The sequence below is a fragment of the Cohnella sp. WQ 127256 genome (assembly GCF_024519285.1).
In the GTDB taxonomy this organism is placed as follows: Bacteria; Bacillota; Bacilli; order Paenibacillales; family Paenibacillaceae; genus Cohnella.
Map to the genome: position 1 here is coordinate 1,211,099 of NZ_JAMZCY010000001.1, position 57,671 is coordinate 1,268,769.

Below are 57,671 nucleotides of genomic sequence, written 5' to 3' on the forward strand. Positions count from 1 at the left end.
TCAGTATCGGGTTGGATTCCATCTTCAATGAAGTATTAGTGGAAAAGTCTTTAGGATGATGACTTTTCCTCCTCTATTAGTTAGGAAACTTAATTAACTAATGATTGTTTCTTAGATGACTCTGTCGTCTAAGTTCAATATATAAATCTAAGAATAGGGGAGTTCAAGAAAATGAGGATGGTCAAGGGAAGCAAGTTCACTGTCGTAATGCTATTAATGACGCTGGTGATCGGACTGCTGGCTGGCTGCGGCGGAGAGAACAAGGAGAAATCAAGTAATTCGAGTGATGTAAGCGCTAGCAGTGGCAGCAGTGAGAACACAGCATCGAAGTCGCCAGACAGTGATAAAGAGATTAAATTGCGGATGGCTACCCAGTTCGCTGGATCAGATCCATGGGTACCTGCTTGGACGGAAGCAATTAAAGCTTTCGAAGAGAAGTATCCTAACATTAAGATCGTCGACGAATCGACCCCAGTGAATCAAGAGGCGCTCCGCACAAAGATCAAAGCAGACGCAGCAACTGGTAACCTAGCAGATGTCATGTTCTACTTCAATGGTAGCGAGACGAAGATGTTGGTGGAATCAGGAGAAATCGTTTCTTGGGAGGAAGAGCTGCAGAAAGATCCGGATTGGGCAGCTTTGTTCAACTCCTCTATTCTTGAAAAAGTGAAATACGAAGGTAAACAGTATTCCTTGCCTTACATCGGCTTCTATGAAGGATTGTTCTGGAACAAAACGCTATTCGACAAGCATCAATTGGCAGCTCCAACAACCTATGAAGCTTTCATGAAAGCAGTCGAAGTATTCGCCCAGAACGATATTATTCCATTTGCGACTTCGCTAACGACGCCTTACCTTCAAGAGGCACTTATACTTTCCTTAGTTGGACCAGAAGGGCAGCAGCAAGTGTATGATCCATCCTGGGCACCAGCAATTAACATCATTAAAGAATTAAATGAGAAAAAAGCGTTCCCTAAAGACGCTCTAACTCTCGATGATGATAAAGCCCAAGCGCTATTCTCTGGAGAGAAAGCAGCAATGATGTTTAATGGTTCCTGGACTGCCGTCGGCCTATCCAAAAATCCAGGCATTCAAATTACGCCATTCCCGCTCGTTCCGGGGGGGAAAGGTGAGAACATGATCGTGTCGGGCTTTGGATCTGGTTGGTATATGAAGAATAACGAAGACAAAGCCAAATATGATGCCTCTTTGTTGTTCATTAAGTTCATCACTTCACCAGAGGTCGCGGGTAAGTTTGCAGCGATTGGTGGCACATATGCGGTGCAAACCTTAGATTCCGGTAACACCGCAGAGCTATTGAAAGCAGGTAATGCTATGGTTGCCCAAGCTAAGGATTTCGTCATGCCAATCGATTCCTACGTATCGCGTGAGTCGTATACTGAGTTTCTTAAAGGGATTTCTTACGTAGCTCACAACAAGAAATCGGCTGAAGAAGTACTCGATCAGGCGAAGAAGCTAAGCGATCGAAATAAAGGCTAAACGGTAAAGGCTGGCGTCCCTGGGATGCTGACGAAATGTCGAATCCCAGGGGCATGCCTCCTAGAGGAGGAATACCGGTTGTGAATTTCAAAGATAAAAGATATATTGTGCTTTTCCTAGCTCCGACGGTTATTCTATTATTCGCGTTTCTGTTATATCCTTTGCTACAATCGGTATATTACAGCTTCACCGATTGGTACAATTTCTCGAACGAAAAGACGTTTATTGGATTGGATAATTACAAACAGTTGATCGAAGATCCAGTCGTCGGCATCGCTTTGAGAAATACGTTGATACTCACTTTGGGAGCGATTGTATTGCAAGCTGGAGGAGGGCTGGCACTCGCGCTATTGACGGATAGCGTTAAGCGGGGGTTCAAGTTTTTCCGTACGGTGTTTTTCTTCCCAATTGTGATCTCAGGAACAGCTATCGGATTGATGTTCTCGATTATTTACAATTACGATTACGGCCTTTTGAACGCAATTATGCGGACATTCGGTATACCTGAGCAAGTATGGCTTACAGAGAATAGCTCTATTTACCTCGTATTGATTCCGATTTTATGGCAATATGTTGGCTTTTATTTCGTAATCTTCCTAACGGGCATGTCCAAAATTCCCGAGGATATTTACGAATCGGCACAGCTGGATGGAATTACGGGTCTCCAGAAAGCATTTAAGATCACGATACCGCTGCTACGGGACGTCATCGCCTCATGTCTCACACTAGCAACAGCTGGTGCACTCAAAGTATTCGACGTCGTCTATATCGTAACGAAAGGTGGCCCAATGAACTCCAGTGAGCTACTTAGTACTTACATGTATGACAAGGCGTTTAATGGACAAAACGTTGGGTATGCAAGTACGATCGTCATCACCATGATGTTGCTTGGCGTTATGATTACCGTACTTCTAAATAAAGCCGTAAAGAAAGATACGATTAGCTACTGAATGAAACCTTTCAGCAGCTTAAGCAGGTAGGTGAAAGTCATGTCAACTTTAGCTGGAACGCTCGGTATTAAGCCAAGTAGACGCTCTTATACGAGCAAGGTATTCATTTATGCTCTTCTTATCGCCTGGTCTTGCACGACCATACTGCCACTAATTTGGGTGCTGTTGAATAGCTTCAAATCTTCCGAGGAAATATTGACGAACGCCTTTGGATTACCTGAAGCCTATCGATTCATCAATTACGTTAAGTTAAATGAATATGGCAATATTAATATGATGAAGGGTTTCCTGAATAGTCTAATCATCTCAGGTTCCGTCGTGCTTGGTGTCGCTTTTGTCGCAGGTCTTGCTTCCTTCGTGTTATCTCGTTTTCAATTCGTGGGCAAACAGCTCTTTCATGTGCTATTTGTCGTATGTATGTTGCTGCCACAATTCGCTGTAATTATTCCTAACTTCATTATTATTAAGGAATTAGGCCTTAATGGGACTTACTTGTCCGTCATTTTACCGCAAATCGCGGGTAATTTAAGTTTTGCGATTATTATGATGACAGGATTCATGTCCTCCTTACCCGCGGAGTTAGAGGAAGCGGCAGTTGTGGATGGAGCAAGTATTATGAAAATATATTATCGAATTATTATTCCGCTCTGTATACCGATATTCTCTACAGTATCGATTATGATTTTCTTATGGTCGTATAATGAACTGTTGATGCCACTTGTTTACTTGCCGATTCGAGATATGCAGCCCATTTCCGTGTTATTATCGCTTGTATCTAATGCCTACGGAACGGATTATGGCGCCATGATGGCAGCGATTGCGATTTCAATCCTACCGCTGCTCGTTCTATATATGATTTCGCAGGAAACCGTTATTAAAGGCCTGACCGCGGGTGCGGTTAAAGGCTAAACTTTGGAGGAAACTAGCAATGACTAATGCACTACAAATTATCGTAATCGCAGCTCATCCCGACGAACCTGAAATTTATGCTGGCGGTACCGCAGCATTATATGCTGAAATGGGCCACAACGTTAAATTCGTATCGTTAACGAATGGGGATTGCGGACACTTTCAAATGAGTGGAAAAGAACTCATAGAGAGAAGGAAGCAAGAAGCATATGAAGCAGCTCGCAGGCTGGGAGTGCTTGAATATACACTATTGGACGTAGCTGATGGGCAATTAACGAATGATTACGGAATAAGAGCCGAAGTAATTCGGCAAATTCGTGGCTGGAAAGCGGATGTTGTAATCTCCTTTCACCCGGACGGACCAGGGCATGTTGATAATCGTACTGCAGGAAAAATCGTACGTGACACAGCAGACTTCATCGCAATGGTTCCTAATGCTGTACCGGAAGCACCTCATCTGACGAAGTCGCCATTATTTCTACTTATGCCTGATTACGCGAAGAGAGGTACTTATAAACCGGATATCGTCATTGATGTTGGATCCGTAGTTGAGAAGAAGCTTCTGGGTTGTGATGCACACGCATCCCAATTTTACGAGTTTGCCCCTTGGCAGCGCGGATTTCTTGATCAAGTACCTGAAGGCTGGGAGCTTAGAAGAGAATATCTACTGAAAGGGTGGGATACTTTTCTAAAAGTTTCAAAGGAAATGATCCCAACGTTGATCGCATCATACGGTGAGGACATTGCTAACAAGGTTAGTTATGCTGAACCATTTGAAGTCGCCGATTATGGTAGAAGCCCTACAGATGAAGAAAAGAAAATTTTATTCCCGATGTTATTTCGTTAATTTCAATTTGTGAATTTTCGGATATCCCCTGCCGCTTATGGCTGGGGATTTCGATTTCAATAGAAAAGGTGAGATATATGCGGCAATTCCTCTCCGTAAGTACAAGCTTACGTGTTATTCAATGGTTTATTTTTATGACGGCTAGCTCAGTAGCTTTACCCATTGTTATTGGTGGTGTGTTCCATTTACCTCATGAAGAAATCGCATCTCTAATGCAGCGAACTTTCTTCGTTGTCGGCTTGAGTTCAGCTCTTCAAGCGATTATCGGGCACCGCTATCCGATCGTTGACGGCCCAGCAGGATCTTGGGTCAGCGTATTCATCATGATGGCTGCAATGGCTGCGCAAACAGGGCAAGATGTCAAAGAAGCCCTACAACTGCTACAGGGAGGTCTACTGCTTGCAGGTGTATTATTATTTCTGCTCGGGGTAACCGGACTTTTCTATAAGCTAATTTCGTTGTTTACACCACTTGTGACAAATACTTTCCTATTTATATTGTCAATGCAGTTGAGCGGAGTCTTTCTTAAGGGCATGCTGGGCATTGAAGAAGGAGAGAAGACGATAGACTATTGGAGCGCTCTTATTGCTCTTGGTGTGTTTATCTTGGTCATCTGTTTAACGATTAAAGGAAAGGGTTGGATACGAAATTATGCCGTGCTCTTAGGCATCGTTTGCGGATGGCTGATTCAAGTTTTGGTCAACGGGGGGAAAGGATTCGATACGACAGGACCAACAGAATGGGGCATTAAGCTTCCTGATATTTTTGCTTGGGGACTGCCCAAATTGAATGCAGGAATGGCGATTACGGCTGTCCTGTTTTCATTAATATTAGTATCGAATCTCATCGCTGCCATTTCGGCCGCCGGACAAGTCGTTCCACGTAAAGATGCGGTGTCCCGCGGAGTTTATAACCGGAGTAGTATGGTTGGAGGAGTGTCTCACGGTCTTTCGGCGGCTTTTTCCACGATTGGCATTGTCCCGCTTCCGATTACCGCAAGCTTCATGCGTATGAGTGGGCAGACGCAGAGAAAACCATTCCTTGTAGCATGCCTTGCGTTAATTGGAATCGCTCTTGTGCCTGGTTTCGTTCATTATCTAGCCTTGTTACCGACATCCGTCGCCAGCGCAGTTTCATTAGCTACCTTCGTGCAAATGACGGCAAATTCATTTCAATCCTTAACAAAAGCGGTACAAAGTCAGCGGCAGCTGATGATTCTTGCAATTGGCTTAATTATCGGAGTTGGGTTCACTTTGGTTTCCGCATCTTTGCCTGAAGGACTTCCTGTTGTGATGCAGTACGTGCTTGGAAACGGACTATTGGTCGCTACTCTACTGGTCATGGTTCTGGAGAAATTTTGGCGGCCCACAGAGGAATGAATAGAGTCGTTACTAAAGAGGTTAGGAGCATAACGCTCTTAACCTCTTTGTCTTTTGGCGGGTTTTGAGCGTTCTTGATATAATGGAGAGAATAGTGCGATGCTGAAGAGGGGCGGAGATGCCATGCAGGGTCTGACGAATGGGACTAGACCGTCGTATAATTAAGCGAGGTTCGGGTAAATAAAACATAAATATAATTATGTAAACTTCTAGGAGAATTCACAATGATTAATGATGTTAATAAACTGAATCCGATGATTCGAGAAGCGGAACGGTTTCTAAGGAATTTTCATGAGGAGAACGGTCTTCCTCTAGATGAGTACGAAGAGCGAATGCAGCAAGTGATTACATTAATAAGAGAAACGGGCACATACACCCATACGTTTGAAGAGTTAAAGTATGGCGCACGTATTGCATGGCGCAACAATAGCCGTTGTATCGGCAGACTCTTCTGGGACTCTCTAGAGGTCATTGACGAGAGAGCTGCAGAAACGGAACAATCGATAGCTGATGCTTTGTTAAGACACATCGCTTACGCTACAAATGAAGGACGTATTCGCTCGACCCTTACTGTATTTGCTCCAGAGCTGTCTGACCGATCGAATATTCGTATATGGAATCATCAGCTGATTCGTTATGCGGGTTACCAAACCGCAGAAGGTATTGTAGGTGATCCGGCTTCGATCGCATTCACGGAGCAATGTTTGCAGCTGGGGTGGCGCGGACAAGGGACCAAATATGATGTATTACCCTTAGTTGTTCAGCTTAATGGACGTGAGCCAAAGTGGTTCCCGATTCCGGAAGCTTATATCAAAGAGGTTGAGCTCGTGCATCCTGATTGTGAAGCATTTAACCAGCTTCAACTCAAATGGTACGCGGTACCCATCCTTGCAGATTTAGTACTCGATATCGGTGGAATACGTTACAATGCTGCCCCCTTTAACGGCTGGTATATGGGAACAGAGATCGGTTCACGAAATATGGCGGATATCGATCGTTTTAACGAGCTTCCAGCTATTGCGGATGTGTTCGGTCTTGATCGGACAACGAATACGTCATTGTGGAAGGATCGTGCGATACTAGAGCTTAATACCGCTATCATTCACTCCTACAAACGAAATGGAGTCAGCATTGTCGATCATCACACGGCTGCCGAGCAATTCATGCGGTTTATGAAGCGTGAACAGGACCAAGAACGCAGCGTTAATGCGCGTTGGTCTTGGCTAATCCCACCTATGTCACCTGCTGCTACACCCATATGGAATCAGAGTGATTTGGAGGAATGTCCTGTAAAGCCTGATTTTTCAGCACAACAATGTCCCTATGAAACGAGGAAAGGGTGACTACCTATGGCAATTGTACAAGTAACGATAGTTCCTTTAGGTACAGCTACGACTAGCGTTAGTGAGTATGTAACATCCGTACATGAAGTGCTACAGCAATCTGGAGAAAAGATCAAATATCAGCTCACTCCGATGAGTACGATTATTGAAGGAGAGTTGGACGATTTACTTACGGTTGTACGCCGGATGCATGAGGTTCCATTCGAGAATGGGGCGATGAGAGTGTCTACCACCATTACGATCGATGATCGTAGGGATAAGAAGGGAACGATGGAGCAGAAGCTACGTTCTGTTGAAGAAAAGTTGAAATAAAAGCAAATCATAAAGTGTACAGACTAATATTGATCATTCAATATTAGTTTTTTATTTACAATAGTGTGTGCCGTACAGTATGATGAAATCAGGAGTTGATCTTATGGCTGATGTGAATGAAACGATTAACGGTTTATTGAGCGAGCTGAGACGAGGAACAATCATCATCGGTGTTCTTAGTCAGTTGTCCGAGCCACAATATGGATACTCACTTGTCCCGATCTTGGAGGAGAAGGGAGTGGCCGTCGATCCTGGCACCTTGTATCCACTGCTGCGCAGGCTGGAGAAGCAAGAACTGCTTGAGAGTACGTGGGACACGAATGAAGCCCGTCCTCGCAAATACTACGTTCTAAGTCCGTTTGGACGCGAAGTTTATGCGGGATTGCGTCGGGAGTGGCGCAAGCTGGTCGTTAGCATGGAAGGCATTATGGAAGAGGGTTAAGGGGGAGAATAGGTTGGAAATCATTGAACGGTACATTTATGCGGTCACGCAGCGTCTACCCGAAAAGATGAGGGCGGACATTAAGCAAGAGCTACATGGCTTGATCTTGGATATGTTGGAGGAGCGGGAATCGCCGGGTCAGGCCTCGAAGGAGAATGTGGAGAGTGTGCTGCTGGAGCTCGGTCATCCTAATACGTTAGCTGCTAAGTATCGGGGATATGAACGCTATCTGATCAGTCCGTTTTTGTTCGATTCGTATCTAACAATACTTAAAGTTGTCATGTTTTCGATCGCCATTGGTATGACCGTTGTGTTTGCAATTGATACGATCACATCACCTAATGAGATATTGGAACATTTTATTGATTATTTTGCGAACCTGATTATCGCAGGAGCCCAAGGCTTCGGTTGGGTCACAATCGTCTTCGCAATGATCGATTATCGCCAGCAGAAAGATACCTTAAGTAGCGGCGATAAGAACTTGAAGTGGAAGCCATCCGACTTGCCACATATCCCCGATGTGAACAAACAGATTAAAATGAGCGAGCCGATTACTGGTATTATCTTTACAGTGCTTTTTACGGTGATTTGCTTATATTCAATCGAATTGGTTGGCGTGTGGAGGTTCGATGGCGGTGATCGTACCGTCATTCCGTTTCTGAATGCCGATGTTTTCCAGAACTATCTACCGTTCGTGTGGATACTTGCTGCGTTGGGCATTTTGAATCAAAGTGTTCGAATTATCGTGCGACAAAGAACAGCCAAGCTGCTTGTGTTCCACATCGTGATATCGGTCGTAACCACTGTATTGTTGTGTGTTATGTTAGCTGATCCTGCCATCTTGAATCCAGATTTCATCCAACAACTGCAAGCTGCAGGGGTCATGTCTGACATCGGAAAGGATTACGACACGGTCATTTCGATATGGAACGGAATTTCCGACTGGCTCATCATAATCATTGTATTTTTTGCTCTAATCGATATCATATCCGAAACGTACAAGTGGTACCGAACAAAAACAACTGTATGACGATCCCTCAAACAAGCACATGCTTGATGCATTGGACCATACTAGTAAAATAGGAGAGGATGATTTCATTGCATCGGATTATGATCTGCGAGGATGATCCGAAGCTTGGGGCTTTGTTGAAAGTGAATATCGAGAAATATGGATATGAAACGGGTATCGTAGAGGACTTCGACAAGGTGTTAGAGTTTTTCCAGGCTTATGATCCTCATCTCGTCTTAATGGATGTGAACCTACCCAAGTTCGATGGTTTTTATTGGTGCAGACAAATACGCACCGTGTCCAAATGCCAGATCCTATTCATATCGGCTCGATCAGGCGAGATGGACCAAGTGATGGCACTGGAATATGGGGCGGATGATTATATCACCAAGCCTTTCCACCTTGAAGTCGTCATGGCGAAGATTCGCAGCCAATTAAGACGTGCTTATGGGGAATACGCACAGAATACAGATGAACGTCTCGTTAAGCTGATGGGACTAACCTTATATCCAGAACGACTGGAACTCGAATTAAAAGGAATCATTAGTCCGCTAACCAAGAAAGAGGCCGATCTCTTAGAAACACTCATTCAACATTTTCCACGAGTTGTGAGTCGCGAATCCTTACTGGAGAAGCTGTGGGATGATCAAGCTTTCGTTGATGAGAACACGCTTAATGTAAATATCACACGTCTGCGCAAGAAGCTTCAGGAAATCGGGATTGATAACGGGATTGAAACCGTTCGAGGTGCCGGCTACAAGCTCTTAGCTGCTTGGGACAATAAGGAATAAACAATGAAACTTTTTTTGCGTGAGCACATGCCGCTAGTTATTCTACATATCGTTCAATTGTTCCTAGTGTTGCTCATCTACTGGTTAGATGGGTATCGCAATTTCCATACAGCTCTATATTCCATCTTTATTGGGCTTGTGCTGCTAACGGGTTATTTGATCTACCGTTATACTAGTCACCTATCGCTATATCGGAGGTTAACCGACCCTCTAGAAACTTTGGACGATTCCATCCAGGGGGGCGGTTATACCCCGTTATCTGAAGCCGTTGATCATCTGTTACATACGCAATACGGACATTACCAGCAGCAACTGAAAATACAGGAGAAATCCCGCAATGATCACCTTATCTTCATGAATCAATGGATTCATCAGATGAAGACTCCCTTATCGGTTATCCGTCTTATGATGGAGGAGAGTGATGATGCACGTTCTGTAAGTATTCTTGAGGAAACGGACAGAATGGAGAAAGGGCTTGAAACCGTATTATATGCGGCAAGGCTTGAAACCTTCGAACGTGATTTTCAAGTGGAGGCCGTCCCGATTAGAGCAATCGTGGAAAATGTCATTCATGAGAACAAACGTTTGTTTATTGGCAGCAAAGTATATCCCGAGCTCAATGTAGATCCACATTTAATCGTCGAAAGCGATGCGAAATGGCTTACCTTTATGATCAACCAGCTCGTTACGAATGCGATCAAATACTCTGCGGATAGTCATCAGAAGGTGATCTTTACAGCCACTCAGTCAGAGAATGAAGCATGTCTAGAAATTCGTGACCATGGCATTGGGATTCCTGTAGCAGACAGGAAGCGGGTATTCCAAGCTTTCTATACAGGTGACAATGGTCGAAAGTATCGGGAATCGACTGGGATGGGACTTTATTTCGTGCAGGAAATTGGTAACAGACTCGGTCATCGTATTGAATTAGACTCAGAAGTTGGAGAGGGAACGTGTGTACGTATTGTGTTTTCTTCCTACCTTACAAAGATGTAATGTTGCTGAAAGGCGAATCGATAGTGCTTATTCCTCTCATCCCTTACACTTCTATTAGAAGCAGCAAATGGTCTGCACTATGAAGAGGAGAGAATCATGATGGAGATGCTAAGTGTTAGACAATTAAACAAGATTTATGGAGGGAAGGTGCCTTCTCGCGCACTAACTGATATTAGCTTATCGATAGAGCAAGGTGAATTCGTAGGTATTATGGGCCCTTCCGGAAGCGGGAAAACGACGCTACTCAATTTGGTTGCAGCGATCGACGAACCGACGACCGGAGAAGTACTCATCAATGGAAAGAATCCACACAAACTGAAGAAAAGAGAGTTAGCACGCTTCCGACGCAAGGAATTAGGTTTTGTATTTCAGGACTTCAACTTACTGAACACATTGACGGTTGAAGAGAATATCGTTCTGCCACTGACGCTAGAAGGAGAACGTGTCAAGGTGATGGAGGAGAAAGTATCCGCCATAGCCCGGCAGCTAGGCATTGAAGCCATTCTGAAGAAACGTACCTACGAGATATCTGGGGGACAAGCACAGCGGACAGCGATAGCTAGGGCGATGATTCATTCTCCGAAGTTTCTGTTCGCTGATGAGCCTACCGGTAACTTGGATTCGAAGTCTGCAAGAGATGTGATGGAGACGCTTAGCACAATTAATCGTAATGAAGGAACGGCAATGATGCTCGTTACCCATGATGCTGTAGCAGCCAGCTATTGCCACCGCGTTATTTTCATTAAAGACGGCCAGTTATTTAATGAGATTAATTGTGGGGATAATCGCCAAGCCTTTTTCCAGAAAATCATTGATGTACTGTCTTTGTTAGGAGGGAACGCGCATGACCTTTCGTCAATTCGCGTTTAATAATGTGTTGCGCAATAAGCGCACATACGCCGCCTACTTTCTTAGCAGTGCGTTCTCCGTCATGGTTTTCTTCGTCTATGCTGTATTTGCCTTTCATCCTGCGCTAGGAAGCGGGGGAATCAAGAAGCAGATTACATCAGGTATGCAATTTGCCGAGGTGCTCATATACGTATTTTCGTTCTTCTTTGTTCTATACTCCATGAGCTCATTCCTGAAAACGCGTAAGAAAGAGTTCGGTCTTATGGTCATGCTCGGGATGACAAATACACAGTTAAGAACGATGGTATTTCTAGAAAATATCATCATTGGCTTCTTCGCAACGCTAGCTGGTATTGGGATGGGCTTAGTGATGTCTAAGATCATGCTACTTGCAGCAGAAAACTTCTTGATGCTTGATGAAGCTTTGCCATTTTACATGCCATTTAAGGCTTTAGCTTTGACCTTCGTCGCATTCGTGGTGTTGTTTGTCCTTATTTCTTTGTTTACCGTGGTCATTCTTAGGACGAACAAGGTCATAGACCTTATTAAGGGTAGCAGCATGCCTAAGAAGGAGCCGAAGTCGTCCGTTCTGTTGTCTTGGCTCGCGGTCATCCTTTTAGGCGGTGGATATGCGGTTGCATTGGTTGTAAAAGGCATGTTCGTGTTCTATGCGATGGTTCCCGTAACTCTGGTCGTTATCGTAGGCACGTATTTCTTGTTTACGCAGTTAAGTGTATATCTCATCCATAAAGGGCGCAATCACCGCTCGTTGTTTTGGCGTAAGACAAATATGTTATTCCTCTCGGATCTCGCTTACCGGATGAAGGACAATGCACGTACATTTTTTATGGTGGCCATTCTCTCAACCGTATCCTTCTCTGCGATTGGTTCCTTAGTCGGGTTTAAGACGATGGCGACGGACATGATGACGAAAGAAAATCCGTTTGCTTTTGAATATGTATCCTATAACGACAATAAAACAGAGGCTGAGGACGTTGCGTTAATCGATTCTTCTCTTCAAGGTGAAGGAATTTCCTATAATCGTCTGCAAGTCGCAATGTCAGAGCAACAGGTAAACCATTCAGACCGTAAAGTAATCATTGTAAAGGCTGCGGATTATAACCCCATTGCTTTGGCAGCTAATGAACAAACGGTTAATCTGAAAGATAACGAGTCCATGATGATTTATTATACAAATTCAATTGCCGGAAATGTTAATACAGGAAACGTAGAGAACGTCGAGCTTGCTGCATTGGAAGGGATAGAACTGAAACCCCTTGGCAGTATTCCATCGGTTACTCTGCCTATGTATGGGAACTACTATGTCATTTCTGATTCTTTGTTTGATCGGCTTAATCATGATAAGCTCGAAATGTTCTATGCATTCGATGTAGAGAACATGAAGGGAACCAAAGATGTTGGGGAGAAGCTAACTCAGAAGTTGGTTTCTAGAGGGAATCATTTTATGTCTCTTGCATATCAATTGCATCAGATGATCCAAGGGTTTGGAGTTGTCTTATTCATCGGCTTATTTATTGGGGCGGTATTCTTTGTAGCTTCTGGAAGCTTCCTATACTTCAGACTTTATGCGGATATTACGGATGATAAGCTCAAGTTCAAGTCGATTACTAAAATCGGGTTAACCGATGGAGAATTGTCAAAAATCCTAACGAAACAGCTTCTCATCTTGTTCTTCGTTCCGATTGTTGTAGCTGTTGTACATGGAGCTATCGCATTAACTTCTTTACAGAATATGTTCGGATATTCCATGATGAAGGAGTCTGTTATGGTATTGGGAACATTTGTTCTCATACAGGTGATTTACTTCCTGTTCATAAGAGCCAGATATATTAAGCAGGTCATGGCATAAGGGAAGGGCGACTGTCAAAATGGATGTAGCGAAGAGAAAAGCACTCATTGTTGGTGGAACTGGGCTTATCGGGAACCAATTATTACAGTTATTGCTACAATCAGAAGCTTATGAGAGTGTAATCGTATTGATTCGTAAACCATTAGCGATCAATCATCCGAAGCTCATTCAAAAAGTGGTTGATTTTGATGATTTGGATAATGGAGAACAAATGTTCGGTGTTGACGATGTTTTTTGCTGTCTTGGAACGACAATTAAGAAGGCTGGATCTAAAGAAGCCTTTTTGAAGGTTGATTTTGACTATCCATTACAAGTGGCACAGTTGGCAAAAGAGAATGGTGCAACACAGTTTCTAATTGTAACCGCAATGGGGGCTGATCGTCATTCCCGTGTCTTTTACAGCCGAGTGAAAGGTGAAATAGAAGAGGCATTGAAGCGGGTTAAGTTCCCATCGTTGCATATTTTTCATCCTTCTTTATTGCTTGGCAAACGAAATGAATTTCGCTTTGGAGAAAAGGTCGCAGAGATCATTAGTCCTATACTTTCACCGCTGTTAAGAGGGAAATTAAGCAAATACAAGCCGATACAAGCGAAAGATGTAGCTCAAGCTATGGTCCGCATTGCGACTGATAATCGTAAAGGTGAGTTTGTATATGAGTGGAAACAAATGATGAGTGATGGATCAGTTAAGTAAGTGGAACAAAGAGTGAATGAGGGCAACTCCCACAGATCAGATTTCTGCTGATCTATGGGATTGCCCTTTTTTATAGTAATCCCGAATTCTTAACATCTGTATAGAAGCGACTGAATTCCTCAAAATTCAGTTGTTGTGCTGCATCGGATAAAGCAACAGCTGGATTCGGATGAACTTCAATCATAATGCCATCAGCTCCAGCAGCCAAAGCTGCCTTAGCGCATGGCGCCATAATATCCTTGCGACCAGTAGAATGAGTAACGTCTACGAGCACCGGCAGATGTGTTTCTTGCTTGAGGATCGGTACAGCCGATATATCTAAGGTGTTGCGGGTTGCCCTCTCATAGGTGCGGATTCCGCGTTCTATCAACATAACCTGGGTATTCCCACGAGATACGATGTATTCCGCAGCATGAACAAATTCATCCAGCGTTGCAGCTAAACCACGTTTGAGAAGGATCGGAGTACGAACGTCGCCAGCAGCCTTTAGTAATTCGAAGTTGTGCATGTTCCTTGCGCCGATCTGAATGACATCAATGTATTCGCTAGCCAACTCGATATGTGCAGGATCCACAATTTCACTTATCGTTTTGAGTCCAAACTCGGATGCAACCTCCTTCAATATACGTAGACCTTCAATGCCTAAGCCTTGGAAGTCATAAGGTGACGTTCTCGGTTTGAACGCACCACCACGCATAACGGTGATACCGGCTTCTTTGAGAGCAATCGCCACTTGGCGAACCTGCTCATAGCTTTCAACAGAGCAGGGACCAGCCACCATCATCGGTTTTCCAGCTCCGATCGTGACATCCCCAAGAGTGATCACTGTATTTTCCTTCTGTTTCTTGCGGCTGACTAGCAAATGCTTCTGATGGTCTGATTCTTGAAGCTTTAATGAAGCTTGAAAGATTTGCTTAAATAGATGACGCACGGTGTCGTGCTCGAATGGACCTGTATTTTGAGAAACGAGCTCTTCAAGCATGAGCTTTTCACGTACGGGATCAAATTTAGGGACTCCTTGTTTTACTTTCTCCAGACCGATCTCTTGAGCGATACGTGCCCGTTCTGACAATAGCTCAAGCACCTGAAGATTAATTGTATCAAGCTTTCCCCGTAGTTGTTCCAAATGGCTCTGACTCTTGGTCATGTAAATCTCCTCCTTAGGTTTATGAAAATGCAAAAAACTCCCCGCCGCAAGGGACGAGGAGTCGTGGTACCACCCTAATTTAGAAATGAGCTAATAACGAATAGCACCATTTCACTTAGCCCTGTAACGTAGGGGATACGGATATTCCTACCGCCTGCCATGTCATAGCAAACATTCAGATATCAGCTCCGGAATGAACTTCAGCGAGATGTACTTTCGGCTGCTTTCAGTCGGTGGCAGGCCGTCCCTGTAACGTACTTTTCTCCGCTTACTCTTTCCATCGGTGCTTGTGTTAATTAATGGTGAAACTAATTAATACGCATTGTATAACAAGAGATAAGAGCGTGACAAGCACGTGATTTAAAGCGTAATTGCTTTATTGCGGTGAAGAATCATGTCGCGCCGATATCTATCCATCTAGGAAATTAGATCCAACCTGAGAGTTAGATAGCTCTTGAGTTGTCAGTTCCTGTCATCACAATACAAAATTATCCCTATATGATAGGAAAATGCTCTACCAATATTTTACTGCCATTATATAATCTAGTTGTTATGACTCAACCACTCTAGGAGGTCCACTATTTATGAAAAAAAGTCATCTGCTCATTCCGCTAAGCACGATCCTTGCAGCAACGACAGTCATTGGTTCGGTTGGCGCAGCAGAAAAAAGTGTAACCTTGGTTGTAAGGCATACGCAATTGGGTGAGGCGAAACAACAACGCCTCAATATTCTAAACGATGTTTTGAAAGGGGTTACAAAGGAAGTCTCCGGAGTTACTTTCAAGTTAGACGGCGTAGATTCCGACGTAAACCGCAAAGAGAAACTGCGCTCGGAAATGGCAACTGATTCTGCTCCGGCAATTTTCGATCTGTTTGGTGGAGCCGATACGCAGTTGTATGCTTCTGAAGGAAAGCTTTTGGATTTAACCCCTATTATTAAAGAGCTTGGCTTACAAAATAAATTCATTTCATTAGGTGAGTTTACGGTAGACGGTAAAGTATACGGTCTTCCGATCGGCGGTTTCCAAGAAGGTTACTTCTACAACAAACAATACTTTACACAAAACAAGCTGCAAGTTCCTAAAACATTAGACGAGCTTGAAAAGCTGGCCGAAACCATTAAAAAGAAGGGGAAAACTCCTTTTGCGCAAGCATCCAAACAAGCTTGGGTAGCACTAATGACAGCTAATACATTGTGGTCCCGTTATGCAGGACCGGAAATTACTTACGGATTTGCAACCGGCAAAACCAAATGGAATAGTCCTGAGATGGTCGCAGCTTTCACAAAGTACTCGGATTGGGTTAAAAAAGGCTACTTCAAAAAAGGTGAACTTGGTCTAGAGTACGCTGAACAACGCAATCAACTCATTCGCGGCGAAGCGATCATGATGTATGATGGCTCATGGGCTTCAAGCGTATTCGCAGATGTTAAACAAGCTGGTAAAATGACTAACCAAGTGGGATACTTCCCAATGCCTAAAGCAACTAACGGCAAGGGCAGTCAGACTGCAGTAAACGGCGGTTTCTCTAACGGTTATGGTTTCTCGGCAAAAGTTAAGGATAATGCTAAACAATTAGCAGCAGTTAAATCATTCATCAAAAACATGTATAACGACACGATGCAAATTCGCGGACTTGAAGCAGACGGCGTATTGCCTTCTATGAAAGTAGATAGCGGAAAAATTGCAAAAGCAAAAGTTTCTGACCTAGTGAAAGAAATTATTGCAGTAGGCAACAAAGCAAACGGTGCATTCCCGGCATTCGATGCTCTCGTTCAACCAGACGTGAACACGGCCATTAGTGAAGGAATTCAAAAATTAATCGGCGGGAAAACCACTGCTAAGAAAATGCTAGACGACGTTCAAGATGTTCAAGAAGAGGCAAACGAAGACGCTGAGTAATTATCGAAATGCAAGATGAGTAGAAGAGTACCACCCGCCTAAGAGTGGGTGGTACTTTTTATAAGAACGATCAGACGAGTACAAGTCAGACTTCACGGAGGTAACAATGAATAAAGCATTAAGAAAACCTATGACTTATATATTCTTTATGTTGCCCATTCTCATACTCTATATCTTATTTTTCATATATCCGATGGTCGATGCTTTTGCCAAAGGCTTTACGAAATGGAACGGCATTGGAACGGCTGAGTTTAATGGAATGAAAAACTTTGAAAAAGCATTTTCAGATGATAAATTTTGGAATTCAGTCAAAAACAATAGTTACTTCATTTTGTTCTCTGTTTTCGTGCAAGTCCCGATCATCGTATTTTTCTCTCTATTGATCAGCAATGTAAAAAAACTCAAGGGATTATACAAAACAGCCGTATTTGTTCCCTCCGTCATGTCAACCGCGGTAGTCGGTATTTTGTGGAGTTTCATCTACGAGCCTGATATCGGCTTGTTTAATATACTCCTGACGAAAATGGGATTTGATCCGGTTATGTGGTTATCTGAACCCAAATGGGCCATGATTTCAATTTTGATTACGAATGCCTGGCAGTGGACAGGGTTCTATATTGTCATGGTTCTTGCCGCGATCTTATCGATTCCAAAGGAAATCGATGAAGCCGCTGTAATTGATGGGGCTAACGGTTTTCAACGCGGAATCCGAATTACGATGCCTCTGATCATGCCTATTATTTCCGTTGTTATTATGCTCTCCATCGCAGGTGCGATGAAAGCGGCCGATATTGTTATCGTCATGACCAAGGGTGGCCCTGGGGGAGCAACGGATGTTATGGCAACCTACATGATCAAGTATGGAATAACGAACGTGAAGTATGGTTACGGCAACGCTATCGCTGTGTTAATTTTTGTTTTCACTCTAATCATTACAGTGTTGTATCAGTTATTGATTGCTAGAAGAAGCGAAAGGGTCGAATACTAATGATGATAAGATCGATGAAAAAAAGTGTCAGTCACATTATTTTACTTGTCTACTTGATCGCGATTCTTTATCCGTTCCTGTTCGTTCTCTTTTCGTCTTTTAAGACGGATAATCAGGCGATTGCGAGCAATCCATTTGGTCTCCCATCCTCGTTTCATTTTGAAAATTATAAAGAAGCATGGGTGAACGCGAAAATTAACGTGTATTTTTTTAATAGTTTGTATATCGCAACGCTTTGCTCAATCGCAACCATCATCATTTCCTCCCTGGCAGCATTTGCGATTACACGGATGCGTTATTTGAAAATAAGCAAGGGAATGTTCCAATTTATACTGATCGGCATGCTCATTCCGGGAAATGCCTTACTACTACCTATTTACATATTGCTAAAAGACACATCTATTTTAGGTACCCATTTGGCGCTCATCATTCCCTATACCGCTGGAGCCATTCCATTTACGGTAATTATATTGTCTGCATTTATGCGATCTATACCAGGTGAGCTTGAAGAAGCTTCTGTCATGGATGGCTTGAGTGCAAAGGGGATTTTCACTAAAATTATTTTACCTATTACAGTGCCAGCCTTGGTAACCGTGTTTATTGTTAACTTCATTGGAAACTGGAACGAGTTTCTGATGGCTAACTTCTTCATCTCTACGGATGAATTAAGGACACTGCCTGTAGGAATGGTCGGTTTCCGCGATATCTATAATACGAATTATGCTCAAATGTCAGCAGGGATTGTATACAGCATCGTTCCGGTCATGATTATCTATGGCGTTTTACAAAAACAAATTATTGAAGGCTTAACGGCAGGCAGTGTAAAAGGCTGATCATCTTAATAGACATTAGAGTTAATGAAATCCGCGTAGTTGATATGATCCCCTTAGGGTTGACAGGGAAGTAAGGTCCAGATAGGTTAAGTTTTTGGACTTTACACCTGTTAAACTAGAGGGGATTTTTTCATGGTTTTTTTATCCATGTAACCTAATGATAAGGTGGCGGAGGAGGGTTATTAATGGGATTAAATAAATACTGAACATGAATACATAACATAAATTATGTAAAATAATTCAACGAAAAACAAATAACTGCTGACGCGCAGTGTTAATGTTTTCATTCTTAGCACGACAATGGGTAGCGAGGATCCTCGTTAATCTTTGTTTGCCGCAAGGATCTCGTTACCAGCTAAAGGCTTCTTCCCAACAAAGTCCCGACTTGTTTAGCCACATCTCTAGGGGGATAGGGCATGCCGTTTTTAATCCACCATTCAATGATCCCGACATAAGCCGTTCCCGCATACTGCAACAGGACATCATCGCTTAGCTCCGCGTTTTTGCCGCTGTCTCTGTCGATCTCGCCTTTGAATCCTTCCATGAATGCAGCCAACAGCCGAGTTCTGAACGTTAACGGAGCTTCTTTGCTGGCTAGCATCGTCGAGAAGAATAAATAATTTTTCTCGAAATATTCAAAATAAGGAATCAGAGCATCGGTCCAATCCAACTCGCACGCCCATTCGCCCATCTCGTCCAATTCGTTCAAATGCATCTCGATGAGTTTATCCAACAAATCGTATTTATCCTGATAATGCAGATAGATCGTTCCGCGATTGACGTTCGCCCGGTCCGCAATATCCTGAATGGTGATGTCGTCGAACTTTTTCTCGGTCATCAGGCCGATGACGGCTTGTTTCAAGGCGTCTTGCGTCTTTGCGATTCTTCGATCTACTTTCGCCATCGTACCCACCTGACTTTCTAAAATAATGAACGTCTTCGATGGTTTTGTTGATTTATGAACAAGACGCGCTTCATTAACCATTGAACGTACGTTTCAAGCCTCTATAATAATAGACACAAGTTGATTAATCAACTCTAATTGAATTTTTACACTATCGCTTACTATCGTTGATCTTCGGTTTCATCTTCATCTCAGCGAGAAACCGCTTGTTTAATCGCCATTTACAGGAGGGATTGTCAATGATTAAGGCTATCGCACGCGCAGTATTCGGTTCGGTAGGACCATTCAAACCAACCACGATCGAACGAAGAGATCTACAGCCGCACGACGTACTGATCGAAATCAAATACTCGGGAATTTGCCACTCCGATATCCATACGGCTCGCGGCGAATGGGGGCCGGTGAACTATCCGCTCGTCCCGGGTCACGAGATCGCCGGCGTCGTCGCTCAAGTCGGCAGTAAGGTTACGAAATATGCCATAGGAGACAGAGTAGGGGTAGGCTGCATGGTCGACTCCTGCAGAGAGTGCGACCGCTGCCGCGAGGGGAACGAACAATATTGCCGCAATGGCAACACTGGGACGTATGCCGCCACCGATCGATACGGACAATACACGCAAGGCGGGTATTCCACGCATATCGTCGTCACGGAAGACTTCGTCGTCCGTATTCCGGACGCGCTCGGTCTTGACGTAGCCGCTCCGCTCCTATGCGCGGGTATTACGACGTATTCGCCTTTGCGCCATTGGAAGGCGGGACCCGGCAAGAAAATCGCTGTCGTCGGACTCGGCGGGCTCGGCCATATGGCCGTGAAGCTTGCTCGCGCCATGGGCGCGGAGGTTACGGTTTTATCCCAGACGTTGAAGAAAAAAGACGACGGCTTGCGGATGGGAGCGGATCATTATTACGCCACGAACGATCCTGAGACGTTTAACAAGTTGGTCGGTTCGTTCGACCTCATCATCAATACCGTGAGCGCGAAGATCGATGTCGGTGCGTATCTCTCGTTGCTGACGCTGGACGGTACGATCGTCAACGTAGGCGCTCCGGCGGAACCGATGTCCATTCACGTCTTGCCGCTCATCCTTCAGCGCCGCTCGTTTGCCGGCTCTACGATCGGCGGCATTCGTGAGACGCAGGAGATGCTCGACTTTTGCGCAGAGCATCGCATCGCTCCCGAGATTGAGGTTATTGCCGCTAATCAGATTGATGAAGCCTGGGAACGCGTATTAGCTTCGGATGTCCGGTATCGGTTCGTTATCGATATTCGTACGATGAAGGAGGAAATAGAATGGCGGAAAAAGTAACCGCAGGGCGTGATCTTTTAGGCGAATTCGCACCTAAATTTGCAGAATTCAACGATGATGTTTTGTTTGGACAAGTATGGAGCCGTGAAGCGGAGTTGAGTCCGCGTGATCGCAGTATGATCACGGTTGCAGCGCTTCTTTCCGGAGGAAACTTCGAACAATTACAATTCCATTTGATGAAGGCAAAAGCGAATGGAGTCACAAAAGAAGAAATCGTTGAAGTGATTACGCATTTAGCCTTTTATTGCGGGTGGCCCAAAGCATGGTCGGCTTTTAATTTTGCAAAAGAAATTTATAAGGACTAGGGAGGACAATACTCATGATTATAAAGGATAGGAAAGAAACCATTTTATTCGATGCAGGCGAACCAAATCCGTATTCTCAATATTTCGTTGGTCAAAGTTATTTGAAAATGCTCACGCCAGGACCCAATGCGATCGGAAACGTAACGTTTGAACCAGGTTGCCGCAACCACTGGCATTCTCATGCGGGCGGGCAATTCTTGTTCGTTACCGCCGGCGAAGGTTACTATCAAGCCGAAGGTGAACCCGCGCAACGCTTAAAAGCCGGCGATGTAGTCATCATTCCAGCCGGTATGAAACATTGGCATGGCGCTGCAGATGACTCTTGGTTCGTTCATCTCGCGGCTGCAGGCGACCCAAACAGACCGGAAACAGAATGGTTCGAGCCCGTAAACGATGAGCAATACGCGGAAGCAAATCAAGTGATGTAAATCAATACCGAGGAGGCAAAAACATGCTTGACGAAACCTACAAATTATTGAACGGTGTTGAAATCCCAAAATTAGGTCTTGGCACCTGGCTGCTTAACGATGAACAAGCAGCGCAGGCTGTTCGTGATGCGATTTCTATCGGTTATCGCCACATCGATACTGCACAGGCTTATCAGAATGAAGCTGGTGTAGGAGAGGGAATCCGGTCCGGCGGTGTCGCAAGAGAAGAACTTTTCATTACGACAAAGGTCGCCGCTGAAGTAAAGAACTATGACGCAGCAACGAGGTCTATTGACGAGTCGTTAGCAAAAATAGGCCTGGATCACATTGACCTTGTGATTATCCATAGCCCGCAGCCTTGGAAGGAGTTCCGCGAGGAGAACCGTTACTTCGAGGAAAATATAGAAGTATGGAAAGCATTGGAGGATGCTTATAAGGCAGGCAAAGTAAAGGCCATCGGTCTTTCGAACTTCCTCCAGGACGATATAGAGAATATTCTTGCAAGCTGCGAGATCAAACCTATGATCAATCAGATCTTAGCACATGTGAGCAATACACCTATGGAGCTCATTGAATTCTGCCGGAAGAATAACATTCTGGTGGAGGCCTATTCACCGATTGCCCACGGCGCAATCCTTGATCATGCAGAGATTAAGGAAATAGCTAATCATTATGGGGTATCTGTTGCACAGATAGGCCTGCGGTATGATCTCCAGCTTGGCCTTGTCGTTCTTCCGAAAACGAAAAATCTGGATCATATGAGAATCAATGCGGAGCTTGATTTTGTGATCAGCGATGCAGATATGGAGACTCTGAGGAATATTGAACGCATCCAAGATTATGGTGAACATAGCTTTTTCCCGGTCTTTGGAGTGAAATAACTTTAGACAAAGAGCAGGAGGGATAACCTTGCTGCTCTTTGATGGTTGTTCATTAAATATCCAACTTGCGGGTTCCTAACCATTTCACCATCTCTGGATCGCGATGTGAGAAGAATAGACTTTGTTTCGTATCCAGAGTATGGATCAAATCTATTTCACTCTGATTCAACTCGAAATCAAAGATATTGAAGTTTTCAATAATGCGATCCTTACGTATCGATTTCGGAATCACAATGACTTCTCTTTGCGTCAACCAACGTAAAACGACCTGCGCAACCGATTATCCTCCACTTCTATATGGTCATGATGTGTAAAAGGTTCTAACTCTATACTTTACAAACCTCATTATGCACGAACCGTCGCTTCGAAAGATATCCTATTCGTACTCAATTGTTGCCTAATCTTCTCACGACCCTTAAGGATTGACGAATTTCAGATTATAATCGAAGCAAAGGGAACATGGAAGAGGAGTCGAATCACGATGACGAAACAACAAGAACTCATTCACATTATCAACCGGTATACGGAAGGAGACGGTGTTTTTAAAACCGCCATCCCATCCTTATTTTTCATGCGTCGTTCAAATATGTCGGAGCCAAATCACGGTTTATACAAACCGTCGTTTTGCATGGTCGTGCAGGGGGAGAAGGAAGTTTGGCTTGCAAAGGAACGATTTACATACAGTCCTGCCGATTATCTCGTTGCATCCGTTCATCTTCCGGTAAGCAGCCAAGTCACGGAAGCCAGTCCCGATGTGCCGTACTTAGGTCTCAAGCTTGAACTTTCTCCAAGTCAAGTATTAGAGGTTTTGGATGAGTTTGATATCCGAACGGTTTCCAGCGGAACCGAGCAACGAGCCATGTATGTTAGTCATATCGAATCCGCTTTATTGGATGCGGTCATCCGATTAGCGCGATTATTAGATACCCCAAACGATATATCCGTACTTTCTCCGTTGTATACAAAGGAAATTCTCTATCGGGTTTTACAAGGACGGAATGGAAATATATTGAAGGGGATCGTGATGGAAGAAACGGCCATTCGTCAAATCAGGGAAGTTATCGAACATATCGTTCATCATTATGATCGCTCTTTTCGGATCGAAGAGCTTGCAGACATCGCGAACATGAGTATTTCATCCTTTCACCGACACTTTAAAGAAGTGACTGCCTTAAGCCCTATTCAGTTTCAGAAACAAATCCGATTGCAAGAGGCACGACGTCTACTCTTAACCGAATCTGCGGATGCTGCAGACGTTGCTTATCGAGTAGGCTACGAAAGTAGCTCGCAATTCAGCCGAGAGTATTCACGGTTGTTCGGATATCCTCCGAGGCAAGATATAAACCGACTAAAAGCATGACGAGGGAAGAGAGGCAAGCCTACCGGCTTGCCTTTTTACATGGGATGACCTGCTAAGAGGATTAGGCAATGATTTAAGACAAATGAGATAACAGTCTTTTTGTCCTCTGTCGCATAATGAAGTAAGAATTTGTGAAGGTAAGATGAGCAGCAGCTTGAATCAACTGAAAGGGGAAGCAAAAAATGATTGCAAGATTAAATCATATATTAGCAATCAAAGGTTACCGTTTATTTGTCATCTGCGTTTTATTAGTCGGCATTGGAATATCGATTACCATGCCTTATTTAGCTCTATACTGTACGGAGGAATTGGGGATGAGCGCGGGGGCGTTTGGGCTATTTACTGCGGTGAGCTCATTAAGCGGCGTAGCTGCGAATTCGTTCATTGGCAAACATTCGGATCGTATATTAGATCGAAAGTTCATTATTATGGTAGCCACAGTTTCTTCCGCTGCAGGTTACTGCTCCTATTTAGTCTTTAACCATTTTTTGATTTTACTGGTCATTGTCAGTTTTTTTAGTGGGTTAGGCGCTGCGGCCATGCCACAAATATACGCATACGCGCAGGAGTCGGCAAATGAAAGCAACTCGGATGATCGAACATTCGCGATGTCGACATTGCGTTCGCTCGTCTCGCTTGGATTTCTGATTGGCCCTTTAGTTGGCACCCTTATTTTAAGTGCCATTGGGTATAAAGGGCTCTTTCTAGGTACAGCTTGCATTTTCCTTGTCATCGCATCACTTGTGTCGGTATTTCTACCGAAAAAAAGAACCTCTCAAAAGAAGCGAGCAGGTAATGATCACAGCACTACATCCACCGGTAGGCATATATGGTTTCCGGTTATCGCTTTCGTTTTATTGTTTGCAGTCAACGCGATTAATGGAATCATTACTCCATTGTTTATTGTCAACAAGCTTCATGGTACGCATACGGATGTCGGATTAGTCGTCAGCATTTGTGCTGGATTAGAAATTCCAATTATGTTTATTCTAGGAGCCATTGGCCGAAAGATATCAAACAACTCCTTGTTGATTGGGGCTTGCTTAATTGCAATTATTTACAATTTAATCATTAGTGTATCAACTGATGCCTGGCAGCTTATCGCGGCGCAACTTTTACAAGCCATGTTCGTTGCAATCGTAATGGGGAATGGTCTAAGTTATTTTACTGAATTGCTCCCGAACGCACCGGGTAGATCTTCAACGACCTATTACAACGTAACCATTATAGGCAGATTAATCGGTAATTTAAGTGGTGGTATCATTGCGCAGTACGTTGGGATTCGTGAAGTTTATTGGGTTTGTGTTGCAATAACTTCAGTATCATTCATCATCCTATGGAAGATAAAGCATGTAAAGATAGCACAGACTGTAGCTAAGGGTGAGATTTAAGTGTACCAATGATTAATTGAGTATTCTTTGATTATTACATTACTTCTTCACAAAACCCGTATTTTATACATATGTTCATGGGTTCTTAATTAACAGCCATTTGTGTCCCGTGTTCTCCAAGTTCGACCCGCCTTTTGAACGTATCCAATGTATTTAGTACATTCTCAACGGAATTGAATTGCGACCATATGACATTAGTATTTGGCGAATCAATTAAAGTCCTCATTTCACCTAACAAACCCAATAAACCATTGATATTTCGCAATTTGAACCTCTCCGATATTAGATTAGTTTGTTATTTGAATATTTCTATAGATGCTTGAACTATCCTGCCCGTTAGTTGAGAAAACGACAGCCAGTAATACCGGCTGCCGTCCCTTTGAGTTTATTGAACAAACGTTACCCGTTAGTTGAACTCAACGCTCTTCCCCCATTCGACAGGTTGCTCCAGGATTACCCCGTCTGTCTCCACCCATTGGGTAAGGCTGTTCTCTTTCGCTTGAATAACGATAAAATACAGGTCTTCCGAAGCGGACGTATTCCGCAACGCTCTCACTCCGTCAGGAGCGATTCGAACTGAAGTTCCTTCGAACACATCAAATTCGTTTCCGTCCACTTGTAAGTGACCTTGTCCTTTAACAAAGATGTAGAGTTCCTCATTTTCTTGGTGTTTGTGATAGAAAGGGACTTCCGCATTTGGGGGCAGATTATTGAGTGAAACTTCCATGCTCGTAAGTTTTAAGGAATCTTTTAGAAAGATTTTTCCTTTTAGCATTCCTTCCGTAACGTTTCCAAAATTCGAAAATGTACCTGCATGGTTAACCGAGTAATTCGCTTGATTCGGCTCCAATTTGCTCACCTCACCTTAGATTTAATTGTTTCATTAATAGAATGAAAACTGCCCTTCGAAGAGCGCCCCCAAAGACGCCCGTCAGTGCAGACGTTATCAGCCGTGGTTATTACTACGATTACACTCGTCAAGCCGAGACTTCCAGAGGTTTAGTCTAAACCAATGTTAAACTAAAAGGCTGCCAGGGTTTTGCCTGTTTCGAGCAAGCTCTTTAAATTGCTGAGAATGACAGGCCAGCCATTATTAAATCCATCAATCTTGCCTTCATCTTTGCGAATATCCTTCTCTAATAAATCCTCGTGTCGGAGCGTCAGTTTTACAGTAGAGTTCAAAGGTGATAATTCATAACTAACCTTAGAGAATCGCTCTCCTTCAACGTCTTTGACGCTCCAGGTAACTGTGAGTAGACGATACGGCTCACATACAAGAACTTCACCATGATGATCAACCTTATCTTTATCCATCAATTTAAAGCTGGAGCCAACTTGCCAATCTGAAATGATTTCACGACCGAAAAAATACTGCTTGGTGAATTCACTGTTAGTTAGGGCTTGCCAAAGCTTCTCGGGCGTAGTTGCGATGTAAGTCGTATAAACGAATGAAGTCTTATGCATGGTTAGAATCCTCCTCTAAGGCTTGCTTTAGTGTGTTTAATGCCTCAATCCGGTGACGCTCAAACTTACCGATCCAGCGTTGATAAATTTCCCCGATAGGTACCGGATTAAGATAATGCAGCTTTTCACGGCCTTGCCAAACGACATTAACAAGGTTTGCCTCTTCCAGCAGCTGAAGGTGCTTTGTAACAGCTTGACGAGTCATAGTCATTTGTTTACAAATTTCTCCTAAGGATTGTCCGTTATTCGCGAACAAGAGGTCGAGTAATTCTCTGCGAGTTCCATCGGCAAGTGCTTTAAATACTTTGTCCATGCCCCTATTATATGCAACCATTTAATTGCATGTCAAGCTCCATTGTAAAAAAATACCTGTAGTATATCCATACAGTTTATTACATTATCCTGCCCGTTACTTCAATGAAAAAAGCAGACTGCCGTTGCAATCTGCTTCATTCCACTATCGTGTCCCGTTAGATCAACACCTAACGATGGATTAGTTCCCTCACAAAATTAGTACTTTCCTGTAACAAAGAACGAAGCACATCTACTTCATTGCATCTCTTTTCCCAGATCGGACTTGACCAATCATAAGACTTAATAACATAGACTGCAAACTCCGTTCTATACCAGCCCACATCAACGATATAAAGATCTTTTTCGTAACTAACATGTAGAAGATCTTCATTTAAAGCAGAACCGTTCAATTGATTATAAGTTATGACCCCAGGTGTAAAATCAATATGTTCTAGTATATGTTTTCACCATCCTGATTCCGTTATCGTGTCCCGTTAGTGGAACACCTTGTACGGCACGGCTATTTCTCCAACTCATAGCGGGCCGTGATAATGCCCGACTTAAGCGTTCGGCTGGACAGCAGCTTGAGCCTGATTTTCTCACCGTCGCCGTGGAATGCCGATTTTCCGCCGCCCAAGATGACCGGACAAATCGTCAGCAGGAATTCGTCGATCAGGCCGAGCTCAAGCAACGTCTTCGCCGCCCCCGGACTGCCGAAGATAACAAGATTTTTGCCAGGCTGCTCCTTGAGCGCCTTGATTTCCTCTGCAATATTGTCCTTGATTAGCATCGTATTGTTCCATTCGACAATGTCCATCGAGCCGGAAATGACGATCTTCTTAACATCCTGTAGCCATTTGGCATGCTCCATACCGTGCCTCGACGCATCCGGATTGTCCAGCACCGTGGGCCAGTAGCTCTCCATCATCCGATACGTCGTGCGTCCGTATACGGGAGAGCCGACTTCGGCTACGACCTCCTCGGCGTATTTCTCTAATTCCTCGTTGTACGGAATCCAATCTAGTCCTCCGTTCGAATCCGACGCATACCCGTCCAGCGACACATGCATGAACAATACGAGTTTTCTCATGTTTGCTTCTCCTCCGATTTTGAATTTAGTTATTCGATTTTTTGGCAGTAGGCCATGTTTCGTCCTGCTCATACGTTCACTATAATTCATTACGTTACGTAAGGGTCAAGTGGAAATCTGAATTTTCTTCGAAGACAATAATGTTGCGAAAATCTGCCCGTTAGCGCAACGAGGTTGCCGATGCATACTAGCAGCCTCATTCCGGTTACTTATTGAGCTATAGTGTTCCGTTAGTTCAAACTCTAAGCGTCCAATTACCAATGATTTTCTAACGCTTCTTCAGATCGAGAAAAACCATTTCTGTTATAAAATTGCACACTGTTGCTACTGGGCCAAAGGATAAGAAATTCAACTTCATTTTCTTTTGACCATTTTTCCATAGCGATTTGAATCTCGGTTCCTAAACCTTTGCTTCTAAAGACTGGGCGAGTAAAGACATTGGTAACATATCCGTAATAAGGGTCTGGAGTTTTACCTGGTCTGGGTACTTTATGTATTAACTGTAAATACATTTGTGAAACTATATTTTTTTCAACTTCTGCCACCCAAATATACCAATCTCCGCTTTCAATCGCTTCAACCAAAAATTCGCTACAAATCTGGTGAAACTCCTCAAAGCTAACCGTACTAACTCCATAATCCTCCGTAGAAAAGTCCCAACGCATTTGAACAAGTCCATCTACATCGTCTAATGTTGCTAATCGTACAATAGCCATACACTCTTCCTCCTGTTTCTAGTTTTCTGAACATAACTGCCCGATAGTTGAAAGGCTGCCGATTATGCCGGCAGCCTCGTTCTGATTGCTTATTGAACTATAGTGTCCCGTTAGTTGAATGCCTCAATAGAATTAAATGCAAACATTATTTCTGCTTCACAAACCATTTCATTGTCTACCATGGCGATGCCTGTTCCTTTGACAATCAGTCCCTTGGTTCGGGTCACTTCGAATTCAAGACGGAGTTGATCCCCTGGTTTTACTTGCTTTTTGAACCGACAATTATCAATACCAGTCAGCAACCCTATCTTATGGTTATTGCTCTCTACGTTGGACATAGCGATACCACCCACCTGTGCCAGTGCTTCTACAATCAAGACTCCAGGCATGACGGGATAATCGGGAAAGTGACCAAGGAAATAAGGTTCATTGAAAGTTACATTTTTAATTCCAACGGCTTTCTTTCCCTCAACAATCTCTAAGATTCTATCGACCAAAAGAAAGGGATATCTATGTGGAATAAGCTCTTTAATTTGATAAATATCAAGCATGGATTGCCTCCTCTGATATTGGCTTATAACCATTCTAACGTCATTTGGTGAAATCAGCCATTATTAAACTAATCTGCCCGTTAGTTCAATAAAAAGAACGCTCCCGCGCCATCGCTTGGGTTACGTCCTCCTCATTATATTCCATTTCCAAATACCTATTAAAGAACGTACGCGGGTAGCATGTAGTGCTTAAACAGGGATGCCGCGGCAAATAGCGCCACTAAGCGCCTGTCGTTGGCGATCGCGACAATGTCCCCGAATTTGTGTCGTTTGAACACAATGTCCCCACTTTTGTGTCCTTGTTGCTTTTTCTGTGTGATACCCCATAAATCTATACATATTCCTTTTAGCAAGGTCCCAAAAGTAGCATTTCTAAACAGTCTGACCGCTTTCCCAGTTTTGGGAAAGCGGTCAGACTGTTTAGACGTTATTCATAGCTCTCATGAAGCTAATCACAAACGAGATAACAAAGGCAAGCACATTGATAGCCGTCGCGACGATTCCGCATACCAATCCTGCAATTGCCATACCGCGACCTTGCACCTGTACTCGCTTGATTTCTTTAAACGATAAAGACGCGAACACAATCGCAACGATACCGCTGAAGAAGCCAATGATTCCAAGGACTATGATTCCTCCTAATGGCAAAGCAATTAAGGATATTATACCTAGTACTAAGGAGGTAATTGCTTTGCCACTCGTCTTCGCCTGTGGCGGAACGTAAGATTGGGTTAGCGGAGAAAAACCGTATTGTGGCTCTTTGTGATTGTTATCCAAGGAATATCCTCCTATTAATGAGTCATTATTTCTATTATACTTCTCGTAGTAAAATACTGTAAATATTTCTCGTAAATTAAATATTTTGTCGAACCTTAATGACTCATAAATTTCCTTTAGATTATTATGTGTATCTGACTTGAGCTAAATAAACAGATCAAAATCAGATGATAGATTAATAGCAGTTAAAAAAGAGCGGGCTATCTATTCGATAACCTGCTCTTTTTCTTGATTTTTGGCTCTGCGCCTTAACTTAAGGACATTGCGGTTTAGGCGGCCTCTCCTTCACCATTTAGGTAGTACATTAAAACGTTTCGATCTCCTTCGGCTTACGCTTACGCCAAGCCAGGCTGTAAATCACAGGCAATACGACTAGCGTCAAGAGTGTTGAGGTGAACAGCCCCCCGATAACCGTAATAGCGAGTCCTCCTGACACCACACTCGTAGACGACGAGTTAGACAGTGCAACAGGCATAAGAGCCAGCATCGTTGCGAATGCAGTCATTAGAATCGGCCGCAAGCGAGTCGTGGAGGCTTCAATAATCGCTTCATTAATTGGCATGCTTGACAGACGATTCTTCTCAACGCGATCAAGCAATACGACCGCATTCGTAACGACGATGCCAACAAGCATTAGCATCCCAATCATTGCACTGATCGATAAGGCTTCGCCCGTAAGGAGTAATGCACCCAATGACCCTACAGGAATAAAGAAAAGCGAAGACAAGATAATCAATGGAGTGACGATACCGCCAAATGTCACACTCATTACGAGGAAGACAAGGCCAATGGCAACAATCATCGCGATGATCAGGCTGGTAAAGCCGGCGCTAATGGACTCCATTCCTCCACCAAAGCTTACTTCGACACCGCTAGGCAATGTCAAGCTCTTCACTTCGTCTTTAACTTGCTTTGAAACGGATTGAACCGAGCATGCCCCATATGCATCGAAGCAGCAACCAGAACCAGAAGCTCTGCGCGTATCCGTACAGGAAGGTCGTCGTTCCGGCGATGAAGATAGCCGCGACCAAACCTCCCCGGATGCTTAGCTTCGTATACAACCAGGAGATGAGCGGGCTGAGCGGTAATCGGATGAACCGATTGGCCGACAGCAGAATCCCGACTTCCACGAGCGAAGTCAACCCGGCTTCTTTCCAATGAATGGGCAGAGCGATATAGAGCATTGAATCTCCGAACAAGGAGACGGCCGTTATCAGCGCGATTAACTATATGGGTTTGGCATTGTCTCTTATTAGCGGATATCGAACGACTCTGGTATGATGCATCTCTTTCAATTGCTTACCCAGATTCGTTTCACGTTTCGATAGTACGATTCTCCCATTATAGTCTTCGATATTCAACACGCCAAGGCTGTACCCCTGCAATGCTTGCTCCTCAGTCCTCACTCTGATGTAGATAACAGCTCATGGCTACGCTAACCTGCCCGTTCGTATGCCCTCTCTATTTTTATCCCGTGACAATCGGACAATGTTCTTGTCATCTCCAAATGACAAGAACATTGTCCGATAAATAAAAAAGCCCGCAATTTACGCGAACTTCATTCGGATAATATTCTTGTCTTCCTACAGCATCGTCATTCGAATTTAACAGGTTGCCTACACTGCAAATCCCTGGATCAGGTAAATCCAACTCCACTTCTTTCGCAACTGCTTCCACTGCGCCTTGATTTCATCTCTTTTCATAAAAGTCACTTGATTCAAGTTAGAGGAACAACAATCGCTCAGAATGTTTAGTTCATAATAGCACCAAGTCTCTCTTGTCTCACGAACTGCCGTACCACATTTGTCGCATCCCTTCCTACTTCACGATGGGTGGCTGAAGCAAAGAATCGTTGCCTGAGATATCTACAAAGTATAACGGGCTAGAGTCCATAAAAAATAAAAAGATTCCGCGACGGCACGGAATCTTGTATAAAGCGATCAAAGGCTCACGATATTTACGCTCTTACTTGTGCATTATCCGTAAATAAATATCTGATACAATACAACCCACTAATTCCGACCAAGCTATATACGATGCGGCTTAACCATGAGGATACACGATGAGAATCTCCTCCGAGTAACGCGGTGACTAGGTCCCATTCAAACAAACCGATGAGGAGCCAATTCAGTGCCCCGACAACCACTAGCACCAATGCAACTTTACCCATATTTAACCACCCTTTTCGGTCATTTTCTTACAATTGTTAATATGCGTTTCTTTTCTGACAGCCATACCTAGGGCGTTCAATAAATAAAATCTAGCTTCTGCCCTTCATTAGGTGATTTATGGTAATTCTAATAATTCAAATAACCCGCTAGCACTAGGCTAAGCGAGTTATTTTTGTAAGTTTTACGTCGACCCGATCTAAAGTTCTTTCGCTACCTTATCTCTTCAGCCAGGCCAAGCAAACATCAACTTGTGCCATTTTCATCGTTTAAACTTTAACTGTGTCTGGTCTCTTGACAAGTAATGGAGGCGGAATTAGCCAACCTTTATCCTTAAGCATTCTAAGGGTTTTACCACCAAGTACCGTTTTTGCGGCAGCATATTTTGCAAATAATGCGCCGATATCTTCGCGAATACACATTGCCATTGCTTGAGTGCATGCAACAAGACCAATTGCTGTGTCCGCAGATATCGCAGCAGCAATTTCCTGATCGGCTAAACGAGCACCGACAGGAATATCTTCGAGATTGGCTTTTGGTCTGTCAGCCATTATTGGAGCAGGAGCAATACCATTCGCATTAAGTATCTCATCCAGTTCTTTTACTTCTTGTTTTGCTTGATCAATGTAGTCTTCAATCAATTTCCTTAGGTCCTTGTCACCGGTATGATTTAAATATGCTTGATAAAAAGAAATTACTGCTTTAGCTGCAGTAGAAGCTGTCCATACACTGGATACTTCACCGAAATGCATCGGCTCATCTTTTGGGTTACCGCTTAGAATTCCCACGAAAAAGTTGCCCCCTTTGTTGTAGAATCAAATGTATTTTGTCCATCATTTAGCCCCGTATCCTAATATACGCGACTACTTATTTTCCCAGATGAAGTCAGCTCGAATTAGTGTTAATTTTTCCTTCCGCTAGAGATCATAAAGATGTCCCATTAAGGACTCCGCTCTTGATCCACTTAAAACTTCAAGGAGTGAATTCGCTGTGTACTATTACAAAGAAGAGCTAATTAACATCATTCAACCGGACAAGCCGGATCCAGTTGCTGCGAAGGTACTTCAGGAAGCGCTTGGCGGACAATTCGGCGAAATGCGGACCATGATGCAATATTCCTTCCAAAGCTCTAATTTCAGAGGCAAAGAAAAACAATTTCGCGATCTTATTCGCGGGGTGTTCTTAGAAGAGATTGCTCATGTCGAGCTTGTGCAGAACACGATTAATCAGCTCCTGAACGGTTCCGGTTTAACCGTTCCGGGCGATGCGGGAATCGACGCTGCTCCGATTGACGATGCCATTAAGCATGCGAACCCCCATCACTACATCATGGGAGCGAAGAGCTCTTTGCCCGTCGATGCAGGAGGCAATCCGTGGAATGGTTCTTGGGTTTACAGTCATGGTAATTTGATTGCAGATATGTTGAACAATGTTGTCCTTGAATCGACGGGCGTCCTGCAAAAAACAAGGATTTATGAGATGAGCGCGAATAAAACGTTTCGGGAAACGTTAGGATTCCTCATCGTTCGGGACAACGCACATCAGAATGCTTTTGCCAAAGCACTTGAAACCCTAGGAGTCGACTGGGGCAAAACGTTTCCCGTACCGAATTACGATATTAACAAATACCCCGAGTGCCGCAAATTCGTCGATATGGGCTATCACAATGTTCAATTTAATTTTAGGTTAGACGAGACTCGTATCGGTGAGATCTTCCAAGGCGAAAGCCCAAGTCGAAATAGCGGTCCGCTATCCGTCACGCCTCCCCCTAAAGGCTTTCCCGTACCTCAGCTTCCGGATATGCCGAATGAACACAGCCCCGGTATTGCTGATATGTTGAGATAACATTGGATACTATATCGCCAAATTTGCCAGTAAGATCACTGTTCAACAATTAAGTTTTGTGACCCGACTTCTTGTTGCGGAAACGGGTCATTTATATTTTAAAATCATGCAGAAGGTGACGCACTCTAGTAAAATCACTTTTCCTAATTCATCACATGACTCTGCTTTCAAACAACCGCCTATCTGCAAGGAGTGCTTCTGGAGAAGTTGGAATGGGAATAAACTATACTGCCCGTTACTTCAATATAACAAAAAAGGAGCTGCCTCGAAGCAACTCCTCAACTATCGTGTCCCGTTAGTTTAATATTGAGTTTTGGTGGCTTATTAAAAAGGAGTATAAGATAGGCTAGCGCTAAATGAGAGTTGGGTGATATCAGCTGCTGAGGGATCCGTCGACATAAGCGTCCTTACACGAATACCAATACGATCACCAGCAGCGACTACTAATGATCCCAGATTTATATTTGTTGCAGTACGGAAACCGGATGGGACACCAGGTGTAATGTCTGTATTCGGAAATCCAAATCTGACTGAACTAGTCAGCGGAGTTGTTACGTAAGGTGAAGAACTATGATCAATCCCATTATTAGGAACTGAAGGTGCGCGGAATACTGTAAAATCATATTGAAGACCGAGAGTATTGATAGAAACCACTGAAGCAACCAATAAATCTACACTTATTTGTAAATTTTGAACGGTACCGGCAAAGGGAATTGGGAATGCAAAACCACCTGCTTCGGGTGGCATAGTTGATTCTCCAGAACCATCAATAACTTCAACCGTGTGATTGCCAAAACCCATTAAGATTGGAGCAGCTGATACTACTGTAGCGCCACTGAGGATGATACCCGTCGAAAATGGAATTAATCCTCCCGCTCCTGCTGGTCCCTGAGACCCTGTTGGCCCTTGCTCTCCCTGAGTCCCTGCTGGTCCTGCTGGCCCTGCTGCTCCCTGAGTCCCTGCTGGTCCTGCTGGTCCTGCTGGTCCTGCCAGTCCAGCTGTGCCAATTGCTCCTGCAAGTCCTGCTAGTCCTTGGGGTCCAAGTGCTCCTGCAAGTCCTTGGGGTCCAATTGCGCCAATTGCTCCTGCAAGTCCTGCTAGTCCTTGGGGTCCAAGTGCTCCAGCAAGTCCTTCAGGTCCAAGTGCACCAATCGCTCCTACAAGTCCTGCTGCTCCTTGGGGTCCAAGTGCTCCAGCAAGTCCTTCAGGTCCAAGTGCACCAATCGCTCCTACAAGTCCTGCTGCTCCTTGGGGTCCAAGTGCTCCAGCAAGTCCTTCAGGTCCAGCTTCTGCAATTGCTCCCGCAAGTCCTCGAAGTAATTGCCGTCCATTAGGCGGAGGACACTTTTTACAAACTATCTTTTTAATTACTCGAAGACGACGTTTCTTTTTTTTTTCTTTTGGATGGCACACAATTATGGTTTTCTTTTTACAACTTTTTTTTATATCGGGACAACTCAATAACGACACCTCCCTATAAAGATGGTTCAGTGTACGTGAGTCTGTTTTTTTAGGCATGGACTAATAGCCTGCTATTGGCTAGACTAAAAACTATTTTTAGAAAATTGGGTTTATGCTAGGGTAGTGTTATACCACAAATCCAACATTCTTTACATAATTTATTATTAAGACAACTCATCCTTCAATTCGTCAACCCAAATCACATTTGGGTCTTTTTTTTGTTCCTTCAGTACCCAGCCTCAGGGAAATGCTGAAGACAAGCAAAATAGAGCTTTTTCAAACGATTAATTAAGGATCTTCCCCCACGTGCACGCTTTGAACGCTGGGCTGAAGAATGAACGGAGAGCCTGATCGCAGCGGCCGAACGTAATCCGTCTAAGGAAGCAACGAGATGACCAGCCACTTTGTCAGTTGGAGGTCCTTGTCCAGTCGTTCTTTCGATACCAGGAGAACGTTAATGATTAAACTGTCTTCGGCTATCGCGACAATGTCCCCAAATTTGTGTCCCTAGACACATTTAATAAGCTTTAAGCCACGCTAATCTTGCTCCACAGCATCTTACCAGTTTGCTTGTACTCTAAGACCACAACGTTTTTAAAGTACACAACAGTTTTGATCGAGATAAACGTGATTGTGAAACCGAAGTAGCCGTTGGTTTTCAATCTGCGTTTTCTTCGCTGTTGACGAATTTTCTTGAATGTTTCGTGGTTAGTGCCCAGTAAATCCAAAGCTATCTGCGGATCGGATCTATTGATCTCTTTTAATATGCCGGCAAGAACCTTTGCTTCTTTGGTTCCTACGTCTTCACCGAGCTTTACTCACTTATTTTGCTCATGAGAAGTCGGATTTTCGTTTCCGTATCGGAACCAATCGAGGGCGTATACACACTGCATCTTAAATCTGTTCGACCTTGTACCTGCAGGGTTGTAAGATCGAACAACATTTTACCTACTTTCGCATGTCTAAATTCAATAAACACTTCCGGTGCCGTGCTGACATCACTCTCATTCCAGAACGCCCGAAAATCTTTGCTCCGCTCACTCATATCCTCAATAAATGCGCTGTACCAATTATCACTTACATATTGGCCATAATAGGAACGAAACATAGCTAAAAACCCTTTCGCAAAGTCGCTCCAATTGACCGCCAGGGATTTCAGTTCTTTACGCGTAAATAGCAGCCAAATCATGTTCCGCTCTCCTTCCGGCAGCTTAGCAAAATCAAGAAATACGGCCGCTGCCGCTTGATTCCAACCCACAATATGACATCTACGATCTGACACAATGGTTGGGCAATCATGGAGCTCAATTAGAATACGATTCAACGCTGGACTTATCGTGGGTATTTTATCAACAAAAGTCGTTGGCGCTGGCTGCTCTAGGGCTAACATGAATAAATACTGACGTTCATCTTCATTTAACTGTAAGGCAAAAGCGATACGGTCGAGCACTTGTACGGACATTTTGATTTCTCTGCCCTGCTCTAGCCACGTATACCAAGTCGTACTTACACCAGCAACTGTGGCAACTTCTTCTCTTCTCAAACCTGGGGTACGCCGTCGACTCCCACCGATTAATCCAACTTCATGAGGTTGTAATCGTGAACGATGAGCCGTTAGAAAATGAGATAGCTCCTGTAGCCGCTCCTTTGAGTTCATACCAAGTTCCCTCCTTAGCCTATTATCATAGCAATTATTATACTAGTATAAACGGTAACTTGTAATAGGATACAGCGTGTGACATTCTAAGTGCATATAGTCTGATCTATTCGATTGATGGAGGAAGATACTTATGAAACGCGTTGTTATTACAGGTATGGGCGTTATTACGCCTATTGGAAATCGTGTGGATACGTTCTGGGGCAATTTGACAAAGGGGCAATCTGGCATTTCTAAAATAGAGCATTTCGACACCTCTGATTACAAAACCAACTTCGCTGGTGTTGTCAAAGAATTCGATGCCGAAGCTGAAGTCGGGCGTCGCGAGGTGCGTCGCATGGATCGTTACTGCCAGTTCGCCGTTGCTGCGGCCAAACAAGCCATTGATGATGCTGGTCTAGTTATTGATGCTTCTAACGAGGAGCGTGTTGGCGTGTACATTGGTTCAGGTATCGGCGGTATTCAAACTATTTTAGACAACTATCGGACTTTGCTCTCCCGCGGGCCAAGTCGCGTCAGTCCGACTGTTGTACCGATGATGATCGCTAATATGGCTGCGGCACAGGTCAGCATTCTCTATGGAGCCAAAGGGCCGTCCCTAGCACCTGTGACCGCCTGTGCGACCGGTAACAATGCGATCGGCGAAGCCTATAAGCTCATCCAACGCGGAGGCGCCGATGCCGTTATTGCTGGAGGTGCTGAAGCGACGGTCACCGACCTGGCGCTTGCAGGCTTCGGCAACGCAACCGCGTTGTCGACGCGCAATGATGCGCCGGAGCAGGCGAGTCGCCCATTCGATGAGCAGCGCGACGGGTTCGTCTCCGCCGAAGGGGCTGGTGTGCTCGTCCTGGAGTCGCTCGAGCATGCTGAGCGACGCGGGGCTCGCATCCATGCCGAGATCGTCGGCTATGGATCCACCTCGGACGCCTACCACATCGTGGCGACCGATCCTGAAGGCTCGGGTGCCTATCGAGCCATGCGTGAAGCGCTGGTTGATGCGGGGATCGACGCGTCGGAGATCAGTACCATCAACGCTCACGCGACGAGTACCGTCGCGGGTGATCTTTCTGAGACGCTGGCCATCAAGCGACTGCTTGGCCGTGGCGCGTACGATGTGCCGATCAGCGCAAACAAGTCGATGATCGGCCACATGCTTGGCGCGGCTGGCGGAGTCGAAGCCGTCGCTTTGATCAAAACCTTACAGGACAGCCTCATCCCACCGACCATCAATCTGGACAATCCTGATCCACAATGTGATCTGGACTATGTACCGCATGTAGCGAGACGAGCGGAGCTGCAATATGGTTTATCAAGCTCATTTGGGTTTGGCGGGCACAATGCGGTGCTCATTTTGAAGAAATATGGATAACTACAAATAAACCTATCTCACAGCAAAAGAAGCAAGGGGTATTCTCCATCCAAAACGGACGAGAATACCCCTATGATTTCTTTCCACGGCTTACTAGATTTAGTCATAAAAAAACTACACCTCCAATTGTTAGATGGTGTCTAACAATTGGGGTGCAGTTCAGGTGAAAAGGCGGTTTATTAAGCTACCGTTCCCCAATAGCGGAATGAGCAATATAACTTAAATTATTAAAACTTACGTTTATGATAGGGTATACCATCGCCATCTTCACAATAGGATTTGAGACTATAAAGGAACATAGCCCAGTTGTAGTTACAGGAGCGATAAAATGGCGTTACTTCTTTCCAGTTCGTATGACGCAAAGTAATAAAAGACTTCCCGTTCTTCTCTTGAATATCAAAGGAAATAATCGTACCAATCCATTCTGGATCTGAATCTATACACTGCCAAACGACTTTTTTATTAGTGATCAATTCCTCTATTCTCATCTTAGTTATGTCATTGCTGCCGAATCGAAATTCATTAATAAAGCCAATCTGATTATTAATAAGGAGTTCATTGGTCCATATTTCCGACAGTCCCTCAGCGGTGGTTAAAGATTCATACACCCTCGACGCTGGAACATGTACGGTTTGCAAGTGCTCGATATTTGCCATGCCTTACTCCTTTCTAACTGCAATAAATTTTGTTTGATGCTTATGATAACGTATTATGGTTAAAAAAGTTTCTTTTGGATTGCTATGCAGTCATTGCAATAATTATTTGTTCAACTACAGTTCAAAGATTACTCCGTAATTTCTATGATATTATTTTCAGGATCAAGAACAACGCTTTCATAATAACCATCGCCTGTTGTTCTTGGACCATTTAATATTTGATAACTATCCTGTTTTAAGCGTTCAGTTAATTCATTTACTTAAATTGCGGCGATGCTACATCTTTGTGCTCATTCCAGAGCTTTTCAGGACCAGTTATAAAATGATTCACAAGTAATAAATATTCAGGGCTATACTCGAATGCTAGCGACCAGCGTAGAAATGCAGCTGTTATGGCACGGAGCGGAATCGTCCACTGAAGAAGCAAAAGACAATGTCACCGTGTAAACTGCAACATATATATATCTAATGCCCTAACAATAGCAGCAACAGCCTGGGCGCGAGTGGAGCTTGCATTCGGAGCGAACTTATTATCTACGATTCCTCCGAGTAGTCCAAGCTTGCCTGATAAAGCTGCAGCGCCTCTTGCCCATGCCGGAATCGTTTCGTCGTCGGCATATCCGGTTGGCGCTAATTTATCTTTAACTAAACTCACCATCAAAATAATTAACTCCATCATCTCCGCATGAGTAATGTTGTCTTGCGGACGAAAAGTTCCATCAGGATAACCGTTAATGATACCTAGCCTTACGGCTTTTGATATTGATTGCACGGCCCACGGCTCTATCTTGGATTTATCCTTAAATGGAAGCAGCGTCAAACTACTAACCATACTAACACCACCAAAATTATAAGCATCCATCAACATAACGGCAAACTCTGAACGGGTAACGAACTCATCTGGACGGAATGTCCCATCTGGATAACCCTTGATGATCTTCTTATCGAAAGCATTCACGATATCCGCATTCGCCCAATGTTCGGCAATATCGGAGAATGACATGCTCTGATCGATTTCGATTGGACTTACTTCCGGATTGGGACTGATTGGTTTGATTGGTTGAGTAGCAAACATAGAGGGATGAGGCATGACTATAAAAATGGTTAGAATAAACAGCATAATACGTGATACTTTCGGCTGGACAGAGCCCCATAGTTTCAACAGACACACCTCCTCTTTCGTAAGAGTATATCACAAATATTTACAGCATTGTTTTACAATCTAAGCTCTGTATAGTACCACTATTGTGCGTTTTGTCATGACACAAAAGCCGATACATAAAAACAAAGAAGCTTGATTTCTCAAGCTTCCGCGCGCTCAGTTATGTCCGCATTTTAGTTTTAATATAGCTTAATTTTAGAATACTAATGGTTTAAGCCAGGTACGTTCATTTCGATGCTCTACTTCCAATGGGGCATCAAAAAAGCTGGATAATAATTCAGTGTTCATTAACTCTTGTGTGTCGCCTGCCTTAAAGATCTCGCCGTTTTTAATTAAGAGTGTTTTACGGAACACAGGCATAATTTCTTCAATATGATGCGTCACAAACAATAGCGTAGGTGCGTTATCTTGCTTAGCTATTTTCTCCACTATACTAAGGAGCAACTCACGGGCAAAAACGTCTAAGCCAGTACAAGGTTCATCTAAAATGAGTAACTCTGGAGAGGCCATTAATGCTCTTGCTATAAGTACCCGTTGACGTTCTCCCTGAGAAAAGGTGTCATATCTACGTTCTGTCAGTTTTTCGCATCCCAACAAGTTTAATAAATCATGTGCTTTTTCTAAATCCTCTTGTCCGGTATTGTCATATAATCCAATTGTGGCGAACTTTCCGCTCAAAACTGTATTTAAAGCCGTTTCACTCCCATATAAGCGCTGTTGAAGTGATGAACTTACCCAACCAATCGACTTGCGAAGCTCCCTCAAATCAATTTCTCCAAATTTTTCCCCTAAAACAGTGACTTCCCCTATTGTTGGCCAAATGTACCCATTAATCATGTTCAAAAGTGTTGTCTTTCCAGAACCGTTTAACCCGACAATACACCAATGTTCACCTGAATGAACTTTCCAACTTACATTATTTAATATCTTAGATTTTTCACGAAGCCAGCTAACATTCTCAACATTAATAATCAATTTTCTACTAATCCCTTTCTATGATTTTCGAATAAAGCCTTGAACGGGTAAATCTTAATCGTTAAATTTTACCATGTTTATCCATTTATCACCACAATATATTCAGGTGAGGGATAGTTAGCTGAATCTGATCCAGGTACCCATAAAAAAGACAGACTGCTCGAAAGATAATCCTTCCGGCAGTCCGTCCTATTTAATCCTAAAGCTAATCCGACCCTAATCATCATCCTCGAAGTTTACGCTCTAGGATTACTGCCGAAGAAAGCCTCAATCTCCCTCTCGACGCTATCCTGCGAGTCTGATCCATGAATAACGTTGAACTCGACAGACGTACCGTAATCTCCGCGAATCGTACCAGATGTGGCTTTCACCGGATTGGTCGCGCCGATCATGCTTCTTCCGATCTCCACTGCGTTTTCCGCTTCCCAGATCATCGCGAATACCGGACCGGATGTAATATAATCAACGAGTTCTTGAAAGAAAGGCTTGTCTCTGTGCGCACCATAGTGTTTCTCCGCATGAGCTTGATCCACATCTACCAGCTTGGCATCGACAAGGCGGAATCCCCTCTGTTCGAATCGTCTCACGATTTCGCCGACTAATCCTCTGCGCACTCCATCTGGTTTGATCATAATAAACGTCTTAGTTTTATCCATGGGTTTGTCTTCCTCCTTCGCGACTTTATCGTTAGTATACTCAGTTCCAGCCTATAGAAGTGTAACATTACTCACAACTCTTGTTACGAATATTCGACTTTTGCGATACTGGAAATTGACTAATAGTTTCAGGCAGTTAACTTCTCCAAAATAGCCAATATACTTTTATTTTGTTAATATCCATTTTTCTGGGTCCGGAGGTTTTGGTATCTGAACAATAGCTCTGTCAGCGCGAAACCAAGCAGTATGTTGAGCTCCATTTAATTCATACGTTATCTGATAATGATCACCGAAATCTTTAGCCCTTGAAGGCTTATTAAAAGGAGTCTGATTAGAACGGACTTTTTGAATAGTAACTATCGTCCCTTCAATTGATTGGATTTTATCTATTATTTCACTTTTATTCATCTTCACCTGATGTTTTCGTATTTGACCAAAGTATATAGCAATTCTAACTCCAGTAAAAATAATTAATATAAATAGAAAAATAGCAATTTTTCCGTATGTAGGAACCATCTAAAAACTCCTTATCTCAATTTACTTTATAATACATAAGTAAATCCCTTTTGTAAGTTCCATATAATGTCTCTAATTATTAGCGATTGAGCATAACTGCCCGTTAGTTAAGAAAACGACAGCCATTATGAAGGCTGCCGTTCTTCGCGTTTATTGCACTAGCGTGTCCCGTTAGCTGAATAAAAATAATCAATGAATTTTAGCAATTATTATTTTTCTATACATTCCATTCATCATAACTGGTGAATCCTCTTCTACTTTTAAACTTTTATTATTTTTTGGAATTATATCTTCAAAACTTCGACCAATATCAGTTCCTAATACGCTAATAATTGGTCTTAAAAGCACTTTTGGTAACGAAAGCTTTTTATTTTTAGGAGCAAATTTATCAAAAATAATTATTTTTCCTTCGTGCTTTAAAACTCTCGAAATTTCTTGAAAACATTTATTAGCATCGGGTACAACTGAAAGTATTAGACTTGCTACTACATAGTCGAATAATTCGTCTTCAAAAACCATATTTTGAGCATCCATTTCTAAAAATTTAATCGTAGAATCCTTGAACTTTGTTTTTGCCTTTCCAAGCATATTAGGTGAATAATCAATTGCAGTTATATCTAAGTCAGAGTAATTAATTAACTCTAAATCAGCACCCGTTCCTACACCGACAAATAAGATTTTTTGTTCTCCACTAAATGGTATTGATTGGAGTATTTGTTTCCGGGCATTTAAGAAGATACCCGAATTAAAAAACTTATCATAAATTGGAGAAACGATTTTATATATAACTTTATTCCAAGAATTATTCAAACGCCTACACTCCCCAATTCAATCACATACCCCGATTTTTATCTTCCTTAAATATTTACCATAAATTTCTTGTGTTCTTATTGAACTATTCTGCCAGTTAGTTTAATTGGGTGGTTTACTCTATAAGAACTCATCTAACTCGTTTGGAAATTGGATGATCTTCATTCATTTCCAGCAAGTCCCACAGGTTTCCATACAAATCCTTAAATACTGCAACCATTCCGTATGATTGTTCTTTGGGATCTCTAACGAATTCTATTCCCTTTGAGACCATTTCATTATAATCTCTCCAAAAGTCGTCGGTGTTTAGAAACAGAAATATCCGACCACCTGTTTGGTTGCCAATAAACTGCTCTTGTTCAGGTTTCGATGCTCTAGCAAGTAAAATTGTAGTACCGACAGAGCCAGGAGGAGAAACCACTACCCATCTCTTATCTTGCTCTAGTTGATACGTATCTTCAAGTAATATGAAATTTAGCTTTTTTGTATAAAATTCTATCGCTTCATCATATTCTTTTACAACCAAAGCGATGTGAACAATGGACTGATTCATTTCTTAATCACCCAATTCAAGTATTTTTACATCACGCGACTGTATTAGTTGTTTGAAACTATCGTCTCTATTTGTATTTATTCACAGTGATTATGGGCATGTTCAGTTATTAAATTAATGTATTAATCATAAAAAATTATAGTTAATAATCGGTTCAATATTTTCAACATCTTCTTCACTTCTACGAAGAATATACATAGGAATTAATTCATTTCCTAGACTACCTGAATAAGTACATAGCGATAAAACAATTTTTTCACCGTCACCCTCTAAACAAATTGTAGGCCATTCTTTTTCAAGACACTCCGGCCATTTAAGTAATTCATTCCCTGGAATTATAGATAATTTTTTGGTCTTATTTTTAATTTTGTAAGTTCCACTGACAATACATTCATTATAAATAATTGAGTTATTCTTTGCGTGAATATAATAGTGCCATGGCTTTATTCCCCATGTAACTATCAATAACCCCTCTTCAAAACATTTATCAACCAGATCGGTTGTTGTAAATGATTCTACAAGATTGACTGCCCCGTCACCAACTTCACTTCTGATAAATTCACTAAATAAATCAAGATCAACCATGAAGAAGCCTAAGTTCCCCAAGCTACCATAAAAAGAGACATTACTAAGTTCACTGTTTTTTTTTCGGATCAATAGAGGCTTGGAAAATCAGTATATACACAGTAATTGTTTCAATTTTTTGTTCATAGTCTGTTAAAATTGGTGGTGCTTCCGCTGATAAAAAATCTGGCTGAGATATCTCTTTACGAAAAATTTGAATACTTACATAATAATCCCCGAATAATTCTATGTTATCTCTTTGATAAAGATTTTTAGGGAGCAATACACCATCAATAATAGCTGTTTGAATGGTTTTATTATCACTTTCCGTAAAATTATTCTCATGTGAATAATATAAAATATCATTTTCTGAAAAATTATACGTTTTTATAATCTACATCTGCTATTTTTTTACCTAACACATCAGAGCCCAACAAAAGTTGTTTATTACTTCTCACTTCTTCAACAATAAGTTTAAATCTACAAATATCATAATTACTCTGTTTTTCACTAAAAGGTATTTTAAGTTTGAAGTTTCTATTTTTCAAATATGCATCTTTTATTTGGTTGGAACAATAATCCTGTTCTAACCAAATCGTTGAATTTGTCATTAGTTTCACCCCGGACAATTAATTGGGTGCCCTTGTTGGGCCGCCACCAATTTATATAAGCTCATCTGCGATCATTTTTGCCTTTTCCGCAAGCTCTCTCATATCATCGGCTGGAACAAGCTTGGCTAAATCGTAGGACAGCGGATTACAGGTAAACTTGTTCAATTCATCCCGAAGCAGGTTTCTTTTTTCTTCGGAGGCATCAATATAAAGTTTGCACGGATTCCTACTCTTATCCAAATCATGCAAATCGACATAGCCTGATTTACGACACTCTAACACAATGGCTGCAAGATCGATTAGAGCACTGCAGGCAATATCAATTTCTACCCGAAACATGCCGCTAGCACTTCTCCTATCAAATCCAATTTGACCGCCGTTCTTCAAGTCTCCCTCAGAAAGCAGAACATCGAAACCCAAGTCCATTAAAATCTGATAGAGCGTCACATGCGTTAAGTCCAATTGTTCCAAATAGTCTATTAATGCCAGCGAATCATCGGAACCGCCAATTAAATCTCCCCACCATTTGCTTATGTACATAGTCTTCTCCACTTTCTTGTATGTATTGTCATTTGTACCGAAACTACCTCATGCTTTCTTACAACCCTACATTGTAAATGTGCTAAGTAAAGACGGCCATACAGAAATCCTCTCACGGCAGGAAGGACATAACGTTTCCCCCGCTAAATAAGGCAAATGTCTGGCCAAAATTTGCTCTCCGATCGCTTCCGCCTGCTCCGCTAATGTTCGTATTTCTTCATCCGCAAATGACGTTACTGGAACAATTGCATGTGCTTCCTGCCCAGTGTGAGAAACGGGATCATGTTCATAGGCTTGAAGGATTTCTGCATGATTATCTTCACTCGGCCATATGAATACATCTTTTTCGCAGGCTGGGCACACGGCCACATATTCATCACCAATATTAAACGTCATCAACATATTGGCAATAATATACGAACCCCGGTAAGCAGCGTCCGCAATAAGAATATAACGTTTATCCGTCTCATCGATGGAATGATGGGCTGCATAAGCGAATACTTCCTTTGTAAGCGCCGTGAGCTTGCCAATTGCCTCTATATATTCACGATACAATTCAGCACAAACGGAGCTGTCCGCATCTTCAGCCAGTTTAGCCCAAGATTCTGGAAATGGCGCCTTATCTTGCTCATCACGGCTTGCCTCGATAATACCGCAGGTTATAAACAGTTCTTTGCGCACCTCAGCATTAGATGTCGAGCATGCTATTTGAGCCAAAAACGGTACAGCAGCGTATGTAGCCGTATATATCGTATTTTGATGGAACAAATGCTCCTGAAAGAGTTCGTCATGAACCTCCTGGCTAAATTGCTTCATTAGCTGCTGCAATAGATCAGGTACGTTCTCCGCAGAACCATACGGTCCAGTCAGCTTTCCCCATACATCGCTATCCCACTCAAGCAATGTTCTCCCTCCGTTCCATAAAGTTATGTTAAAATTATAGCCATCTGTTTAGTCCATTGTTGAACTTCAAATGTTCAAGATGTTTTTCTTTAATTATTTCATATTTATCTAATTGTTCCAGTATTTCATCCAATATCTCTAGATCCTCTGCACAACCTGTGTATTCACCTAATAGTCTACACGATATATTTATTATCTCATCTTTTTCATCATCTTTAATATTTGGGTCAAAATGGGATATGTAGATTAAGTCCGTAACTTGTTTTTTTATTTTAATATTTGTTTGGTAATCGAGCTCTAAATCTACAAGCTCAGAGTTAACAAAGTTTTCTAAATTTCTTCTAATTATTGTTAATTCTTGATGGTAATCCATGTGAATTATCACCCCCGTACTCCCTTTAACTTAATGGATTAATTCATCTTTTAATTCATAATCAGATTTATCAGTGATATCCCATCCATTATCTTTAGTCCATCCGGTTCGCTGCTGCCCAGACAGCTACGAAACCGTCCGCGCACTCGCCCTTCTCTTTTTGCTGCCGTTTATGCAGATTGTCCATGCTGCCCCAGATCAGTTCCACCAGATGGCTGGCATAATGAGGAGCCAATGACACCATAATCCCGGCGAGAGCTTGCAGATTCGCTGCGGTTTCGAAATCTGCGCGATATTTGGTGAGTTTGGCGTCCTGACAGCTAAGCAGACAAGTCGCTATCGTCGGCAGCGTCGTTTCGTCAATCCCATGCTGCATAATGAATGCCCCGGCAAAAGCAACCTGAACGGATTGATGCTCTTCATCTACGCGCTCCATATAGGCCTCCACGAGCGGGAAATAACGTCGATTCGCTAGTCCCAGACCGAATACGGCATACGTGCCGGGCATGCAGGTTTTCTCGCCCTCTGTGTCTTCATACCATTCATGCTCCACAATCGCCAGCCGCGCATAAGTCTCCAGCTTCGGATGCAACTCCTCATACTGCAAAGCATTAGCAAAGAAACGATGGGTTTGCGATTTCACCAGACCGGGAACAGATACTATGTATTTGGCTTGCGATTTCAGCCTGATCTGATAACTTCGGAAGAAACCTTTCTCCATCAGGCGACAAATAAAATCTAGACCCTTCGCATAACTGTCCGCGCATTCTTCCTTGATTCGAATGGTGATAATCGAGAAAACATCATTAGCCTGACATTCGATCTGTTCATTCTTATAATGGATATCTTCTGCAGGAAGCGTTCCGCTGCCCTCCTTGATTACTTTGACCGCCTGCGTACTGCCTAGTTCCTTCAGTCTTTCCAGCAGATCGAGTCCATCTTGTCGACAGTAGTTGGGTTCGTATTTAATAATCAAAATGGCCGTTTGCAGAACCAGTTCCATTTGCTGCGGCTCCATAGTGGTTAAGTCGATACCCTCTTTTATCGTATATTCAGCCCACTGCCTAAACGCACGAATGAATTGGGAACGATGATCGTCCATCTTTGTTTTATTCCCTTTGTTCCGTTCCATCACCAGCTCATATACGCGCATAATTAAGGCAGTATCCATATTCGGAAACAGCTGCGGATCGACAGATGTCGAGAGAGAAAGAAGCTCTCCAGCGGAGCGGTCGGATAAGACTGGCCCTCCAGTTTGTCCTAGATATAGGCTTGAACGCGCTGCAACAGCAGCTCGCGCTTGCGATGGTTCACATCGTTTAGTATGGGAAGTGTTTCGGAGCCGCCGACTTTGATGCTTGCTTGAAATCGGTAATTCACCAAGGCGCTGTCCTCATAGGTTTGCAGCTTTTGTCTGATTCCCTTTTCCAGCAATGGCATCAACGCATTCTCTATTTCCTGATGGGTCAGCGGGTTTTCCAGACGAGTGCCCTTGTGCTGATAGTCAGGTGAACCTTTAATCCAAGAATATAATTTGATTATCCCATCCTTGTACTCGATATGTAAAAGGTCATGAATGCCGATTTGCAGCGAAGTTCGCCCAATAATTTCGTTTACGTCTTTTTCCTTTTTCTGTTCGATCTGTTGAAACCATTCATCCACTGCAGCAAGGATTTCTTCCGCTACTGTGTTGATCAGAGTGTGTTGTGTCACCTTGCGTTATCCCCTCATCATGTGATTAATAAAATGACCGAGTCTTATCAAATCCGAATCATTTCTACTCTTCAAATTGGTTGACCATGTTGATTTGTTCTAAAATCAACTCGTCAAAACTACCAGCCAATTCCTCAAAAGGATCATCCCCAGCACAGTCATGAAGCAAAATCAACAACTGTCCTGTCTCCAAATCTTCGACTACCGTGCTGCCATCTCCCATCCCGCCAACGGGAAAAAGGCGGCGGGGAGCTAGCTCGTACGCCCGCTCATACTCCTTGTAGTTTTCCACAAAAGAGGGATAAGCCCAGTCCAAATCACGGATCGAATTGATCCATGGATCGAGAAAATGGCAGGAGCCAAAATGTAGGAGGAGCCAACGATAGCTTGAGGGCAACTGGCAATCGTATTTTTCCTCAAAAGCATGGATAGCCTCCTCCGTCTCCGGTATTCGGTCTGTCCGCGCATAGGCTTCTTTCAACAGCTCCAGATTGTCCAGTAATTTATTGTCCACCTTGTCGCCCCTTCTGATTTATGTCTGTTGATGGAACAGGCACAGCGTGCGGCAATCCGTACAAATCTCGATATACAACGTACCTTCAGAGCCATCCATCAATACGTTCCATGGAAGCGCTGCGAGAAATTTCATGGTTTGACCACAGACCGAGCATGTCGCGAATTGTGCGTCCTGCACCCAATCCGGCCAGCCTCCGATTGTGAAGACCTCATCACCACCGCTAGCGTAATGCTTCGGTACCGCCTTGGCACTTAGTGTGAGCTGATTGCGGCTCATCTCCAGAAGATCATCTTCCGAACAATAATTTTCCGTTAAGGGTGGCTCATAAGGAATGATCTCACTACGACCATTTTCGTCATAGCACACGAACGTCTCTTCAGTGAATGTGATGCAATTCGGGCAGATGGGAATGGCCAGCACTCCATTAACCTCCAGAAAAGAAAATCGCTCATCAAGGCCGTCCAGTCGCAGGACATCGATCAACTGACAACCGCAATGCGGACAGTTCTGCTCCAATAATTGACCCACTTTCGCTGCCTGATCGACTCCATCTCCTGGCAACATCGTGTAGCATCGCTCGAAGCACAATGAGCTGCGATTCCCCCGATCATCGAAATGCCAGCCACCGTGATGGGCATAGACGGACGGATTCACATAAAGCTTGCTGCGCCAGGGCAGCGGATTTCTCTCGAGCTTCAGGAATGCTTCCTGAACGACTTCATCGCCTTGCAGGGCGAGGCAGAGCAGTAAATGACTTGCTTCATCACATGCAGGATTAAAAAGACGCGTGAGCAGCTGATCCCGTACCTCAGGTGAAGCGTCCCGATAGAGCTTAGCTGGAAAGAAGATCCCCTTGTCGAGCCCTGCTTGTGCAATTCTCGCAGTGTTGATGTCGTGATAGCCAAGCAACCCATTGAAGTCTTGATAGACTTGATCCCACTTCCCGATCGTTTCAATATTCGAGATGATCGATTCGACCATTTTCTCCACTTCTTCTCTGCTCATAGCTTGGTAGGCTTCCCGCTGATTCTTATTTCGACAGCGATAACAGATTCCATTAAAAACAATAGATTTTCCGCATTCTTGGCATTGATTCAGTATTTGTTTTCTCAACATACTCACCTACTCTTTCCTCATCATGCATTTTTTCTATTGCATCTTTATTCTATTAGATATGATTAATTGAAAAAAATCTTCAAGACTATTTGCTATTTTTTCTACCTCTTCGAATTCAGGCTCATATCCTTGTACAATAGCACCTATATCATTCGTTAAATCTATTGCATAGAATGAATATCCATCATCAACTGACATAACTATGGGTAGATAGTTATCCCACCATGAAGTTATTTCTGATTTCCATTTCTCATCATTCTCTGCTGCTTCTAAGCTTAATACTTCAAATTCATTCCATTTAAATGCACTATCCGAGTTGTTATTATACTCATCCTCACATATAAACCATGTTTTCTCACTAGGCGTTATGCATTCTTTAACCCTTTTTAGAAAATCTAAATAACCTTCGGGAATTTCTTTATACCTGGATGCTATACTAGCATTTAATTTTAATTCGTATTCAGATTTATCAGTGATATCCCATCCATTATCTTTAGTCCAACTAATGAATTCATTACATTTCATATTCATTTTTCCTCCTACCGATTCATCTCCACACTTCAATCAGTAATCGCGAGCTACATCGAACCAGCGTTGAGCCATCTCCTCTGTTATAGGCTGGCCAATCAGGTGATCAGACTGGCTGAGTTGCCAAACCGCTTCACCAAGGTCTTCTCGTTCGGTGGTTTCGATATCTTTGAGGGTATTGAAGCGTACGGTGAAAGCGCTAATGGCTGCCTCGGCATCGGCAAAGCTGCGGGCCTGGGCCAAGGTTGCCTGTGCAACGTTGTAAGCTTCGTTAGCCAGCTTGGCCAGACGTTTAGGCCAGGACGAGAACGGTCGGCCAAACTCTGTCGTCCACCACTCTGGTTTACGCAATTGGCTCACTGAAGCATGGCCGGTCCACGCTCGTGTTTTAGCACGTGTTTTCATTTGCTGCTTAAGGCGCTTGCCCGAGATCTCTTCCACATTGTAGGCGATAAATCTGTCAAGCAACGGCCATGTGTTCAAGGATGGCAAGTATTCCAGATCAGGCATAAAGCGTAGCTCCAGATTCGTTAACTGGACATGACGAGCCAGCAAGTCCACGTCGCAGAAGTTCCCCCACAAACTCAGTGAATTCAGGTTTGGAAACCGGTTCAGACACTCCAGCGAGATGGGCTGTCCTAGCGGCGCGTTCTGTAGCGTTAGACTCGTAACTTGGTGCAATTCACCCAGGTCGGGCAGCAACAAAGAATTATTATTCTTACGTCTGCTAGTGCGCGGCGATAGAATCAGAGAAGATGGCATATCGCCAGTGGCCGTGAATCGTGATAGATCGCCGGACAAGCTCAGGCGTAATTGCCGCTTTGGAAGCTTCAGGCTCAAACGGCCCTCAGTCTGATCCAACTTAATATGTAAGCCATGCAAATTGGACTGGCTTGCGTCCACCACTGTGTCTTCAGACAAGATCGGAGCCCACGTCATCTCTTCAATAGGGCGTTTCTGTGCCCAGTCCAAAAAGCCAGCGTCACTGCCTGTATAGTACAGAAATCGCGGCCAGGACGAGCCCGCCGGAGTGGCAAAGGCATCGAATACGGTCCAATCAATGATCGCATCAGGTGCAACGTGAAGATCTGCCTTCTTCCCCAATTGCGACGGTCCAATGGATAGACTGCCCACACCGGGCTGAATGACAAGAGTGTGACTGCGTGGACCTGTCAGGTCGATGGGAAAACTACCATCTTCTCTTATGGAAGCAGCAGGAGGACGAGCATGATTATCATTTGGCATTTCTATCATCCTTTCTTCTAAACCATATCAAGTCATATCGGCAAGTGCAGACATTGGTCCACGCCATGAGTGCCCTCCTTGACGACAGGACTCATATCCAGAGCATGCACAGCTCATCTGAGATCAATTTCACCTTTTCTGCAAGGTCACTCCTATCATCGGCTAGCACTTCTCCGATGCTTCGTCTTTATCTTCGTCTTCATCTTCGTCTTCATCTTCGTCAAGTTTATTCAAAAATTCATTAAAATCCTCAGCTAAAAAAACGATGCAGTCTTTCGTAACTTCACCAAGATCTAACCACACGATATAGATTTGGCCAGTTTCTATATCGATACAAAATTTATTTCCTCCTGCATCACTAGCAAATGGAAGAAGCTTCTCCGGCATTATTTTTCTATTTCTGTAATCTACGTATCGATCTTCGATTGTAATGCCTATTTCGTTTACATACCTAAATGGTATAAATGTCTGAACATTGGTCTCAATGTCCGCCTCTTCTGAATAAAAATAGGTTCTATTAGGGACCCCTCCATTAAATTGCAAATAATGCTCGACAAGTTGCAAAGGTAACCTCAAACCTAGTTGAACTTCAATTTTACTAATGTCTTCTATTGTTAATTTCTTTGACGTCATTGAAAACATAATAATCTCCTCCAAAATGAAATGTTTGCACTTTTTCAACACAAACCTTACCCCAAATAATCGTACTCTTACAGGTCAAATATAGGCGGAATAATTCGATCAAAGTCTCTATGTACAAGTGCAAATTTATCGTCTGAACCCCACAACGGTTTAGAAAATGAAATAACCTCATTCTCTCCTCGAGGGGTAAACTCGACGGAAACTTCCACTTTAATTTCATGAATTATCACATCAGAATTTTTGTCGAGATAACTATCCTTTGCTAGCTCGTGATCTTCATCTACATCATAATAAAGGGATGAAGTAGTTCCTCTGACATGTAGTAAATTAAGAGAATCGATATTCCAAATAAATTTTTCAACGATATTTTGGCATGGGTGGGCAAAGTATAACCAGCCTTCACCACTTGGCAGGAAAACAACTAATATGTCTTCCATAGCACCTGGCGCATATAAATTATCAACTGACCACAATCCGGTTATTCTTTTTTCTAGAGTCATTTTAACCCCTCACTTATCAGTACTCTATTCATAATATCCCGTTGAAAATACATTCCTAGACTCTATGGGCTACCGCCTCATCGATGAGTTCATAACTTTGATAGAACTCTTCCAAGTTTCTCCTGATATTGTTCTTGCATCACCAAAAATCTCTCCATGGCATGATGCAATTCCTTCATCCTGCTTCCCCTCTTCCACCACCATCAACCAACCGCAGCAAAGTCGCATACAGGGCGTCAAATCGCTGTTCATCTTCCGCTGAGAACATCAGCAGATATCCGTCACGGTTGTTCATGACCACAATCACCTCGCCCACTTGACCATAAAACTGCACGCCCGTATACAAGCCCGAATCCGCTTCCTTGGATGAAAACATCATCTTAATCCCTTCTACAACCTGTTCATCGATTTGCCAGTATTCCTCATTGGATAACTCCATAGAAATCACTGCTTGAAAATAGGCCATGGCATGTAGAAACTCCGTAAGAGACTCGCTTGTCTGATACCACTCCTCCTTCCCGTAGTTCTCATACACAGGGGGATTGGACGCTGCCAAGTCCTCCCGGCGTATGCCCCAAACGCAAGCACCCTGATTTTCGAAATAGAAAATCAAGTAGTCGTCATTCTCATATTGATGAAAATCTTTCGGCTTAATCAAGAAATCCTGGGAACCATTCAATTGCGGATGTGCGCCCAATTCAAGATAATAATCCTTCAACACCTCGGGTATACTCCCATATCGACTGATCCACGATTGCAATTCCTTCACGTCGAAACCACAGGATTCCGTGATGTGAAACAAGTTGCGGATCGCTGCAAAATCGGTCATTGGCTCCACTTCTCCTTGTAAGCGCTCAAAATCGGCGTTCACGATCTATATTCATAAACCGCTCTCACAAACGCTGATCGTTATCAAACAAAAGCGAAAGGATAATGCTCAGGCAAATCAGGATGCAACATCCTGAGACATGATTCCAACTGTCCGGGCAAGTCGCTTTCTGCAAAATCTTCTAACTGATCCGCCCACTCTTCGTATTGATGAATCAAATCAGCCAACTGCAAAAACTTCCAAAAATCAATAAATAGCGCTGTCACTTTCGGCTGGGTCAGGCTATGGTCAAAAAAAGAAAGGTTCCCGTCCATCCTGTTCATCAGCCATGCATCACCTTGGCCGTTAGCGGCAATCTGTATATAGTTGTTTTTCAAATGCTCATCTTCGGAATACAGATTGTCGCCTTTATCATCCTCAAACACCATTTCAGCAGCAAGCTCTTGACCTGCCAGCATTTGTAGCACATACACAAGCCGGATAATATCCAGCGGCACTGTGGATAGTTTATTGCGCATATGGCGAGACAACGATACCTGCATATTGGCAAAGGGTGCCAGAATTTCTTGTACGCTGCGAATTTGAAACACTGGCTTATCGGTATCCACATAACTCCTCCCTATGTTTCGGAAACATCAAGATTGCTAAACCAGAATGATACGGCTTCATCATCCAAGCCATATTTACCTTCCCACCAAGCCAACGGATAACCCATTTCTTTCTTATAAAAGTGATTTGGTAGCTCTTGATCCAATTCATAGGTTTCTCGAATTCGTTTGTTAACACTTGGATTCAAAATGTCACTGATGCCTAGAATACGCAATACAATTTGTCTATACGCCATATTTCCCATTAAAAACGACTTTGTTACTTTTTCCAATTCCGATGGTTGCGTTTCGTTAGGTACATTTTGAATCGCTTTCAGCGTATTCACCAGTATGGCGGTTTCGGTTTCAGAAATAGATATTCTTTCAGTATTGGAGAAGTCGAGTAAGTCAACATAAGCGTACACAGGGTCTTGATGAGACATAATGCCTGACCGGAACAACCTGTCGAAAACTCTTTTATTATAGTTAATGACTACTTGGCTCGGGTTTAAATGTTTGTTCTTTTCTTTATAGCTCAAATAAGTATCGACAGAATTGTCATCGATTGATAAATAATAGGAATAGCTCCCCAAAACTGAGATATAGGCCGGATTCTGCGTGGCGATCCCTTTTATAAAAGCGTTACTCACTTGTTCCTTTTCCAGTCCGTTTATGAGAGCCTCGATCCTACCGAAAAGTTTTTGCGCGGTTATTTCCTCATTCGGCCTTAATAATCCTTTTGCTCTGCCATATTCGAATTCAGCATCTGGAATTTTATTGTCACCGCCGCTGGAAGCAACCCAGCCAAATAATTCGTCATCATAATCCCAAATCGAATTAAAAAGAATATTCAAAGCTTTAAAATCCAAGCTTAAACCCTTGGCCAGTTTTTTGATTTTGTTTTGCGCACGTGTAGATGCGTTTCTTTCCCAGAATGTTTTCATCGCTTTATGAATTCCACCTTTTTGTCCATCCCGTTTTTTTCCAATACGGACATCGCTCTTTGTTCGAATCAATAATCGCGGAGTTGGTCGGTATGATACAGTCCGATTTCGGTATTGCCAATCATGCCAAGCAGTGCAATAAATCTCCACTCATTTGCGCTTTTAATATCATTGTCTTGTAAATTTCTTTCGATATTTCCTTTTCTAATTACACTTTCATAAGTAAACCTTTCACAACGTTTTGCTTCAGTTTATGATTGACAAAGAATTACGGCATCGTCTGCCTACCAAATCAAGAAACAACGCCGAGCTACTTGTTAAGGACTAATAAGGTATTGAATTTAGTAATCGTTTCCTCAGAAACTTTTTCACTGTATAGGTCTTCATTTTGCTTCCAATGTAGCAATGTCTTTTCCATAGAGATGGCGAACTCAGGATAAGCAAGATTGTAATGGACTCCAATGCCAACTGTAGCTAATAGACATTGGGTGTATTTAGGGAGCTCACCCACAATTGTGAAGATCTTATCATTATACTCAAAATAAGAAATACGCTCATTAGCAAGATCATAGCTAAGCGGATAGGTAGTAATGCGGGCAGTCTTACCCTCAAAGGCGGCATACTTATTTGCCTCTCCACTTACTCCCTCCCAGCTGAAATTGATCAAGCGAGAAGCTAGAAAATCGTTATAATCGGGTTCAGATTGCTGCTCAATATCGGTGAATGCTATGCGCATTGAACCTCGGTTACGATAAAAGGTGCAGTCGATAATGATAATGCCGCCATATAAGCCACTGGGATATTGAAAAGTAAGACAGCTTCCATTGTGATAATCACTTTCAACTTGCGTAGGTGGCTTGACCCTCTTTTTTGCTATACTTTTGGGTACGCTAATTTTGGTAATGAATGTATGTAAATACTTTTTTCGTTTGTTAATAAATTGTTCATTAGCTCCAAGCTGTTCACAGACAGTTAAATCACTCCCACTCTCAATGATCTGAGCAACTTGCTCTAACAGCGAATCCTCTAAGGATTTCGTTTCCCAAAGGCAGTAGGACAACGCAAATAATACATTGTTTCTATCATCTGAATTATTTAAGCTATATGTAAATTTCTCTTGTAATTCGCTTACAATTTGAGTAATTTCAGAACCCCAATTGTACTGCTCAGAGAAATATTCCTTGACCTCACACGAGGTGTCATTACCAAAAATCTCAGCACTCCAAGTTCCCATTCGCTCATCACCTCTAGAAAGTTATATGCTACAGTATGGCTTCTACTTCTTATCGGTTTATTTCCATATTTTCATTTGCTGGGAGATTTCGACATTGGGATATCTTTAAAAAGTATTATCCCGACTTTTAAGATGGCCATAGTATTAAAAACGCTGCGTTTTCAATACTTTATGGCGCATCAATAGCAAAAGTCGGGATAAGTGATGTGAGAGGACGGGGGCTAGGGGCGTCCTCCTACTCGATATATTATGTAGGATTGATCATGCTCCTAACTAACAATCCTGAATGACTAGCTTTCCGGTCTTTAGATCCTCATTAACAAATGCAAAAATCGTCGGCGAGGCTCCCACCAGCAAGCAGAAAGGCTTGAAATTGGCATGCAATTGTAGCAGCAAACCCCAGTTGCTGTCATCTGGCCAACCATCGCCTTGGAAAAAATAGGGCACACCACCAATTTTATCTCCGTCAACTTCAGCGTTATATGCTTTCTGCTCATCATCAGAGAGAAGGAGGTAATCTTCGGAATCGAGAAAGGCAGGGTCTTGGGCTTCTTGCAACTGAGGGAAGCCTTCATAAGATTCACCATTGTTATCCCACAGCGTTGGTCCGTTAACCAATGGGGCTGTATCTAACAGGAGCTCACCTCCGGGCTGGATAATGATCGCATTTTCACCGCCATCAGGATCGATAATATCAGGATCAAAGAAGCCTTCCTCTATATTTTGCGCATGCGTAACAAAGAGATAGGCCATCAGAGGAACTTGAACG

Annotated in this window: 66 protein-coding genes and 2 pseudogenes (2 of these 68 running past the window's edge); 26 read left to right on the forward strand and 42 right to left on the reverse strand. The window is 43.1% G+C overall.

Going from position 1 to position 57,671, the window contains the following annotated elements; translation table 11 throughout:
- The 15 genes from M1K58_RS05255 to M1K58_RS05325 all read left to right on the forward strand — a co-directional run.
- On the forward strand, positions 1-59 hold the 3' end of the coding sequence (locus M1K58_RS05255; protein WP_256757607.1) for an ROK family protein. It extends 1,156 nt beyond the left edge of the window; only the last 59 of its 1,215 coding nucleotides appear in the window; its start codon lies off the left edge, out of view; its stop codon occupies positions 57-59.
- 112 nt (positions 60-171) lie between these two features.
- A complete protein-coding gene (locus tag M1K58_RS05260) occupies positions 172-1,500 on the forward strand; it encodes an ABC transporter substrate-binding protein (RefSeq protein ID WP_256757608.1) in 1,329 nt (442 codons plus the stop codon).
- Positions 1,501-1,580: 80 nt separating this feature from the next.
- A complete protein-coding gene (locus M1K58_RS05265; RefSeq protein ID WP_256757609.1) occupies positions 1,581-2,450 on the forward strand; it encodes a carbohydrate ABC transporter permease in 870 nt (289 codons plus the stop codon).
- Between the two features lie 39 nt (positions 2,451-2,489).
- On the forward strand, positions 2,490-3,359 hold the full coding sequence (locus M1K58_RS05270) for a carbohydrate ABC transporter permease (RefSeq protein ID WP_256757610.1): 870 nt from the start codon (positions 2,490-2,492) through the stop codon (positions 3,357-3,359).
- A gap of 19 nt (positions 3,360-3,378) precedes the next feature.
- Positions 3,379-4,206, forward strand: coding sequence for a PIG-L deacetylase family protein (locus M1K58_RS05275; protein ID WP_256757611.1), 828 nt, complete (start codon positions 3,379-3,381; stop codon positions 4,204-4,206).
- A 77-nt stretch (positions 4,207-4,283) separates the two neighbouring features.
- The gene (locus M1K58_RS05280) at positions 4,284-5,585 is read left to right on the forward strand and encodes a purine/pyrimidine permease (RefSeq protein WP_256757612.1); all 1,302 of its coding nucleotides are present in this window, start codon (positions 4,284-4,286) and stop codon (positions 5,583-5,585) included.
- Positions 5,586-5,809: 224 nt separating this feature from the next.
- Complete coding sequence (locus M1K58_RS05285; RefSeq protein WP_256757613.1) at positions 5,810-6,928, forward strand: nitric oxide synthase oxygenase; 1,119 nt, start codon at positions 5,810-5,812, stop codon at positions 6,926-6,928.
- 6 nt (positions 6,929-6,934) lie between these two features.
- Positions 6,935-7,240: an MTH1187 family thiamine-binding protein gene (locus M1K58_RS05290; RefSeq protein ID WP_256757614.1), complete on the forward strand. Its 306-nt coding sequence runs from the start codon at positions 6,935-6,937 to the stop codon at positions 7,238-7,240.
- Positions 7,241-7,343: 103 nt separating this feature from the next.
- Complete coding sequence (locus tag M1K58_RS05295) at positions 7,344-7,682, forward strand: PadR family transcriptional regulator (protein WP_256757615.1); 339 nt, start codon at positions 7,344-7,346, stop codon at positions 7,680-7,682.
- A gap of 13 nt (positions 7,683-7,695) precedes the next feature.
- Positions 7,696-8,712 carry a hypothetical protein gene (locus tag M1K58_RS05300; protein WP_256757616.1) on the forward strand — a complete coding sequence of 339 codons (1,017 nt, stop codon included), beginning with the start codon at positions 7,696-7,698 and terminating at the stop codon, positions 8,710-8,712.
- Between the two features lie 68 nt (positions 8,713-8,780).
- Positions 8,781-9,482, forward strand: a complete 702-nt coding sequence (locus M1K58_RS05305) for a response regulator transcription factor (protein WP_256757617.1) — start codon at positions 8,781-8,783, stop codon at positions 9,480-9,482.
- A 3-nt stretch (positions 9,483-9,485) separates the two neighbouring features.
- Positions 9,486-10,478: a sensor histidine kinase gene (locus M1K58_RS05310; RefSeq protein ID WP_256757618.1), complete on the forward strand. Its 993-nt coding sequence runs from the start codon at positions 9,486-9,488 to the stop codon at positions 10,476-10,478.
- Between the two features lie 105 nt (positions 10,479-10,583).
- Positions 10,584-11,348, forward strand: coding sequence for an ABC transporter ATP-binding protein (locus M1K58_RS05315; protein ID WP_306220255.1), 765 nt, complete (start codon positions 10,584-10,586; stop codon positions 11,346-11,348).
- Positions 11,323-13,197: an ABC transporter permease gene (locus M1K58_RS05320; protein WP_256757621.1), complete on the forward strand. Its 1,875-nt coding sequence runs from the start codon at positions 11,323-11,325 to the stop codon at positions 13,195-13,197. Before M1K58_RS05315 ends, M1K58_RS05320 begins: the two co-directional genes overlap by 26 nt.
- Positions 13,198-13,216: 19 nt before the next feature.
- On the forward strand, positions 13,217-13,891 hold the full coding sequence (locus M1K58_RS05325) for an oxidoreductase (RefSeq protein ID WP_256757622.1): 675 nt from the start codon (positions 13,217-13,219) through the stop codon (positions 13,889-13,891).
- A 70-nt stretch (positions 13,892-13,961) separates the two neighbouring features.
- Here M1K58_RS05325 and M1K58_RS05330 read toward each other — a convergent pair whose 3' ends face one another.
- On the reverse strand, positions 13,962-15,038 hold the full coding sequence (locus M1K58_RS05330; RefSeq protein WP_256757623.1) for a bifunctional 3-deoxy-7-phosphoheptulonate synthase/chorismate mutase: 1,077 nt from the start codon (positions 15,036-15,038) through the stop codon (positions 13,962-13,964).
- Between the two features lie 584 nt (positions 15,039-15,622).
- Between M1K58_RS05330 and M1K58_RS05335 the strand changes: the two genes are divergently transcribed.
- The 3 genes from M1K58_RS05335 (at position 15,623) to M1K58_RS05345 (ending at position 18,760) form a co-directional block, all read left to right on the forward strand.
- Positions 15,623-16,939, forward strand: a complete 1,317-nt coding sequence (locus tag M1K58_RS05335; RefSeq protein WP_256757624.1) for an ABC transporter substrate-binding protein — start codon at positions 15,623-15,625, stop codon at positions 16,937-16,939.
- Between the two features lie 106 nt (positions 16,940-17,045).
- Positions 17,046-17,927, forward strand: a complete 882-nt coding sequence (locus M1K58_RS05340) for a carbohydrate ABC transporter permease (RefSeq protein WP_256757625.1) — start codon at positions 17,046-17,048, stop codon at positions 17,925-17,927.
- Between the two features lie 2 nt (positions 17,928-17,929).
- A complete protein-coding gene (locus tag M1K58_RS05345; protein ID WP_256758250.1) occupies positions 17,930-18,760 on the forward strand; it encodes a carbohydrate ABC transporter permease in 831 nt (276 codons plus the stop codon).
- Between the two features lie 355 nt (positions 18,761-19,115).
- Here the strand turns inward: M1K58_RS05345 and M1K58_RS05350 are convergent, their stop codons facing one another.
- Entirely contained in the window at positions 19,116-19,664 is a 549-nt protein-coding gene (locus tag M1K58_RS05350; protein WP_256757626.1) for a TetR/AcrR family transcriptional regulator, read from the reverse strand.
- A gap of 239 nt (positions 19,665-19,903) precedes the next feature.
- Between M1K58_RS05350 and M1K58_RS05355 the strand changes: the two genes are divergently transcribed.
- From M1K58_RS05355 to M1K58_RS05370, 4 genes are read left to right on the forward strand one after another with little or no spacing between them, the layout of a single operon-like run.
- Entirely contained in the window at positions 19,904-20,971 is a 1,068-nt protein-coding gene (locus M1K58_RS05355) for an NAD(P)-dependent alcohol dehydrogenase (RefSeq protein ID WP_256757627.1), read from the forward strand.
- Positions 20,956-21,276 carry a carboxymuconolactone decarboxylase family protein gene (locus tag M1K58_RS05360; RefSeq protein ID WP_256757628.1) on the forward strand — a complete coding sequence of 107 codons (321 nt, stop codon included), beginning with the start codon at positions 20,956-20,958 and terminating at the stop codon, positions 21,274-21,276. The genes M1K58_RS05355 and M1K58_RS05360 overlap by 16 nt, the downstream gene beginning before the upstream one ends.
- Before the next feature lie 14 nt (positions 21,277-21,290).
- Positions 21,291-21,704, forward strand: a complete 414-nt coding sequence (locus M1K58_RS05365; RefSeq protein ID WP_306220162.1) for a cupin domain-containing protein — start codon at positions 21,291-21,293, stop codon at positions 21,702-21,704.
- Positions 21,705-21,727: 23 nt separating this feature from the next.
- A complete protein-coding gene (locus M1K58_RS05370) occupies positions 21,728-22,585 on the forward strand; it encodes an aldo/keto reductase (protein ID WP_256757629.1) in 858 nt (285 codons plus the stop codon).
- A gap of 52 nt (positions 22,586-22,637) precedes the next feature.
- Here the strand turns inward: M1K58_RS05370 and M1K58_RS05375 are convergent.
- Positions 22,638-22,865 (reverse strand): annotated as a pseudogene (locus M1K58_RS05375) (aldo/keto reductase); the annotation flags it as partial.
- A 201-nt stretch (positions 22,866-23,066) separates the two neighbouring features.
- Between M1K58_RS05375 and M1K58_RS05380 the strand changes: the two are divergent.
- Both M1K58_RS05380 and M1K58_RS05385 read left to right on the forward strand, forming a co-directional pair.
- The gene (locus M1K58_RS05380; protein ID WP_256757630.1) at positions 23,067-23,945 is read left to right on the forward strand and encodes an AraC family transcriptional regulator; all 879 of its coding nucleotides are present in this window, start codon (positions 23,067-23,069) and stop codon (positions 23,943-23,945) included.
- A 182-nt stretch (positions 23,946-24,127) separates the two neighbouring features.
- Positions 24,128-25,336 carry a sugar efflux transporter gene (locus M1K58_RS05385; protein ID WP_256757631.1) on the forward strand — a complete coding sequence of 403 codons (1,209 nt, stop codon included), beginning with the start codon at positions 24,128-24,130 and terminating at the stop codon, positions 25,334-25,336.
- Between the two features lie 406 nt (positions 25,337-25,742).
- Here the strand turns inward: M1K58_RS05385 and M1K58_RS05390 are convergent, their stop codons facing one another.
- From M1K58_RS05390 to M1K58_RS05440, 11 genes are all read right to left on the reverse strand, one after another.
- A complete protein-coding gene (locus M1K58_RS05390) occupies positions 25,743-26,195 on the reverse strand; it encodes a cupin domain-containing protein (RefSeq protein ID WP_372339102.1) in 453 nt (150 codons plus the stop codon).
- A 161-nt stretch (positions 26,196-26,356) separates the two neighbouring features.
- Positions 26,357-26,800, reverse strand: a complete 444-nt coding sequence (locus M1K58_RS05395) for an SRPBCC family protein (protein ID WP_256757633.1) — start codon at positions 26,798-26,800, stop codon at positions 26,357-26,359.
- The gene (locus tag M1K58_RS05400) at positions 26,793-27,113 is read right to left on the reverse strand and encodes an ArsR/SmtB family transcription factor (RefSeq protein ID WP_256757634.1); all 321 of its coding nucleotides are present in this window, start codon (positions 27,111-27,113) and stop codon (positions 26,793-26,795) included. Before M1K58_RS05400 ends, M1K58_RS05395 begins: the two co-directional genes overlap by 8 nt.
- Before the next feature lie 501 nt (positions 27,114-27,614).
- Positions 27,615-28,184 carry a dihydrofolate reductase family protein gene (locus M1K58_RS05405; RefSeq protein WP_256757635.1) on the reverse strand — a complete coding sequence of 190 codons (570 nt, stop codon included), beginning with the start codon at positions 28,182-28,184 and terminating at the stop codon, positions 27,615-27,617.
- A 254-nt stretch (positions 28,185-28,438) separates the two neighbouring features.
- Entirely contained in the window at positions 28,439-28,900 is a 462-nt protein-coding gene (locus M1K58_RS05410) for a GNAT family N-acetyltransferase (protein WP_256757636.1), read from the reverse strand.
- Positions 28,901-29,010: 110 nt separating this feature from the next.
- Positions 29,011-29,451, reverse strand: coding sequence for a 3-hydroxyacyl-ACP dehydratase FabZ (fabZ, locus tag M1K58_RS05415; RefSeq protein WP_256757637.1), 441 nt, complete (start codon positions 29,449-29,451; stop codon positions 29,011-29,013).
- Between the two features lie 420 nt (positions 29,452-29,871).
- A complete protein-coding gene (locus M1K58_RS05420) occupies positions 29,872-30,228 on the reverse strand; it encodes a DUF4190 domain-containing protein (RefSeq protein WP_256757638.1) in 357 nt (118 codons plus the stop codon).
- A gap of 304 nt (positions 30,229-30,532) precedes the next feature.
- Positions 30,533-31,123, reverse strand: a complete 591-nt coding sequence (locus M1K58_RS05425) for an efflux RND transporter permease subunit (RefSeq protein ID WP_256757639.1) — start codon at positions 31,121-31,123, stop codon at positions 30,533-30,535.
- Between the two features lie 7 nt (positions 31,124-31,130).
- Positions 31,131-31,412, reverse strand: coding sequence for an MFS transporter (locus tag M1K58_RS05430; protein ID WP_256757640.1), 282 nt, complete (start codon positions 31,410-31,412; stop codon positions 31,131-31,133).
- Between the two features lie 773 nt (positions 31,413-32,185).
- On the reverse strand, positions 32,186-32,398 hold the full coding sequence (locus M1K58_RS05435) for a DUF378 domain-containing protein (protein ID WP_256757641.1): 213 nt from the start codon (positions 32,396-32,398) through the stop codon (positions 32,186-32,188).
- 267 nt (positions 32,399-32,665) lie between these two features.
- Complete coding sequence (locus M1K58_RS05440) at positions 32,666-33,184, reverse strand: DUF3231 family protein (protein ID WP_256757642.1); 519 nt, start codon at positions 33,182-33,184, stop codon at positions 32,666-32,668.
- A 202-nt stretch (positions 33,185-33,386) separates the two neighbouring features.
- Here M1K58_RS05440 and M1K58_RS05445 point away from each other — a divergent pair, with 202 nt between their 5' ends.
- A complete protein-coding gene (locus M1K58_RS05445; RefSeq protein ID WP_256757643.1) occupies positions 33,387-34,241 on the forward strand; it encodes a manganese catalase family protein in 855 nt (284 codons plus the stop codon).
- A gap of 324 nt (positions 34,242-34,565) precedes the next feature.
- Here M1K58_RS05445 and M1K58_RS05450 read toward each other — a convergent pair whose 3' ends face one another.
- Positions 34,566-35,654, reverse strand: coding sequence for a collagen-like protein (locus tag M1K58_RS05450; protein WP_256757644.1), 1,089 nt, complete (start codon positions 35,652-35,654; stop codon positions 34,566-34,568).
- Between the two features lie 862 nt (positions 35,655-36,516).
- Positions 36,517-37,359 (reverse strand): helix-turn-helix transcriptional regulator, encoded by an 843-nt coding sequence (locus M1K58_RS05455; RefSeq protein ID WP_256757645.1) that lies wholly within the window; start codon positions 37,357-37,359, stop codon positions 36,517-36,519.
- 133 nt (positions 37,360-37,492) lie between these two features.
- On the opposite strand from M1K58_RS05455, the gene fabF reads away from it, so the two are divergent.
- Positions 37,493-38,728, forward strand: a complete 1,236-nt coding sequence (gene fabF, locus M1K58_RS05460) for a beta-ketoacyl-ACP synthase II (protein ID WP_256757646.1) — start codon at positions 37,493-37,495, stop codon at positions 38,726-38,728.
- A 227-nt stretch (positions 38,729-38,955) separates the two neighbouring features.
- On the opposite strand, the gene M1K58_RS05465 is transcribed toward fabF, so the two are convergent.
- The 26 genes and pseudogenes from M1K58_RS05465 to M1K58_RS05590 all read right to left on the reverse strand — a co-directional run.
- Complete coding sequence (locus M1K58_RS05465; protein WP_256757647.1) at positions 38,956-39,384, reverse strand: SRPBCC family protein; 429 nt, start codon at positions 39,382-39,384, stop codon at positions 38,956-38,958.
- Between the two features lie 128 nt (positions 39,385-39,512).
- Positions 39,513-39,644, reverse strand: a pseudogene (locus M1K58_RS05470) (VOC family protein); the annotation flags it as partial.
- 176 nt (positions 39,645-39,820) lie between these two features.
- Positions 39,821-40,546, reverse strand: a complete 726-nt coding sequence (locus M1K58_RS05475) for an S-layer homology domain-containing protein (RefSeq protein ID WP_256757648.1) — start codon at positions 40,544-40,546, stop codon at positions 39,821-39,823.
- A 195-nt stretch (positions 40,547-40,741) separates the two neighbouring features.
- Positions 40,742-41,521 carry an ABC transporter ATP-binding protein gene (locus M1K58_RS05480; protein WP_256757649.1) on the reverse strand — a complete coding sequence of 260 codons (780 nt, stop codon included), beginning with the start codon at positions 41,519-41,521 and terminating at the stop codon, positions 40,742-40,744.
- 236 nt (positions 41,522-41,757) lie between these two features.
- Positions 41,758-42,177, reverse strand: coding sequence for a nucleoside-diphosphate kinase (ndk, locus tag M1K58_RS05485; RefSeq protein WP_256757651.1), 420 nt, complete (start codon positions 42,175-42,177; stop codon positions 41,758-41,760).
- 165 nt (positions 42,178-42,342) lie between these two features.
- On the reverse strand, positions 42,343-42,693 hold the full coding sequence (locus tag M1K58_RS05490; protein ID WP_256757652.1) for a hypothetical protein: 351 nt from the start codon (positions 42,691-42,693) through the stop codon (positions 42,343-42,345).
- A 189-nt stretch (positions 42,694-42,882) separates the two neighbouring features.
- Positions 42,883-43,503: a class I SAM-dependent methyltransferase gene (locus M1K58_RS05495; protein ID WP_256757653.1), complete on the reverse strand. Its 621-nt coding sequence runs from the start codon at positions 43,501-43,503 to the stop codon at positions 42,883-42,885.
- A gap of 130 nt (positions 43,504-43,633) precedes the next feature.
- Entirely contained in the window at positions 43,634-44,056 is a 423-nt protein-coding gene (locus M1K58_RS05500; RefSeq protein WP_256757654.1) for a VOC family protein, read from the reverse strand.
- A 126-nt stretch (positions 44,057-44,182) separates the two neighbouring features.
- Positions 44,183-44,641, reverse strand: a complete 459-nt coding sequence (locus M1K58_RS05505; RefSeq protein ID WP_256757655.1) for a hypothetical protein — start codon at positions 44,639-44,641, stop codon at positions 44,183-44,185.
- Positions 44,642-44,997: 356 nt separating this feature from the next.
- Positions 44,998-45,231 carry a hypothetical protein gene (locus M1K58_RS05510; protein ID WP_256757656.1) on the reverse strand — a complete coding sequence of 78 codons (234 nt, stop codon included), beginning with the start codon at positions 45,229-45,231 and terminating at the stop codon, positions 44,998-45,000.
- Positions 45,232-45,282: 51 nt separating this feature from the next.
- Positions 45,283-45,771 carry an imm68 putative immunity domain-containing protein gene (locus M1K58_RS05515; RefSeq protein WP_256757657.1) on the reverse strand — a complete coding sequence of 163 codons (489 nt, stop codon included), beginning with the start codon at positions 45,769-45,771 and terminating at the stop codon, positions 45,283-45,285.
- Between the two features lie 66 nt (positions 45,772-45,837).
- Positions 45,838-46,674: a hypothetical protein gene (locus M1K58_RS05520; RefSeq protein WP_256757658.1), complete on the reverse strand. Its 837-nt coding sequence runs from the start codon at positions 46,672-46,674 to the stop codon at positions 45,838-45,840.
- A gap of 34 nt (positions 46,675-46,708) precedes the next feature.
- Positions 46,709-47,047, reverse strand: a complete 339-nt coding sequence (locus tag M1K58_RS05525) for a hypothetical protein (protein WP_256757659.1) — start codon at positions 47,045-47,047, stop codon at positions 46,709-46,711.
- A gap of 94 nt (positions 47,048-47,141) precedes the next feature.
- Positions 47,142-48,218, reverse strand: coding sequence for a DUF6138 family protein (locus M1K58_RS05530; RefSeq protein WP_256757660.1), 1,077 nt, complete (start codon positions 48,216-48,218; stop codon positions 47,142-47,144).
- A gap of 89 nt (positions 48,219-48,307) precedes the next feature.
- Complete coding sequence (locus M1K58_RS05535) at positions 48,308-48,760, reverse strand: DUF6138 family protein (protein ID WP_256757661.1); 453 nt, start codon at positions 48,758-48,760, stop codon at positions 48,308-48,310.
- A 64-nt stretch (positions 48,761-48,824) separates the two neighbouring features.
- A complete protein-coding gene (locus M1K58_RS05540; protein ID WP_256757662.1) occupies positions 48,825-49,274 on the reverse strand; it encodes an SMI1/KNR4 family protein in 450 nt (149 codons plus the stop codon).
- Between the two features lie 18 nt (positions 49,275-49,292).
- Positions 49,293-50,282, reverse strand: coding sequence for a hypothetical protein (locus tag M1K58_RS05545; RefSeq protein ID WP_256757663.1), 990 nt, complete (start codon positions 50,280-50,282; stop codon positions 49,293-49,295).
- A 144-nt stretch (positions 50,283-50,426) separates the two neighbouring features.
- Positions 50,427-50,918, reverse strand: coding sequence for an SMI1/KNR4 family protein (locus M1K58_RS05550; RefSeq protein WP_306220165.1), 492 nt, complete (start codon positions 50,916-50,918; stop codon positions 50,427-50,429).
- Positions 50,919-50,957: 39 nt separating this feature from the next.
- Complete coding sequence (locus M1K58_RS05555) at positions 50,958-52,166, reverse strand: hypothetical protein (RefSeq protein ID WP_256757665.1); 1,209 nt, start codon at positions 52,164-52,166, stop codon at positions 50,958-50,960.
- Between the two features lie 162 nt (positions 52,167-52,328).
- Positions 52,329-52,808, reverse strand: a complete 480-nt coding sequence (locus tag M1K58_RS05560) for an SMI1/KNR4 family protein (protein WP_256757666.1) — start codon at positions 52,806-52,808, stop codon at positions 52,329-52,331.
- Positions 52,809-52,876: 68 nt separating this feature from the next.
- Positions 52,877-53,308, reverse strand: a complete 432-nt coding sequence (locus M1K58_RS05565) for a hypothetical protein (protein ID WP_256757667.1) — start codon at positions 53,306-53,308, stop codon at positions 52,877-52,879.
- 175 nt (positions 53,309-53,483) lie between these two features.
- Positions 53,484-54,137, reverse strand: coding sequence for a hypothetical protein (locus tag M1K58_RS05570; protein WP_256757668.1), 654 nt, complete (start codon positions 54,135-54,137; stop codon positions 53,484-53,486).
- A gap of 83 nt (positions 54,138-54,220) precedes the next feature.
- Positions 54,221-54,745 carry a hypothetical protein gene (locus M1K58_RS05575; RefSeq protein ID WP_256757669.1) on the reverse strand — a complete coding sequence of 175 codons (525 nt, stop codon included), beginning with the start codon at positions 54,743-54,745 and terminating at the stop codon, positions 54,221-54,223.
- An 11-nt stretch (positions 54,746-54,756) separates the two neighbouring features.
- On the reverse strand, positions 54,757-55,668 hold the full coding sequence (locus M1K58_RS05580; protein ID WP_256757670.1) for a hypothetical protein: 912 nt from the start codon (positions 55,666-55,668) through the stop codon (positions 54,757-54,759).
- A 310-nt stretch (positions 55,669-55,978) separates the two neighbouring features.
- Positions 55,979-56,902: a hypothetical protein gene (locus M1K58_RS05585; RefSeq protein ID WP_256757671.1), complete on the reverse strand. Its 924-nt coding sequence runs from the start codon at positions 56,900-56,902 to the stop codon at positions 55,979-55,981.
- A 273-nt stretch (positions 56,903-57,175) separates the two neighbouring features.
- On the reverse strand, positions 57,176-57,671 hold the 3' portion of the coding sequence (locus M1K58_RS05590; protein WP_256757672.1) for a DUF1963 domain-containing protein. The gene runs 215 nt beyond the window's last position; the window shows 496 of its 711 coding nt (coding positions 216-711); the start codon falls outside the window, past its right edge — the gene reads right to left on this strand; its stop codon occupies positions 57,176-57,178.

Bases quoted from the DNA above. Each gene is read 5' to 3' on its own strand.
- M1K58_RS05260 (WP_256757608.1), top strand. From the start codon at position 172: ATGAGGATGGTCAAGGGAAGCAAGTTCACTGTCGTAATGCTATTAATG.
- M1K58_RS05270 (WP_256757610.1), top strand. From the start codon at position 2,490: ATGTCAACTTTAGCTGGAACGCTCGGTATTAAGCCAAGTAGACGCTCT.
- M1K58_RS05275 (WP_256757611.1), top strand. From the start codon at position 3,379: ATGACTAATGCACTACAAATTATCGTAATCGCAGCTCATCCCGACGAA.
- M1K58_RS05280 (WP_256757612.1), top strand. From the start codon at position 4,284: ATGCGGCAATTCCTCTCCGTAAGTACAAGCTTACGTGTTATTCAATGG.
- M1K58_RS05285 (WP_256757613.1), top strand. From the start codon at position 5,810: ATGATTAATGATGTTAATAAACTGAATCCGATGATTCGAGAAGCGGAA.
- M1K58_RS05290 (WP_256757614.1), top strand. From the start codon at position 6,935: ATGGCAATTGTACAAGTAACGATAGTTCCTTTAGGTACAGCTACGACT.
- M1K58_RS05295 (WP_256757615.1), top strand. From the start codon at position 7,344: ATGGCTGATGTGAATGAAACGATTAACGGTTTATTGAGCGAGCTGAGA.
- M1K58_RS05310 (WP_256757618.1), top strand. From the start codon at position 9,486: ATGAAACTTTTTTTGCGTGAGCACATGCCGCTAGTTATTCTACATATC.
- M1K58_RS05315 (WP_306220255.1), top strand. From the start codon at position 10,584: ATGCTAAGTGTTAGACAATTAAACAAGATTTATGGAGGGAAGGTGCCT.
- M1K58_RS05320 (WP_256757621.1), top strand. From the start codon at position 11,323: ATGACCTTTCGTCAATTCGCGTTTAATAATGTGTTGCGCAATAAGCGC.
- M1K58_RS05325 (WP_256757622.1), top strand. From the start codon at position 13,217: ATGGATGTAGCGAAGAGAAAAGCACTCATTGTTGGTGGAACTGGGCTT.
- M1K58_RS05330 (WP_256757623.1), bottom strand. From the start codon at position 15,038: ATGACCAAGAGTCAGAGCCATTTGGAACAACTACGGGGAAAGCTTGAT.
- M1K58_RS05335 (WP_256757624.1), top strand. From the start codon at position 15,623: ATGAAAAAAAGTCATCTGCTCATTCCGCTAAGCACGATCCTTGCAGCA.
- M1K58_RS05340 (WP_256757625.1), top strand. From the start codon at position 17,046: ATGAATAAAGCATTAAGAAAACCTATGACTTATATATTCTTTATGTTG.
- M1K58_RS05345 (WP_256758250.1), top strand. From the start codon at position 17,930: ATGATAAGATCGATGAAAAAAAGTGTCAGTCACATTATTTTACTTGTC.
- M1K58_RS05350 (WP_256757626.1), bottom strand. From the start codon at position 19,664: ATGGCGAAAGTAGATCGAAGAATCGCAAAGACGCAAGACGCCTTGAAA.
- M1K58_RS05355 (WP_256757627.1), top strand. From the start codon at position 19,904: ATGATTAAGGCTATCGCACGCGCAGTATTCGGTTCGGTAGGACCATTC.
- M1K58_RS05360 (WP_256757628.1), top strand. From the start codon at position 20,956: ATGGCGGAAAAAGTAACCGCAGGGCGTGATCTTTTAGGCGAATTCGCA.
- M1K58_RS05365 (WP_306220162.1), top strand. From the start codon at position 21,291: ATGATTATAAAGGATAGGAAAGAAACCATTTTATTCGATGCAGGCGAA.
- M1K58_RS05370 (WP_256757629.1), top strand. From the start codon at position 21,728: ATGCTTGACGAAACCTACAAATTATTGAACGGTGTTGAAATCCCAAAA.
- M1K58_RS05380 (WP_256757630.1), top strand. From the start codon at position 23,067: ATGACGAAACAACAAGAACTCATTCACATTATCAACCGGTATACGGAA.
- M1K58_RS05385 (WP_256757631.1), top strand. From the start codon at position 24,128: ATGATTGCAAGATTAAATCATATATTAGCAATCAAAGGTTACCGTTTA.
- M1K58_RS05395 (WP_256757633.1), bottom strand. From the start codon at position 26,800: ATGCATAAGACTTCATTCGTTTATACGACTTACATCGCAACTACGCCC.
- M1K58_RS05400 (WP_256757634.1), bottom strand. From the start codon at position 27,113: ATGGACAAAGTATTTAAAGCACTTGCCGATGGAACTCGCAGAGAATTA.
- M1K58_RS05405 (WP_256757635.1), bottom strand. From the start codon at position 28,184: ATGAGAAAACTCGTATTGTTCATGCATGTGTCGCTGGACGGGTATGCG.
- M1K58_RS05410 (WP_256757636.1), bottom strand. From the start codon at position 28,900: ATGGCTATTGTACGATTAGCAACATTAGACGATGTAGATGGACTTGTT.
- fabZ (WP_256757637.1), bottom strand. From the start codon at position 29,451: ATGCTTGATATTTATCAAATTAAAGAGCTTATTCCACATAGATATCCC.
- M1K58_RS05430 (WP_256757640.1), bottom strand. From the start codon at position 31,412: ATGCTCTATATCGCTCTGCCCATTCATTGGAAAGAAGCCGGGTTGACT.
- M1K58_RS05435 (WP_256757641.1), bottom strand. From the start codon at position 32,398: ATGGGTAAAGTTGCATTGGTGCTAGTGGTTGTCGGGGCACTGAATTGG.
- M1K58_RS05455 (WP_256757645.1), bottom strand. From the start codon at position 37,359: ATGAACTCAAAGGAGCGGCTACAGGAGCTATCTCATTTTCTAACGGCT.
- fabF (WP_256757646.1), top strand. From the start codon at position 37,493: ATGAAACGCGTTGTTATTACAGGTATGGGCGTTATTACGCCTATTGGA.
- M1K58_RS05465 (WP_256757647.1), bottom strand. From the start codon at position 39,384: ATGGCAAATATCGAGCACTTGCAAACCGTACATGTTCCAGCGTCGAGG.
- ndk (WP_256757651.1), bottom strand. From the start codon at position 42,177: ATGGATAAAACTAAGACGTTTATTATGATCAAACCAGATGGAGTGCGC.
- M1K58_RS05490 (WP_256757652.1), bottom strand. From the start codon at position 42,693: ATGGTTCCTACATACGGAAAAATTGCTATTTTTCTATTTATATTAATT.
- M1K58_RS05500 (WP_256757654.1), bottom strand. From the start codon at position 44,056: ATGAATCAGTCCATTGTTCACATCGCTTTGGTTGTAAAAGAATATGAT.
- M1K58_RS05505 (WP_256757655.1), bottom strand. From the start codon at position 44,641: ATGGTTGATCTTGATTTATTTAGTGAATTTATCAGAAGTGAAGTTGGT.
- M1K58_RS05510 (WP_256757656.1), bottom strand. From the start codon at position 45,231: ATGACAAATTCAACGATTTGGTTAGAACAGGATTATTGTTCCAACCAA.
- M1K58_RS05515 (WP_256757657.1), bottom strand. From the start codon at position 45,771: ATGTACATAAGCAAATGGTGGGGAGATTTAATTGGCGGTTCCGATGAT.
- M1K58_RS05525 (WP_256757659.1), bottom strand. From the start codon at position 47,047: ATGGATTACCATCAAGAATTAACAATAATTAGAAGAAATTTAGAAAAC.
- M1K58_RS05530 (WP_256757660.1), bottom strand. From the start codon at position 48,218: ATGGATACTGCCTTAATTATGCGCGTATATGAGCTGGTGATGGAACGG.
- M1K58_RS05545 (WP_256757663.1), bottom strand. From the start codon at position 50,282: ATGAGCAGAGAAGAAGTGGAGAAAATGGTCGAATCGATCATCTCGAAT.
- M1K58_RS05550 (WP_306220165.1), bottom strand. From the start codon at position 50,918: ATGAAATGTAATGAATTCATTAGTTGGACTAAAGATAATGGATGGGAT.
- M1K58_RS05555 (WP_256757665.1), bottom strand. From the start codon at position 52,166: ATGCCAAATGATAATCATGCTCGTCCTCCTGCTGCTTCCATAAGAGAA.
- M1K58_RS05560 (WP_256757666.1), bottom strand. From the start codon at position 52,808: ATGTTTTCAATGACGTCAAAGAAATTAACAATAGAAGACATTAGTAAA.
- M1K58_RS05565 (WP_256757667.1), bottom strand. From the start codon at position 53,308: ATGACTCTAGAAAAAAGAATAACCGGATTGTGGTCAGTTGATAATTTA.
- M1K58_RS05570 (WP_256757668.1), bottom strand. From the start codon at position 54,137: ATGACCGATTTTGCAGCGATCCGCAACTTGTTTCACATCACGGAATCC.
- M1K58_RS05580 (WP_256757670.1), bottom strand. From the start codon at position 55,668: ATGAAAACATTCTGGGAAAGAAACGCATCTACACGTGCGCAAAACAAA.
- M1K58_RS05585 (WP_256757671.1), bottom strand. From the start codon at position 56,902: ATGGGAACTTGGAGTGCTGAGATTTTTGGTAATGACACCTCGTGTGAG.